Source organism: Pseudomonas spirodelae, from assembly GCF_034653255.1.
Classification (GTDB): domain Bacteria; phylum Pseudomonadota; class Gammaproteobacteria; order Pseudomonadales; family Pseudomonadaceae; genus Aquipseudomonas; species Aquipseudomonas spirodelae.
Window position 1 is genome coordinate 55,160 of record NZ_JAYEET010000055.1, and the last position, 55,788, is coordinate 110,947.

54 protein-coding genes (2 of these 54 only partly in view) are annotated in these 55,788 nt (G+C 61.4%); 26 read left to right on the forward strand and 28 right to left on the reverse strand.

The window, feature by feature from the left end; genetic code table 11:
• The 4 genes from SOP97_RS18270 to SOP97_RS18285 all read right to left on the reverse strand — a co-directional run.
• Positions 1–57, reverse strand: the 5' end (the start) of a protein-coding gene (locus tag SOP97_RS18270; protein WP_274087762.1) for a sulfite exporter TauE/SafE family protein. Its footprint begins 714 nt before the window's first position; only the first 57 of its 771 coding nucleotides appear in the window; its start codon is at positions 55–57; its stop codon lies beyond the left edge, outside the window.
• An 81-nt stretch (positions 58–138) separates the two neighbouring features.
• Positions 139–786 carry a class I SAM-dependent methyltransferase gene (locus SOP97_RS18275; RefSeq protein WP_322950411.1) on the reverse strand — a complete coding sequence of 216 codons (648 nt, stop codon included), beginning with the start codon at positions 784–786 and terminating at the stop codon, positions 139–141.
• A gap of 33 nt (positions 787–819) precedes the next feature.
• Positions 820–2,907: an LTA synthase family protein gene (locus tag SOP97_RS18280; protein ID WP_322950412.1), complete on the reverse strand. Its 2,088-nt coding sequence runs from the start codon at positions 2,905–2,907 to the stop codon at positions 820–822.
• Positions 2,907–3,836 carry an NHL repeat-containing protein gene (locus SOP97_RS18285; protein ID WP_322950413.1) on the reverse strand — a complete coding sequence of 310 codons (930 nt, stop codon included), beginning with the start codon at positions 3,834–3,836 and terminating at the stop codon, positions 2,907–2,909. The genes SOP97_RS18280 and SOP97_RS18285 overlap by 1 nt, the downstream gene beginning before the upstream one ends.
• Before the next feature lie 267 nt (positions 3,837–4,103).
• On the opposite strand from SOP97_RS18285, the gene SOP97_RS18290 reads away from it, so the two are divergent.
• A complete protein-coding gene (locus tag SOP97_RS18290; protein WP_322950414.1) occupies positions 4,104–5,777 on the forward strand; it encodes a phosphoethanolamine transferase in 1,674 nt (557 codons plus the stop codon).
• Between the two features lie 78 nt (positions 5,778–5,855).
• Here the strand turns inward: SOP97_RS18290 and SOP97_RS18295 are convergent, their stop codons facing one another.
• Complete coding sequence (locus SOP97_RS18295) at positions 5,856–6,980, reverse strand: class I SAM-dependent methyltransferase (protein ID WP_322950415.1); 1,125 nt, start codon at positions 6,978–6,980, stop codon at positions 5,856–5,858.
• Positions 6,981–7,049: 69 nt separating this feature from the next.
• Here SOP97_RS18295 and SOP97_RS18300 point away from each other — a divergent pair, with 69 nt between their 5' ends.
• Positions 7,050–7,826 (forward strand): ferredoxin--NADP reductase, encoded by a 777-nt coding sequence (locus SOP97_RS18300; protein ID WP_322950416.1) that lies wholly within the window; start codon positions 7,050–7,052, stop codon positions 7,824–7,826.
• 3 nt (positions 7,827–7,829) lie between these two features.
• On the opposite strand, the gene SOP97_RS18305 is transcribed toward SOP97_RS18300, so the two are convergent.
• The 3 genes from SOP97_RS18305 to SOP97_RS18315 form a co-directional block, all read right to left on the reverse strand.
• Positions 7,830–8,855 (reverse strand): CNNM domain-containing protein, encoded by a 1,026-nt coding sequence (locus tag SOP97_RS18305; protein ID WP_322950417.1) that lies wholly within the window; start codon positions 8,853–8,855, stop codon positions 7,830–7,832.
• 127 nt (positions 8,856–8,982) lie between these two features.
• Positions 8,983–9,396, reverse strand: a complete 414-nt coding sequence (mscL, locus tag SOP97_RS18310; RefSeq protein ID WP_274087770.1) for a large-conductance mechanosensitive channel protein MscL — start codon at positions 9,394–9,396, stop codon at positions 8,983–8,985.
• A 67-nt stretch (positions 9,397–9,463) separates the two neighbouring features.
• On the reverse strand, positions 9,464–10,210 hold the full coding sequence (locus SOP97_RS18315) for an EAL domain-containing protein (RefSeq protein ID WP_322950418.1): 747 nt from the start codon (positions 10,208–10,210) through the stop codon (positions 9,464–9,466).
• A gap of 135 nt (positions 10,211–10,345) precedes the next feature.
• On the opposite strand from SOP97_RS18315, the gene SOP97_RS18320 reads away from it, so the two are divergent.
• The 3 genes from SOP97_RS18320 to radA all read left to right on the forward strand — a co-directional run bounded on the left by SOP97_RS18320 (position 10,346) and on the right by radA (position 12,475).
• A complete protein-coding gene (locus SOP97_RS18320) occupies positions 10,346–10,585 on the forward strand; it encodes a YdcH family protein (protein WP_274087772.1) in 240 nt (79 codons plus the stop codon).
• An 88-nt stretch (positions 10,586–10,673) separates the two neighbouring features.
• Positions 10,674–10,952 (forward strand): YdcH family protein, encoded by a 279-nt coding sequence (locus SOP97_RS18325; RefSeq protein WP_322950419.1) that lies wholly within the window; start codon positions 10,674–10,676, stop codon positions 10,950–10,952.
• Positions 10,953–11,110: 158 nt separating this feature from the next.
• Complete coding sequence (radA, locus tag SOP97_RS18330) at positions 11,111–12,475, forward strand: DNA repair protein RadA (RefSeq protein ID WP_274087774.1); 1,365 nt, start codon at positions 11,111–11,113, stop codon at positions 12,473–12,475.
• A gap of 45 nt (positions 12,476–12,520) precedes the next feature.
• Here the strand turns inward: radA and SOP97_RS18335 are convergent, their stop codons facing one another.
• From SOP97_RS18335 to SOP97_RS18345, 3 genes are all read right to left on the reverse strand, one after another.
• Positions 12,521–12,892, reverse strand: coding sequence for a PilZ domain-containing protein (locus SOP97_RS18335; RefSeq protein ID WP_274087775.1), 372 nt, complete (start codon positions 12,890–12,892; stop codon positions 12,521–12,523).
• Positions 12,893–13,061: 169 nt separating this feature from the next.
• Positions 13,062–13,589 (reverse strand): inorganic diphosphatase, encoded by a 528-nt coding sequence (gene ppa / locus SOP97_RS18340; protein WP_274086450.1) that lies wholly within the window; start codon positions 13,587–13,589, stop codon positions 13,062–13,064.
• Between the two features lie 78 nt (positions 13,590–13,667).
• Positions 13,668–14,507 (reverse strand): M90 family metallopeptidase, encoded by an 840-nt coding sequence (locus SOP97_RS18345; protein WP_322950420.1) that lies wholly within the window; start codon positions 14,505–14,507, stop codon positions 13,668–13,670.
• A gap of 111 nt (positions 14,508–14,618) precedes the next feature.
• Here SOP97_RS18345 and SOP97_RS18350 point away from each other — a divergent pair, with 111 nt between their 5' ends.
• Complete coding sequence (locus SOP97_RS18350) at positions 14,619–16,202, forward strand: serine/threonine-protein kinase (protein WP_274086448.1); 1,584 nt, start codon at positions 14,619–14,621, stop codon at positions 16,200–16,202.
• Between the two features lie 46 nt (positions 16,203–16,248).
• Here SOP97_RS18350 and SOP97_RS18355 read toward each other — a convergent pair whose 3' ends face one another.
• The 3 genes from SOP97_RS18355 to SOP97_RS18365 form a co-directional block, all read right to left on the reverse strand.
• Positions 16,249–16,716, reverse strand: coding sequence for a GNAT family N-acetyltransferase (locus SOP97_RS18355; protein WP_274086447.1), 468 nt, complete (start codon positions 16,714–16,716; stop codon positions 16,249–16,251).
• Positions 16,717–16,989: 273 nt separating this feature from the next.
• On the reverse strand, positions 16,990–17,802 hold the full coding sequence (gene eutC / locus SOP97_RS18360) for an ethanolamine ammonia-lyase subunit EutC (RefSeq protein ID WP_274086446.1): 813 nt from the start codon (positions 17,800–17,802) through the stop codon (positions 16,990–16,992).
• 14 nt (positions 17,803–17,816) lie between these two features.
• Complete coding sequence (locus tag SOP97_RS18365) at positions 17,817–19,211, reverse strand: ethanolamine ammonia-lyase subunit EutB (protein ID WP_322950421.1); 1,395 nt, start codon at positions 19,209–19,211, stop codon at positions 17,817–17,819.
• Between the two features lie 252 nt (positions 19,212–19,463).
• Here SOP97_RS18365 and mpl point away from each other — a divergent pair, with 252 nt between their 5' ends.
• From mpl to SOP97_RS18380, 3 genes are all read left to right on the forward strand, one after another.
• Positions 19,464–20,816, forward strand: coding sequence for a UDP-N-acetylmuramate:L-alanyl-gamma-D-glutamyl-meso-diaminopimelate ligase (mpl, locus tag SOP97_RS18370; RefSeq protein WP_274086444.1), 1,353 nt, complete (start codon positions 19,464–19,466; stop codon positions 20,814–20,816).
• Between the two features lie 172 nt (positions 20,817–20,988).
• Positions 20,989–21,621, forward strand: a complete 633-nt coding sequence (gene ubiX, locus SOP97_RS18375) for a flavin prenyltransferase UbiX (protein ID WP_274086443.1) — start codon at positions 20,989–20,991, stop codon at positions 21,619–21,621.
• Positions 21,614–21,913: a YceK/YidQ family lipoprotein gene (locus SOP97_RS18380; RefSeq protein ID WP_274086442.1), complete on the forward strand. Its 300-nt coding sequence runs from the start codon at positions 21,614–21,616 to the stop codon at positions 21,911–21,913. Before ubiX ends, SOP97_RS18380 begins: the two co-directional genes overlap by 8 nt.
• 7 nt (positions 21,914–21,920) lie before the next feature.
• Here the strand turns inward: SOP97_RS18380 and SOP97_RS18385 are convergent, their stop codons facing one another.
• The 5 genes from SOP97_RS18385 to SOP97_RS18405 all read right to left on the reverse strand — a co-directional run bounded on the left by SOP97_RS18385 (position 21,921) and on the right by SOP97_RS18405 (position 29,173).
• Positions 21,921–22,787 (reverse strand): MBL fold metallo-hydrolase, encoded by an 867-nt coding sequence (locus tag SOP97_RS18385; RefSeq protein ID WP_274086441.1) that lies wholly within the window; start codon positions 22,785–22,787, stop codon positions 21,921–21,923.
• Positions 22,788–22,870: 83 nt separating this feature from the next.
• Entirely contained in the window at positions 22,871–24,049 is a 1,179-nt protein-coding gene (locus tag SOP97_RS18390; protein WP_274086440.1) for an acetyl-CoA C-acetyltransferase, read from the reverse strand.
• Between the two features lie 122 nt (positions 24,050–24,171).
• Entirely contained in the window at positions 24,172–25,944 is a 1,773-nt protein-coding gene (locus SOP97_RS18395) for an acyl-CoA dehydrogenase C-terminal domain-containing protein (protein ID WP_322950422.1), read from the reverse strand.
• Positions 25,945–26,064: 120 nt separating this feature from the next.
• Positions 26,065–27,435 carry a solute carrier family 23 protein gene (locus SOP97_RS18400; RefSeq protein ID WP_322950423.1) on the reverse strand — a complete coding sequence of 457 codons (1,371 nt, stop codon included), beginning with the start codon at positions 27,433–27,435 and terminating at the stop codon, positions 26,065–26,067.
• Between the two features lie 115 nt (positions 27,436–27,550).
• The gene (locus SOP97_RS18405; RefSeq protein ID WP_274086437.1) at positions 27,551–29,173 is read right to left on the reverse strand and encodes an acyl-CoA synthetase; all 1,623 of its coding nucleotides are present in this window, start codon (positions 29,171–29,173) and stop codon (positions 27,551–27,553) included.
• 243 nt (positions 29,174–29,416) lie between these two features.
• Between SOP97_RS18405 and SOP97_RS18410 the strand changes: the two genes are divergently transcribed.
• The 3 genes from SOP97_RS18410 (at position 29,417) to SOP97_RS18420 (ending at position 35,190) form a co-directional block, all read left to right on the forward strand.
• The gene (locus SOP97_RS18410) at positions 29,417–31,714 is read left to right on the forward strand and encodes a PAS domain-containing sensor histidine kinase (RefSeq protein ID WP_274086436.1); all 2,298 of its coding nucleotides are present in this window, start codon (positions 29,417–29,419) and stop codon (positions 31,712–31,714) included.
• 78 nt (positions 31,715–31,792) lie between these two features.
• The gene (locus SOP97_RS18415) at positions 31,793–32,440 is read left to right on the forward strand and encodes a response regulator transcription factor (RefSeq protein WP_411912086.1); all 648 of its coding nucleotides are present in this window, start codon (positions 31,793–31,795) and stop codon (positions 32,438–32,440) included.
• Between the two features lie 119 nt (positions 32,441–32,559).
• On the forward strand, positions 32,560–35,190 hold the full coding sequence (locus SOP97_RS18420; protein ID WP_322950424.1) for an EAL domain-containing protein: 2,631 nt from the start codon (positions 32,560–32,562) through the stop codon (positions 35,188–35,190).
• 105 nt (positions 35,191–35,295) lie between these two features.
• Here the strand turns inward: SOP97_RS18420 and SOP97_RS18425 are convergent, their stop codons facing one another.
• The 5 genes from SOP97_RS18425 to SOP97_RS18445 all read right to left on the reverse strand — a co-directional run bounded on the left by SOP97_RS18425 (position 35,296) and on the right by SOP97_RS18445 (position 39,334).
• Positions 35,296–35,907, reverse strand: coding sequence for a class I SAM-dependent methyltransferase (locus SOP97_RS18425; protein WP_274086434.1), 612 nt, complete (start codon positions 35,905–35,907; stop codon positions 35,296–35,298).
• 22 nt (positions 35,908–35,929) lie between these two features.
• Positions 35,930–36,280, reverse strand: a complete 351-nt coding sequence (locus SOP97_RS18430) for a DUF5629 family protein (RefSeq protein ID WP_274086433.1) — start codon at positions 36,278–36,280, stop codon at positions 35,930–35,932.
• Positions 36,281–36,295: 15 nt separating this feature from the next.
• The gene (locus tag SOP97_RS18435; RefSeq protein WP_274086432.1) at positions 36,296–36,937 is read right to left on the reverse strand and encodes an oxidoreductase; all 642 of its coding nucleotides are present in this window, start codon (positions 36,935–36,937) and stop codon (positions 36,296–36,298) included.
• An 82-nt stretch (positions 36,938–37,019) separates the two neighbouring features.
• Entirely contained in the window at positions 37,020–38,747 is a 1,728-nt protein-coding gene (locus SOP97_RS18440) for a C13 family peptidase (RefSeq protein WP_274086431.1), read from the reverse strand.
• A 131-nt stretch (positions 38,748–38,878) separates the two neighbouring features.
• A complete protein-coding gene (locus SOP97_RS18445; protein ID WP_274086430.1) occupies positions 38,879–39,334 on the reverse strand; it encodes a MaoC family dehydratase in 456 nt (151 codons plus the stop codon).
• A gap of 219 nt (positions 39,335–39,553) precedes the next feature.
• Here SOP97_RS18445 and SOP97_RS18450 point away from each other — a divergent pair, with 219 nt between their 5' ends.
• From SOP97_RS18450 to SOP97_RS18460, 3 genes are read left to right on the forward strand one after another with little or no spacing between them, the layout of a single operon-like run.
• Positions 39,554–39,913, forward strand: a complete 360-nt coding sequence (locus tag SOP97_RS18450) for a CidA/LrgA family protein (RefSeq protein ID WP_274086429.1) — start codon at positions 39,554–39,556, stop codon at positions 39,911–39,913.
• Positions 39,910–40,626 carry an LrgB family protein gene (locus SOP97_RS18455; RefSeq protein WP_411912087.1) on the forward strand — a complete coding sequence of 239 codons (717 nt, stop codon included), beginning with the start codon at positions 39,910–39,912 and terminating at the stop codon, positions 40,624–40,626. The genes SOP97_RS18450 and SOP97_RS18455 overlap by 4 nt, the downstream gene beginning before the upstream one ends.
• Positions 40,627–40,636: 10 nt before the next feature.
• Positions 40,637–41,224 (forward strand): LON peptidase substrate-binding domain-containing protein, encoded by a 588-nt coding sequence (locus SOP97_RS18460; RefSeq protein ID WP_274086428.1) that lies wholly within the window; start codon positions 40,637–40,639, stop codon positions 41,222–41,224.
• Here the strand turns inward: SOP97_RS18460 and SOP97_RS18465 are convergent.
• Both SOP97_RS18465 and SOP97_RS18470 read right to left on the reverse strand, forming a co-directional pair.
• Positions 41,218–42,534 carry a bifunctional DedA family/phosphatase PAP2 family protein gene (locus SOP97_RS18465; protein ID WP_274086427.1) on the reverse strand — a complete coding sequence of 439 codons (1,317 nt, stop codon included), beginning with the start codon at positions 42,532–42,534 and terminating at the stop codon, positions 41,218–41,220. The genes SOP97_RS18460 and SOP97_RS18465 overlap by 7 nt on opposite strands.
• Positions 42,531–43,247 (reverse strand): DNA-3-methyladenine glycosylase, encoded by a 717-nt coding sequence (locus SOP97_RS18470; protein WP_274086426.1) that lies wholly within the window; start codon positions 43,245–43,247, stop codon positions 42,531–42,533. The genes SOP97_RS18465 and SOP97_RS18470 overlap by 4 nt, the downstream gene beginning before the upstream one ends.
• A gap of 182 nt (positions 43,248–43,429) precedes the next feature.
• On the opposite strand from SOP97_RS18470, the gene SOP97_RS18475 reads away from it, so the two are divergent.
• From SOP97_RS18475 to lipB, 11 genes are all read left to right on the forward strand, one after another.
• Positions 43,430–44,695, forward strand: coding sequence for a glutamate-5-semialdehyde dehydrogenase (locus SOP97_RS18475; RefSeq protein ID WP_274086425.1), 1,266 nt, complete (start codon positions 43,430–43,432; stop codon positions 44,693–44,695).
• Positions 44,695–45,369 carry a nicotinate-nucleotide adenylyltransferase gene (gene nadD / locus SOP97_RS18480; protein ID WP_274086424.1) on the forward strand — a complete coding sequence of 225 codons (675 nt, stop codon included), beginning with the start codon at positions 44,695–44,697 and terminating at the stop codon, positions 45,367–45,369. The genes SOP97_RS18475 and nadD overlap by 1 nt, the downstream gene beginning before the upstream one ends.
• 43 nt (positions 45,370–45,412) lie before the next feature.
• Positions 45,413–45,784: a ribosome silencing factor gene (gene rsfS / locus SOP97_RS18485; RefSeq protein WP_274086509.1), complete on the forward strand. Its 372-nt coding sequence runs from the start codon at positions 45,413–45,415 to the stop codon at positions 45,782–45,784.
• Between the two features lie 12 nt (positions 45,785–45,796).
• A complete protein-coding gene (gene rlmH / locus SOP97_RS18490) occupies positions 45,797–46,264 on the forward strand; it encodes a 23S rRNA (pseudouridine(1915)-N(3))-methyltransferase RlmH (protein WP_274086423.1) in 468 nt (155 codons plus the stop codon).
• Positions 46,265–46,291: 27 nt separating this feature from the next.
• Complete coding sequence (gene mrdA / locus SOP97_RS18495) at positions 46,292–48,181, forward strand: penicillin-binding protein 2 (RefSeq protein ID WP_274086422.1); 1,890 nt, start codon at positions 46,292–46,294, stop codon at positions 48,179–48,181.
• A 38-nt stretch (positions 48,182–48,219) separates the two neighbouring features.
• Positions 48,220–49,323: a rod shape-determining protein RodA gene (rodA, locus tag SOP97_RS18500; RefSeq protein WP_274086508.1), complete on the forward strand. Its 1,104-nt coding sequence runs from the start codon at positions 48,220–48,222 to the stop codon at positions 49,321–49,323.
• A 17-nt stretch (positions 49,324–49,340) separates the two neighbouring features.
• Positions 49,341–50,351 (forward strand): lytic murein transglycosylase B, encoded by a 1,011-nt coding sequence (mltB, locus tag SOP97_RS18505; RefSeq protein ID WP_274086421.1) that lies wholly within the window; start codon positions 49,341–49,343, stop codon positions 50,349–50,351.
• Positions 50,351–51,355, forward strand: coding sequence for a septal ring lytic transglycosylase RlpA family protein (locus tag SOP97_RS18510; protein ID WP_274086420.1), 1,005 nt, complete (start codon positions 50,351–50,353; stop codon positions 51,353–51,355). The genes mltB and SOP97_RS18510 overlap by 1 nt, the downstream gene beginning before the upstream one ends.
• 121 nt (positions 51,356–51,476) lie before the next feature.
• Positions 51,477–52,652, forward strand: a complete 1,176-nt coding sequence (locus tag SOP97_RS18515; protein WP_274086419.1) for a D-alanyl-D-alanine carboxypeptidase family protein — start codon at positions 51,477–51,479, stop codon at positions 52,650–52,652.
• Between the two features lie 73 nt (positions 52,653–52,725).
• Positions 52,726–53,001 carry a DUF493 domain-containing protein gene (locus tag SOP97_RS18520; RefSeq protein WP_274086418.1) on the forward strand — a complete coding sequence of 92 codons (276 nt, stop codon included), beginning with the start codon at positions 52,726–52,728 and terminating at the stop codon, positions 52,999–53,001.
• Positions 53,001–53,654, forward strand: a complete 654-nt coding sequence (gene lipB / locus SOP97_RS18525; protein ID WP_274086417.1) for a lipoyl(octanoyl) transferase LipB — start codon at positions 53,001–53,003, stop codon at positions 53,652–53,654. Before SOP97_RS18520 ends, lipB begins: the two co-directional genes overlap by 1 nt.
• An 80-nt stretch (positions 53,655–53,734) precedes the next feature.
• On the opposite strand, the gene lipA is transcribed toward lipB, so the two are convergent.
• Complete coding sequence (gene lipA / locus SOP97_RS18530; protein ID WP_274086416.1) at positions 53,735–54,787, reverse strand: lipoyl synthase; 1,053 nt, start codon at positions 54,785–54,787, stop codon at positions 53,735–53,737.
• Between the two features lie 162 nt (positions 54,788–54,949).
• On the reverse strand, positions 54,950–55,788 hold the 3' portion of the coding sequence (locus SOP97_RS18535) for a lytic murein transglycosylase (protein WP_274086415.1). It continues 427 nt past the right edge of the window; only the last 839 of its 1,266 coding nucleotides appear in the window; the start codon falls outside the window, past its right edge; it ends in the stop codon at positions 54,950–54,952.

A 55,788-nucleotide genomic window follows, 5' to 3' on the forward strand; every position in this document is an offset into this window, starting at 1 on the left:
CATCCCGCCCGCCGCAAAACCGGCAAGCACCAATAGCAACATATCGGAAACAGGCATGGCTATCCCTCGCACAAAAAGGGTGCAGCATACCCAGGCCTGGACGGTTCGGCCATGTCGATCAAGGTAGTAGACGGCGACTCAGCTGAGTTTGCGCAGCACATACAGGCGCTGCATGGCCAGGCCGGGCATGAAGTCGCGGTGGCCGCTGATGTGGAAGCCGGCAGCGGTGAACTCACGCTCGATTTGCGCCCGCGCGTGAACCTGGCCGTTGCGCCGGCTGAGGGGTGTTTGGCGTACGGCTTGGAGGTTGCCATCGACCCAGACTGAAATGATCACGCAGTCGCGCGTAACCCGGTTGAATTCGCGCAGCACGAGCATCCTGCGCCGTGGGTCGTCGATGTGATGCAGGCCATACATGGAGAAAATACAGTCCACTGCATTGGCGCCCAAATCAATCGCGAACAGCGAGGTTTGCAGTGGATGCACCCTGCGGCTGAAAACCGCATGCAGCCCTGCCAGTGCTGCTGTCAGTTGCTCGGCATTGGCCTCGGCGGCAATCACTACACGGCTATCGCTGGTGCTCAGCAGCGGCCATAAACCATCGGCGGCGCAGGGTAGGTCGAGCACCAGGCTCGGCTCGCCGGCTAGTTTCAGCGCACTGTTGATCAGCTGCCCGGCCCGCCACTGAGTCACGCGCCGGGCAATGCTGCTCAGCATGCGCCCGGCGGGCGGCTTGCCCACCTCGATGTGCGGTCGCTGCGGTGTGCTGTGCGGGTGGCTCGACATAGGGCTGTCCGGGTTATCTCGATCACGGCGACGTTAGGGGTTGTCTTGTGCGGCGGTCTGGCGCGTGTTGGGCTGCGTGTCGCCGACCCCCGCGGTGTTGCTCAACAGACTTTGCGTGGCGACCTGCAAAAAGGCCTGCAGGCGCGGCAGCAGGTGAGCTTGCAGCGCGGCGTTGTCGGTGGGTTGTATGCCGGCGTTCTCATGCAGCTGGTAGTCATATAGGCGCGGCGCGCCGTCGCGTGGCTGGATCAGCAGGTTGCTGCCGGACACCAGGGCGACGGTTTGATCGCTGCCGGAGGGTTTGATCACGCCAATGCCCGGATCGGCCGGGTCCAGCGCCAACAGGTCACGGCCCCAGCATTGCTGCTGCACCGGGCCGCCAAGCCGGCCCATGATGGTGGGGACGATGTCCAGCTGAGTGCCGGCAATGTCATTGCGGGTGCCGAATTGTTCTTGAACCCCGGGGGCAATCACCAGCAGTGGTACATGGAAGCGGTACAGGTCGATGTCGCTGAGCTGCTCGGGGCTGCCAAAACCATGGTCGCCGACGATCACGAACATTGTGTCTTTGAAGTAGGGGGCTTTACGCGCCTTCTCGAAAAACTGGCCCAGGGCCCAATCCGAATAGCGCATGGCCGTAAGGTGTTCGTCGTTGGAGCCGAAACCGCTGACCGGCGCGACCGGCAGTGGGTCGGGCAGGGCGTAAGGCGTGTGGTTGGATAGGGTTTGCAGCAGGGCATAGAACGGCCGCTGGCGATCGAGTTTGCGCAGCTCTAGGTCGGCGCGGTCAAACATGTCCTGATCGGAAACGCCCCAGGTCGGGTCGGAAAACACCGGGTCCACGTAGTCGTTGCGGCCAATGAAATTACTCATGCCCTGGTTGCCGAAGAAGCCCTTCTGGTTATCCCAGCCAAAGTCGCCGTTGTACACGTAGAGGTCGTCAAAGCCGCGATCACCCAGCAGCTGCGGCAGCCCCGAGAAGTCATGGGCGCCTTCCGGGCTCTGCATCAAATATTCGAAGCCGGGCAAGTTGGGGAAGCAGGCCATGGTGGCAAACATGCCCTGGTGGGTGTGAGTGCCGTTGGAGAAATAGCGGGTAAACAGCAGCCCTTCTTTAGTCAGGCGGTCGAAGTTGGGGGTGATGTCGCCGCCCGCACCGAGCGCGCCGACATAGTGCCCGGCGAAGCTTTCCATGAGGATCACCACCACATTGCGTACCGGTAACTGCAGGTGTGGCTTGGGTGTGCTGATCCGGCGGATCGCCGCCTCGCCGCTGTCGATCAGCAAATCCTGTGGGGTCAGCAGCATCTGCCGTACCAGAGCTTGCGCTTCGGCGCTGGGCAGGCGGGCTTTCCATTGATTGTCACGGTGGTCAGACCAACGCGCTTTGCCGGCATCGACCAGGGTCAGGGTGCCATTGAGGCCCAGTTGGTTGGCAAATACCGATTCGGTGGTGCTGGCGTCGCCCCAGCGCAGCGGTGGGCCTTGGCGCAAGGTGCCGCGCACCGCGAGTACGGCGATAAACAGGCAGAGGGTGAACACGCTGACGCGCCAGTACCAGCGCTCGCCCGCCGCCGGGCTGAGGCGTGGGTCGGCCGGCGGGACCAGGCGATGGATGGCTTGCAGGGCTTTGAACAGCAGCCAGCTGGCCAGTGCCCAGGCGATCAGGTAACGGCCGACCGGAAAGCCATGCCAAAGCATGCTCATGACCGTTGTCGGGTCTTCGCCGAGGTACTGAAACACCAGTGCGTTGAGGCGTTGGTGAAATTCGCGGTAGAAATCCAGCTCCAGCACGCCGAGAAACAGGGTCAGGCTGGCCGCGAAGCTGAGCCAGGCCAGTTGCCAGGTGCGTGCGGCCATCAAGCGCCGGCTGCCCATTACCAGCAGCAACGGCGCCAGAACAAAGACGACAACGCGCAGATCAAAGCGCAGGCCGTTACCGAAGGCTTCCAGCAGGTCGTTGGCCGTGGTTTCGCCAATCAGCTCATGGTTATAAACCAGCAACGCCATGCGCAGCAGGCTGTACAGGACGATTAACAGGGCGCCGCTTAGGGCCGTGAACAGCAGGTGTTGACGCAAGCCGTTGCGGCCTGCGGCAGAGCGAGTAGACGTGGCGGGCATTAATCAGTTTCCTGTGGGTGGCGTTGCAGGCTCAGTACGCGGTTGCGGCCTTGTTCGGCCAGTAGATAGTAGCCGGGGCGCGTTTCGATCAGAGTTTGTGCCGAGCGCAGGTGTGACAAGACGGTATGCAACTGGCCATCCGGGGCCAGCCGTAACAGGCGGGCCATGTGCGTGGCATCTTCGGTGATCCACAAACCCTGGTTGTTGCACAGCAGGTAACCGGGTTGGTTAAGGCCCGTCAGTACCACGCTGTCATGACCTTCTGCGTGTAGCTGAGACACAGTGCCGCTGCGCTTTTCGCTATAAAACAGGCGGCCGTCGGGGCAGGCAGTAATGGCTTCGGCTTGATCCAGGCCAGTGCGTAGTACCACGGTGGTGTCGTTGCTGGGGTCGTAGCGCAACAAGCGACCATCGCCATGACGGTCTTCGATGGCATAGAGGTAGCGGCCATCATTGGCCAGGCCTTCAACATTGCTGCCGACAAACAGCTCGACGGTACGCTCTGGGGTGCGCCAGAGCACGGCCTCATCGCCTTGCTCCTGGCTGAACACCACGCCGCCGCGGAAGCTGACCATGCCGTCTGGTTTGGACAGGCCGGCTTCCACCGGCTCAAGGTTGCCGTCGGCGCTGTAACGCAGAATGCGCCCCTCACCACTCTGCAGTTCCTCGCTGAGCAGGAGGCCGCCTTCGGCATCCAGGGCGATGGCGCTGACTTTCTCGATATCATTGAGCAGCACCTCATAGCGCCAGCCGGTTTCGGCCACCGCCGGGTACAGGTGCCGCCAGCCCATGTAGCTGAACGTCGCCAGCAGCACCACCATCAGCACCAGCGTCAGCCGCAGCCAGCCGATGTTGCCGCGCGGTTTGAGGCCATGCAGCACGCCGGCGTGAGTCGGCAGCGGCTTGTCGAGTAATGAGGAGGGCTGCATGGGCAATATCCATCTGTAGGCAGTGCTGCATCCTAGATGGCCGGCATTCAATTCCATGTCAAAAGAATGTGAAAAATTCGTGAGTTCTGCGCCGCTCACACATGACTGGGGTGTGTCCGCAAGCGGCGGGCTGAGCGCTGCAGCGCGGCCGTGATCACTCAACGGTTTTTTCACATCCGCCCGACAGGCATTTCACATCCGCCCGACAGGCATTTCACATCTGCCTGAGTAGATTTGCGCCAGTTTTGTTATCTACCCAGGTGCTTTGTGCGCGAATCCATTCTTAAGCGTGTGGCGGTCAGCCGTAACGGGCTGACCATGTTGGTTGCCTTGTGGCTGATGCTGACCATGAACCTGCCGTTCTGGCACAGCGTCTGGCAGGGCGTGGGCGGTATGAGCAACGACAGCCCGCTGTTCCTGCTCAGCTTGCCGCTGTTTGTCTGGATCTGGCTGTACGTACTGCTCAGCCTGCTGGCCTGGGGGCGGCTGACCAAAGCGGTGCTGTCCCTGCTGGTGCTGGTGTCGGCCGGTGCCAGTTACTTTATGAACAGTTACGGCATCGTCATCGACTACAACATGCTGACCAACATGCTGCAGACCGACGTGGCCGAAGCCACGGAGCTGTTCAATGCTCGCCTGCTGCTGTGGTTTTTATTGTTGGGCGTGCTGCCTGCGTTGTTGATCAGTCGTATGCCGACTCGCCCCCTCACATGGCGGCGGGAGCTGGCTGGCAAGCTGGGGAGCATGGCTGCTCTGTTGGCGGTGTTTGCCGTGCTGGTGATGAGCCAGTATCAGCCGTATGCCTCACTGATTCGTAACCACCGCGAGGTGCGCCTGATGCTGGTGCCGTCGAATGTGGTCGGGGCCGTGCACGGTTACCTCAACCGCGAGTTGGCCGCGCCGGCTGTGCTGGAAGTGGTCGGCGCGGATGCCCATCGCATCAGCGCCGTCAGCACCCCGCAGCGGCCGCGCGTCACCCTCTTGGTAGTGGGTGAAACGGCCCGTGCGGCGAACTTCTCGCTCAACGGTTATACGCGCCCGACCAACCCAGAGCTGGCTGAGCGCGATGTGATCAACTACCCGCAGGCGTCCTCCTGCGGCACCGCCACGGCGGTCTCGGTGCCTTGCATGTTTCAAGACCTAGGCCGGGCGGATTACCAGGACGCGATGGCCGGCAATCGTGAAGGCCTGCTCGATGTGTTGCAGCGTGCCGGCGTGGATGTGCTGTGGCGCGATAACAACTCGGGTTGCAAGGGTGCCTGTGATCGGGTGCCCAGTGAGGATGTTTCACACCTCAACCTTGCGCAGTTCTGCGCCGATGGCGAATGCCACGACGAGGCGCTGCTGCATAACTTGCAGGCGTACCTCGACGGCCTGACCCGTGACACCCTGGTGGTGCTGCACATGAAGGGCAGTCATGGCCCGGCCTATTACAAGCGCTACCCGGCGGCGTTTGAGCGCTTCACCCCGGTGTGCAAGGAGGTGCAACTCGATCGCTGCGACACCGCCAGCATCGTCAATGCCTACGACAACAGCCTGCTTTACACCGACCATGTGCTGGCCGCCACCATCGACCTGCTGCGCAGCAATGCGGCGCGCTTGGACACGGCCATGCTCTATATGTCGGACCACGGTGAGTCCCTCGGCGAACACGGCATGTACCTGCATGGCGTGCCCTATGCCATGGCGCCGAGCGAGCAAACTCATGTGCCGATGGTGCTGTGGTTCTCCGACGGCATGCAGCGCAGCAGCGGCATTTCCGCCGATTGCCTGCGCCAGCAAGCAGGCCAGCCGGTGTCGCAAGACAACCTGTTCCACTCGGTGATCGGCCTGATGGGCGTGCGCACCTCGGTCTATCAACCGCAGCTGGATATCTTCCGCCGCTGCCGACCGGCTGCGGTTGCCGTGCAGAGTAAAAGCACTGAGCTGCGGATCGACTGACTCAGTAAGGCCGGCTCGATAGCCTTGGGATAGCGGTTCTGGTTGCTGTCAGCCTGGCTGAGCGCCAGGCCGCCAGGCTTATTTGGTCGCTTTAAGCACCACAAACTTCGGCGTGGCCGCGACCTGTTCGACGCCGCGGAACAGGCGTTTAAGTTTGGCGTGGTAGCCCAGGTGACGGTTGCCGACGATCCACAGTTCACCGCCGGTTACCAGGGCGGCACGGGCCTGCTGGAACATGCGCCAAGCGAGGAAGTCGCCGACCACTTGCTGTTGGTGGAAGGGCGGGTTGCACAACACCAGGTTCAGCGAATCCGTCGCCTGTTCGGCCAGCCCATCGCCGGCACGGATCTCTACCGGGCGCTCGCCCAGCGCCGCTTGCCAGTTCTCAGCGGCCGATTGCACGGCCATATAGGACTCATCCACCAGCGTCAGCTCAGCCTGCGGACTGCCCAAGGCGTAGGTGATAGCGAGCACGCCATTGCCACAGCCGAGATCGGCCACGCGCAGGCGGCTGAGGTGCTTGGGCAGGTGCGGGAGGAAGGCGCGGGTGCCGATATCCAGGTCTTCGCGGCAGAACACATTGGCGTGGTTGCGCAGCTCAATCGCCGGTTTGTCCAGGCGATAGGCCGTGGGGTAGGGCGATACCGGCGCGGGTTTGGCGGCTGGCGTGGCGAACAGCAGGCGGGCTTTTTTCACCGCCAGTGAGGCCTGCACCGGGCCGATGTAACGCTCCAGCAGATCCCCCGCCGCGCGCGGCAGGTGTTTGACCATGGCGGCGGCGATCACCTGCGCGCCCGGGGCGAGCTGGCCGTGCAGGCGAATCAGTTGTTCCTCCAGCAGCGCCAGGGTTTTCGGCACGTGGATCAACACCAGGTCAAACGGCCCTTGCGCGCGCTCACTGCTAGGCACAAAGCGCACGGCCTCCGCCGGCAACTGGTTGCGCTGCAGGTTGACCTGTAAACCGAGGTGGCCGAGGTGCGAGTCGCCGCTGCTGGTGACGTCGGCCCGGCCGGCCAGGCTGGCCGCCAACGCGCCGAAGCTGTCATTCAGTACCAAGATGCGCGCTGCGTCCGGCAACCCCTGCTCATGCACATGGTTGAGCAGGTATTCATCGGCGGCATCAAACGCCTGCAGCGGCTCATGCAGTTGGTCGGGTTGGCGAATCAGGTCGAGCTGGGCGAAAGGCGTAACGAATATAGGCATATAGGCTGCTGGTGTTTGTTCGAGTCGGTTTGCGGGACACTGGGGCGACGTCACCGCAGTGGAGCCAGTATGACTGTCAGCGAAGACAAGTTCACCCAGCAAACCCTGAGCGCCATTCAGGTCTGGTCGCCCAGCCTGTTCAGCCTGCGCTGTAGCCGTGATCCCGGGTTTCGCTTTACGGCCGGGCAGTTTGCCCGCCTGGGCGTGCAAAAAGCCGATGGCACGCGAGTTTGGCGGGCCTATTCGATGGCCTCGGCGCCCCATGATGAGTTTCTTGAGTTCTTCTCCATCGTGGTGCCGGGCGGCGCGTTCACCTCCGAGCTGAGCCGGCTGCAGGTTGGCGACAGCCTGTTGGTGGAAAAGCAGGCGTTGGGCTTTCTCACTCTTGATCGTTTCGCCGATGGCCGTGATCTCTGGCTATTAGCCAGCGGCACCGGTTTGGCGCCGTTTCTGTCGATTTTGCAGGGGCTTGAGGTGTGGCAGCGCTTTCAGCGGGTGGTGTTGGTGTACAGCGCGCGCACGGCCAGCGAGCTGGCCTATCAGCCGTTGATTCAGGGGCTGATGCAACAGGAACATCTGCAGGAGTTTGCCGGGCGCTTTACCTATCTACCGCTAGTGACGCGTGAGCAGGTGCCCGGTTGCCTGCATGGGCGCATCACTACACTGCTGGAGAATGGCGAGTTAGAGCGTGCAGCGGGGCTGAGCCTGGACCCCGCCGATTCACGGCTGATGATTTGCGGTAACCCGCAGATGATCGACGACACGCGGGTGCTGTTGAAACAGCGCGATCTGCAGCTCAGCCTGACCCGACGGCCGGGACAGGTGGCCGTCGAGAACTATTGGTAGCGGTTATTCCTCGCGGATAGCCTTGATCCGGTGCTCCCAGCGGCGCTTGGCAAAGCGGCGCATATTCGGGATGTCGTCGGTTTCGTCGAGGATCGGCTTGCCGATGATGGTCTCCATGATGTCTTCCATGGTCACCAGGCCGCGCCAGCTGCCGAACTCGTCATACACCAGGCACATGTGCTGACGTTCTTGCATCATCTGGGTCATCAGGTTCTCGACGTTCATGCTGTCGGAGACCACCTTGAGCGGCTTGAGGATGCTCGACACCGGCGCGTCATCAGCCTCGGCCGCCAGAGCGTCATAGCGGAACACCACACCCAGCGGCGACTCATTCTCACCGATCACCGGATAGCGGGAGAACTGGCTCTCTTTCACTCGTGCCTTGAATGCGCCGAGGGTGTCATCGGGGGCCGCAAACTCGCAAACAATCCGTGGCGTCATGATGTCGCGCAGCTTGATTTCGTGCAGGTCGAGAATATTGCTGATGACGCGCTGCTCATCCTCATCCAGCTTGCCCACTTCACGGCCGAGCAGGGTCAATGCTTTGATCTCTTGGCGGATGTCGTGCTCGGGTTCCTTGCCGCCAAACAACCGCATGATCAGGTCGGACATGACGATAAATGGCTTGAGCAGCAGGATCATGCCGCCCAGCAGGCCAGGCAGGTACGGCGCCAGGGTGGGCCAGTAACGTGCGCCAATGGTCTTGGGCAGAATTTCCGAGAGCACCAAGATCAGCAGGGTCATCACCGCCGAGGCGATGCCCAGATAACCGTCGCCAAATATCACCGTGACTTGCGCGCCAACGCCCGTAGCACCGACAGTGTGGGCCACTGTATTGAGCGTGAGGATCGCGGCAAGGGGCTGGTCAATCTTGTCTTTCAGCCCTTTCAGCTGCTCGTAGAGCTTCGGCTTGGTGGCCTTCTGCTGGGCAATATAGCTGGGCGTTAGGGAAAGCAACGCCGCTTCAAGAATGGAACAGATGAATGAAACGAGGATGGAGAGAGCGGCAAACGCAATTAGGAGTGTCATTGAGGGGGGTAAGTAACCAAGGGATGCTCAATTTACACGAACTGGTTGCGAACGCCGCGCGCGGCCAATGAGCAAGCTGCAACAAATCGTGTACGGGAGGGCGTTGGCCCTCCGCGCGAGGGAGGGCTCAGTCTTTGCTTTGCTGGGCCTTGAGCAGGTCACGGATTTCGCTCAGTAGCTCCTGCTCCTTGCTCGGCGGCGCTGGCGCGGCCGGGGCAGCTTCTTCTTCGCGTTTGAGTTTGTTGATCACTTTGACGCCCATAAAGATGGCGAAAGCGACAATCAGGAAGTCGAGTATGGTCTGAATAAATTTGCCATAACCTACGGTTACAGCAGCGACATCACCTTCAGCAGCTTTCAGCACAATCGCCAGATCGGAGAAATCTACACCGCCAATCAGCATGCCCAGAGGCGGCATCACCACGTCACCGACGAAGGACGAGACAATCTTGCCAAAGGCCGCGCCGATAATGATGCCCACGGCCATGTCGACCACGTTGCCTTTGACCGCAAAGGCCTTGAATTCACTGATTATGCTCATGCTGCTTTCCCTGGTAGGTGAGGTTGCGCTGAGTGTAATTCAGCGCTTGCTGCTTGCAAGTCAAATTTTAGCTCGGGTAATGCACGTCCGGCAGGGACTGGAAGCCCGGTTTGGCCAGCAGATAGCCCTGGAAGAGCTCCACCCCCATGGCTTGCAAAGCACGCAGTTCGCCAAGGCTTTCGATGCCTTCGGCGATCACCCGGATATTCAGTTTGCGGCACATCTGCAAGGTGGCCTCGACCAGCGTCTGCCGCACGCTGTCTTGGTCGATATTACGGATCAGGTGCATATCCAGCTTGATCAGGTCGGGCTGAAAGTCAGCCAGCAGATTCAGGCCGGCATAACCGGCGCCGAAGTCATCAATGGCCGTCATAAAGCCTTGCTTGCGGTACGCGCGCAGAATGCCGGTGAGGTGGTCGATATCCAGCACCTGCTCCTGTTCTGTGACCTCAAATATGATCCGCTCCAGCGGGAAGTTGAAGCGCTCTGCCGCCTCTAGCGTGGCGCGGATACAGGTTTCAGGCTTGTACACCGCATTGGGCATAAAGTTGATCGAGACCATGGCCGGCACCTGCAATTTAGCGGCCCACTCCAGGGCGGTAACTCGGCAGGCTTGATCGAACGGGTAGAGGTTGTCTTTATTGAGTTTGCCCAAGAGGCTGCCGGCGGATTCGCCAGCCGTGCCGCGTACCAGGGCTTCGTGGGCGAATACCGTGCCCGTACTCAGGTTAACGATTGGCTGAAACGCCATGCTGATAGGGAAACCAAGTCCCTGGCCGTCGCGGCAAGCCGCGCATCCGGTTGTTGTACCCATTACCTGTTCTCTGATTTTTTGCAGATGATGCTCACGATAGCAGAAGTCGCTTTGCAAGCCTCAATTCAACGTGTCGCGGCAGAGCCTGCGGGGCTGAACTAGGCTCTATTCAACTCCACGCCTGAGGATGCCGTTATGCCCCTGGAACATCACCCACTGAACCGCGAGTTTTCCGAGTTCAAGACCCAGTTACACGCCTTGCTGTCTAGTGACGGACACTTTGTGCGCTTGGCTAATGAATACGAAGAGCTTGATAAGCGTATTTATGAAGTGGAGAGCGGGCGGGTGGCCATGGATGAGGTTCTGCTGCTCGGTTTGAAGATGCAGCGTGTCAGCCTTAAGGACGAACTCTCCGCCTATCTGCACAAAGCCTGATAGCTGTGCTGGCTTGATCCGGGTCAAGTGCTCAGCCCGGGGCAGGGGATAGGCTGCAGGCAGTGACTATCCCCTTAGGAGTGCCAGCATGCACGTAGAACACCATCCGCTAATCAAAGACTTCCCCGAGCTGCGCGGCGCCCTGCATGAGTTGCGGCTGGCTGACAGCAACTTCGCGCGCCTGGCCGATAACTACGAAACCCTGGATAAGCGTATTTGCCGTATTGAAGCCGGCAGCGAACTGCTGGCGGATGATGCCCTGCTGACACTCAAGCAGGAGCGCGTCGGCCTTAAGGATGAGCTGGCGCGGCAGCTCAAACGGGCGGCGGGGCAGTGTTGTGGGTGCGGCAATGGCTGCAAAGCCTAAAAGGCTGCTGACGCTCTGCGGTGCGTTGGACCGGCTGCGTTAAAACAGGCTCGTCGGGCTTGAGCGCGCCAGAGGCGGAGCCGGTTCAATGCTCATTGGACTGTAAATATATCCAGCTATTTCGTATGATCCGGGCTCAGTTTTTATAGGAGTCCGGCATGGCCAAGGCTAAGCGCATGTATGGCTGCACCGAGTGCGGCGCAACCTTCCCCAAATGGGCCGGCCAGTGCGGCGAGTGCGGGGCGTGGAACACCTTGGTCGAGACGCTGCTCGAAGCCAATGCGGCCACCCCCAGCGGGCGTGCCGGCTGGGCTGGCGAACAGGCGCAGATCAAAACCCTGGCCGAGGTCAGCGTCGCCGAAGTGCCGCGCTTTTCCACTGCCTCCGGCGAGCTGGACCGGGTGCTCGGTGGTGGCCTGGTGGATGGTTCAGTGGTGCTGATCGGCGGTGATCCTGGCATCGGCAAATCGACCATCCTGCTGCAGACCCTGTGCAATATCGCCACGCGCTTTCCTGCGCTGTATGTCACCGGCGAAGAGTCCCAACAGCAGGTGGCCATGCGCGCCCGGCGTCTGGGGTTGCCGGAAGACAAGCTCAAGGTGATGACCGAAACCTGCATCGAAACCATCATCGCCACTGCGCGCCTGGAAAAACCCAAGGTGATGGTGATCGACTCGATCCAAACCATCTTTACCGAACAACTGTCCTCGGCTCCTGGCGGCGTGTCCCAGGTGCGTGAAAGTGCGGCGCTATTGGTGCGTTTCGCCAAACAGAGCGGTACGGCAATCTTCCTGGTCGGCCACGTAACTAAGGAAGGTGCCCTGGCCGGGCCGCGCGTGCTTGAGCACATGGTCGACACCGTGCTGTATTTCGAGGGTGAGTCCGATGGCCGCCTGCGTCTGCTGCGCGCGGTGAAGAATCGCTTTGGCGCGATCAACGAACTCGGCGTGTTCGGCATGACCGACAAAGGTTTGAAGGAGGTCACCAATCCTTCAGCCATCTTCCTCACTCGCGCCCAGGAAGAAGTGCCCGGCAGTGTGGTCATGGCCACCTGGGAAGGCACCCGGCCGATGCTTGTGGAAGTGCAGGCGTTGGTCGACACCAGCCACATGGGCAACCCACGGCGCGTGACCCTGGGCCTGGATCAGAATCGCCTGGCCATGCTACTGGCGGTATTGCACCGTCATGGTGGGATTCCCACCTATGACCAGGACGTTTTTCTTAACGTGGTCGGCGGGGTCAAGGTGTTGGAAACCGCCTCTGACCTGGCATTGATGGCGGCGGTGATTTCCAGCCTGCGCAACAAGCCGCTGCCGCATGATCTGCTGGTGTTTGGGGAGGTCGGCCTGTCTGGCGAAATTCGCCCGGTGCCCAGTGGGCAGGAGCGGCTTAAGGAAGCGGCCAAGCACGGTTTCAAGCGCGCCATCGTACCCAAGGGCAATGCCCCGAAAGATTCGCCGCCGGGTTTGCAGGTCATTGCCGTAACGCGCCTGGAGCAGGCGCTGGATGCGCTGTTCGAGTAATCGATCAGATGTGTATGGAAAAGGAGGCCTCGGCCTCCTTTTTCGTTACTGGTCTTCGCCGAGTGCGGCGAGTTCGCGTTCGAGCAAACTTTCATCGCCGAGGTTGAGCTCCACCAGGCGCCGCAAGTGGCTGATCGAGTCGAGGTCGATATGCCGGCAGACAAACCCGAGCAGGTCCGCTTGGGTGCGGGTCAGCACCACTTCCATCTGTACGCGGGTGTCACCGGCCAGTTGGATGTTGGCCTCAAACGGTAGGTTGGGATCACCGTTCCAGCCGGCTGGGCGCTTGATCAGTAGGCCCTTCAGCGAAACGTCATGCAGTTCGACTGCCCAGCGTCGTTCGCCTTGCACAATCTCGGTGGGCGCGTCGAAAGCGATGCGGTGAAAGCGCCGACGCTCATTGGCTGTTTCGCTCATGCAAACAAACTCCTGCGAGGTTTCATCCACTATAGCCAAGGCTGTTGCCAATGGCTTGGTTTTATCTGCGCCAGCGACATCGCATCGTGGCGGCCAGAAACAACGGCTGCCTTAAATGGCAGGCATAAAAAAGCCGGCTTGTGGCCGGCTTTTAGGGGACGGTCTCGGCTTATTTTTGGTAAGCAGCGACTGCCTTAAGAATTAGATCGCGGGCTTCATCAGCGCCGCCCCAGCCTTCAACCTTAACCCATTTGCCTTTTTCGAGGTCTTTGTAGTTCTCAAAGAAGTGCTTGATCTGCTCGATCAGCAGGGGTGGCAGGTCGGTGTATTCCTGAACGTCTTTGTACAGCACGGTCAGTTTGTCGTGTGGCACGGCAACCAGTTTGGCGTCGCCGCCAGCTTCGTCGCTCATGTGCAGCACGCCAACCGGACGAGCGCGGATGACCGAACCTGGGGCCACTGGGTATGGGGTCACAACCAGCACGTCGAGGGGGTCGCCGTCGTCAGCCAGGGTATGCGGGATAAACCCGTAGTTGGCCGGGTAGAACATCGGGGTGGCCATGAAACGGTCGACCATCAAGCAATCGATGTCGTGATCGATTTCGTATTTGATCGGCGCGTGGTTGGCCGGAATCTCGATGGCAACGTAGATGTCGTTCGGCAGGTCTTTACCGGCCGGGATCTTGCTGTAGCTCATGGGGCGACTCCCGAGGGGTGGGCCAAAAAAGTGGCGCGATTATAGGCATATTCCCTAGGCGTTGCTACGCCGGCTTATCTAGCCATTAGTCGCGAGTGCGCTGTCTTTGGTGTTGGCGGGGTAAGCCGAATGGCGCTGCTGAAGTTGTTGCAGTCGCGCCAGCGGGTCCTGGCGGTAGAACAGGGCCAGTTGCGCGTAGACCGCAGGGAAGGATTCGGCGAGCTGGTCGGGGGCGCTGAAGAAGTACTCGCTGGTGACTGCAAAGAACTCCGCTGGGTTTTCTGCTGCGTAAGGGTCGATGGCGGTTTCGCGCCCTGGGTTGGCATCCAGTTCGGCGTTCAACTGGTCGAAGGCGCTCTGCATGGCGTTGGTCCATGCTTCAATATGCATGCTGTTATGCAGCGGTGGCAGGCCGTTGGCGTCGCCATTGAGCATGTCCAGTTTATGCGCTAACTCATGGATCACCAGGTTGTAGCCATCCCACTGGCCGCTGGCCTGCACGCCTGGCCAGGCCAGAATCACCGGGCCATGCAACCAGGCTTCGCCGCTGTGCGCACCGTCCCATTCATGCACCACGCCGCTGGCATCGCGGTGGCGCTGTGGGCTGACGAAGTCGTCTGGGTAAATCACGATTTCATGGAAACCCTGGTACCAGTTGAGGTCCGCGAAGTGCAGCAGGGGGAGCTCGGCCTGCACTGCCAGTAGCAGGCGGGCGTGGGCGTCCAGTTCGAGGCTGGGCAGTGGGCTGAGGTGCTTGTGTTGCAAGAACAGCACTGCCCGTTCGCGCAGGCGTTGCTGTTCGGCAGCGTCCAGGCCGTCGAGGATCGGCAGTTGTCGCATGATGGCGTCCCACTGAGCGCTGCTCACGGGATGACGGGCAAGGAGGCGCTGGCGACGCCAGGCACGTAGCGACCACATGGGTTCTGCTCAGGCTCTAGGAAGCGGCCACCATAAGCTCGGCGGCGGCGCTGGGCAAGTCGGCACAAAGGCTGCACTGACAAACCTATCCGCGACCTGGGAGGGCTGCCAATGTCGATTGAGCGTCTCGATCATCCCGCCATCAAACTGCTCTGCGGCAATGGTCTTGACCTGCCGGGGCAGGCTGCACGGACGCGCGCGATCTGCTTGCCAGGGCGCGAAGGGCGGCCGCCGGTGCTCGTGGTTGCGCTGCTTTGGGTGCGAGAGTGCCCCGATGTGGTGCGCACGCTTGAGGCTTACCTCGACGGTCTACTGGCCGATTGCACGTGCACGCCCTCGAGTTGGAGCGAAGCCCAGGCCGCGCGGCAGGTGCTGGCCGGGTTTAACCAGCAACTGTTTCGTCAGCGCCAGGGCGGCCGCCACCTGGCTCAGATAAATGCCGGGCTGTTGCTGATGCAGAACGCCGAGGCGCAGTTTCTCCAGGCCGGGGCCATCGGGTTATTACGTTATCAGCAGGGCGGCGTACATCGGTTGGTCGGCGTTGAGGGGCTGCAGCTTGGCGCGCAGCCTGAGCTGGCGCTGGTGCAGCACAGCTTGGTGCTCAGCCCGGGCGAGTTATTGCTGCTGGCGCCGCAGCCATTATTGGATGTGGCGGATCTGCAGGGCTTTCGTCGTATGGACGAGCCGCTGCCTGAGTTAATTGCGCCCTTGTTACAGGCGCCAGGCGCGGCGGCTTTAGTGCGCCTCGTCGACGCTGACAATACGCCGGTACTGGCCCCGCCTGCGCCCTGGCCGGTGGTGGTCAATGCGCAACCCGGGCAGCAACTTGATGGCTGGACACTGCTCTCGGCTTGTCCGTTCGGGCCGCCAGGGCGGGTGTTTCGCGCGACGGACCCGCGAGGGCGTGAGGCCATGTTGTGGCTGGCCGAGCAGGCGGCGGATGAAGTCTTTCGGCAGCGCGAGTGGGCGCTGCGGCGCAGTCCGGTGGCCAGCTTGCCGCAGGTGATGTCCGCGCATCAGCCGCGAAGCCATGCCTTCTTGCTGTTTGAGCCGGTCAGCAAGGGCATGCGTAGCCTGGTCGATTGGTTGGCGGCGCATGGGGCGTTAGACGGTGTGACGGTTCTGGCTTTGCTCGATCAGCTGATTGTTGCTGTGCGTGGTTTGCAGCGACGCGGCATGCAGGGCCTGTGGTTGGACCCACGCAGTATCCTGGTGGATGACGCTGGGCGCGTAGTGTTGCTGCCTGAATATGCCGCGTTGTTGCCGGGTGTTCCGCCGCAACCCCTGCCTGAGCAGGCGGTGCCCTTGGCGCCAGAGGCGCGTAGCGGGCAGGCGCTGGATGGTCGCGCCGACCAATTTGCCCTGGCGGCACTGGCTTACTGGCTAATTGGACGGCGTTGGCCCGAAGCGGCGCAGGTGGATGCTGACCACACCAGCCGTTATGTGCCGTTGGCGCAGTTCAATGTGCGTGTGCCGGCAGGGTGGGATGGAGTGCTGGCGCGGGCCTTGGCGCCCAAACCGCAGGCGCGCTTTGAGGCCCTGTCGGCGTTTCAGTATGCGTTGCAGCAACCGTTGCGGCAGCAGCTCACGGCTGCGTCACGGCCACGGCATTATAGGCAGCCTTGGCATCTGGCGGCGCTCAGCTTGCTGGTGGTGCAGTTGGTTGTGGGCTTATGGCTAAGCCTTGAAGGCTGATGCGCTGAGCCAGCGCGAGTGGCGCGCCGCTGGCTCAGTTGCAGGCTTAGGGCGCGGTGAAGTCTTCGGTGATCGGCAGGACAAAGCTCTTGAACTCGGTGTCTTCCTTGAAACCAATGGATTCGTAAAGCTTGTGCGCGACTTCGTTGTCGACGCTGGAGGCGACGCGCAAGCGCACGGCATTGGTTTTGAAGGCCATTTGCTTGGCCGTCTGGATCAGGCGATCCGCCACCAGCTGGCGGCGCGCGTCCTGGCAAACGTAGATGTCGTTGAGAATCCACACGCGCTTGAGCGACAGCGAGGAGAAGCTCGAATAGAGCTGGCAGAAGCCGAGAATCTTGTCTTCATCATCGGCCATGGCCAGATAGATCACTGACTCTTTGCGGCTGATGCGGTTTTCCAGAAATTTCCGTGAGGAGTCAGGGTAAGGCAACTGGCCAAAGTGTTCGCGGTAATTGACGAACAGCGGAGTCAGTTGATCCAGATGCTCCAGGGTCGCTTGGACGATGCGCATGGTGAGCCTCTACTTCAGTCGTGTGGATGGCTTCGGCAACACGGCAGCGCTGCCTGCGAACGCTCCCGATGCTGCCTAAAGCTTTTTGAAAGTGCAATCCAAACAAGCGTTTGGTTGTAATCACCGCCCCGCTAGGCGTATGGCGTGCACAAGGCAGTCGACGGTGGATTGCCTTAGGAGGGGTTTTAGCCGCGATGCTTCAGCATTTCAGGCTAGTCGCGGCTAAAGCCCCTCCCACATAAGCCTGGTACTGCAGCGCCTGATTAGGGCGGCCTAGCCCAGCAAGAAGTTTCCGCGTTGCTCCCCCCCCGCCAGCAGTGGTACCTCGGCCTCATCCTTGAGGTTGACCCCAGACAGCTGGCGACGGCACGCCTCGCGCATCAGGTAGAGCAGGCGATGGCTGGCCATGGCGTAGCTCAGGCCCTCCAGGCGCACGTTGGAGATGCAGTTACGGTAAGCGTCGGTAAGACCGACCTTGGGTGCATAGGTGAAGTACAGACCTAGGCTGTCCGGTGAGCTAAGCCCCGGGCGTTCGCCGATCAGGATCACCACCATCTTTGCGCCGAGTCGTTCGGCCACTTCATCGGCCACAGCCACCCGGCCCTGGGTCACCATGACGACAGGGGCCATGCGCCAGTTTTCGGCCTGCGCCTGTTCGCTTATGCGTTCGAGCATGGGCAGTGCATGACGGTGCACGGCCAGGGCAGAGAGGCCGTCCGCCACGACGATGGCCAGGTCGTAACCGTCCGGGTTGTTCTCGCGGTGCTGGCCCAGCAGCTCGGCGGACTCGTGACTCAGGCGTCTGCCCAGGTCTGGGCGCTGCAGGTAGGTGTCGCGGTCCTTGGCGGCGCTGTGCAGCAATAGGCTTTGTCGATGTTGATGGGCCAGGCCTGAGGCAAGTGCGGCGTGATCGAACGGCAGGTGCACGGCATCACGGGCCTGGGCGTGGGCGTACTGGAAGTCCAGCTGCGCGCGGGTCGGCAGGCTGGTGCCGGCGCGACCCAAGGCGATGCGCGCCGGCGTGAGGTTACGCAATTGCTGCCAGGGATTTTCGCTAGCACCGCTGAGTGGGCTGTCATCGTACATACGCGGTTCCTCGGTTAACCAAGCTGCGCCAGCGCCTGACGGAACGCCGGCGGTAGGCTGTTGCCCAGGCGCGGGCGGCCATCGGCTTGGGTGAAAATGCCCATGCGCTGCAGCCAGGCTTCGAATTCGGGGGCCGGTTTCAGCCCCAGGCTCTGGCGGGCGTACAGCGCGTCGTGGAAGGAGGTGGTCTGGTAGTTGAGCATCACGTCATCGGAGCCGGGGATGCCCATGATGAAGTTGATCCCGGCCACCCCGAGCAGGGTCAGCAGCACGTCCATGTCGTCCTGATCGGCTTCGGCGTGGTTGGTGTAGCAGATGTCGCAGCCCATCGGCAGGCCCAGCAGCTTGCCGCAGAAGTGGTCTTCCAGGCCGGCGCGGATGATCTGCTTGCCGTTATACAGGTACTCCGGGCCGATAAAACCGACCACGGTATTCACCAGAAACGGCTTGAAATGCCGCGCCACTGCATAGGCACGGGTCTCGCAGGTTTGCTGGTCGAGGCCATAGTGGGCACCGGCGGACAGCGCGCTGCCCTGACCGGTTTCGAAATACATCAGGTTGTCGCCCAGGGTGCCGCGCTTGAGGCTCAGGCCGGCGTCGTAGCCTTCCTGCAGGATATTCAGGCTGACACCAAAGCTGGCGTTGGCCGCTTCGGTGCCGGCAATCGACTGGAACACCAAATCCAGCGGTACGCCCCGGTTAATCGCCTCGATTGAGGTGGTGACGTGGGTCAGCACGCAGGCTTGGGTGGGGATTTCATAGCGCTGAATGATGCCGTCGAGCATGCGCAGCATCTCGCAGATCGATTGGGTGCTGTCTGTGGCGGGGTTGATGCCGATCATGGCGTCGCCATTGCCGTACAGCAGGCCGTCGAGAATGCTCGCGGCGATACCCGCAGGTTCGTCGGTCGGGTGGTTGGGTTGCAGGCGGGTGGACATACGCCCGCGCAGGCCAATGGTGTTGCGAAAACGGCTGACTACGCGGATTTTCTGCGCCACCAGCACCAGGTCCTGCACGCGCATGATCTTCGACACCGCCGCGGCCATTTCCGGCGTCAGGCCTGGGGCTAGGGCGCGCAGGCTGGCTTCATCGGCGTGGTCACCGAGCAGCCAGTCACGAAAATCGCCGACGTTCAGGTGGCTGACCGGGGCGAACGCGGCGGCGTCATGGCTGTCGATAATCAGCCGGGTGACTTCATCATCTTCATAGGGGATCAATGCTTCGTGGAGAAACTGCTTGAGCGGAATATCGGCGAGGGTCATCTGCGCGGCGACCCGTTCGCCAGCATTGCTCGCGGCCACGCCGGCGAGAAAATCACCGGAGCGCGCCGGGCTGGCTTTGGCCATCACCTCGGCAAGGCTGTCGAAGCGGTAGGTTTCACCGCCAACGCTGTGGCTGTATGCGGGCATTGAGTTCCCCTTGAGGGCTTGGCTGCGCCAAAGCGGTGCTGCAGTTGTCATCTATGCACTGGAATAAACAAGGCTGTCGATGGCAGGGCAGAAATTAAACAACGACGAGCGTCTTGGCCAAGGTTCAGCAACCCCTGTGCCAGAAGCTGACGCAGGGGCTGGGCCTCTGCTGGGCGGCGGCGCTGTGCTAACCTGCGGCCAGTTTTTCGCGCGCCTATTCACCGGTTTTTGAGGGCACCTTCAAGGTACATCATGCATATTCATATTCTCGGCATCTGCGGCACGTTTATGGGCTCGCTGGCCGTCTTGGCCAAAGAACTTGGCCACCGTGTGACCGGTTCAGACGCCAACGTTTACCCGCCCATGAGCACCCAGCTGCAAGCCCAGGGCATCGAACTGACCCAGGGCTATGACGCCGCGCAACTCGACCCTGCGCCCGATTTGGTGGTGATCGGCAATGCCCTATCGCGCGGCAACCCGGCGGTGGAATATGTGCTGAACAAAGGCCTGCCTTACGTCAGCGGCCCGCAATGGTTGGCTGATCATGTGCTGCAAGGCCGTTGGGTGCTGGCCGTGGCCGGTACCCACGGCAAAACCAGCAGTTCAAGCATGCTCGCTTGGGTGTTGGAACATGCCGGCATGAGCCCAGGCTTTTTGATTGGCGGCGTGCCGCAGAACTTCGGTATTTCTGCGCGCTTAGGCGGTACGCCGTTCTTTGTAGTCGAAGCCGATGAGTACGACAGCGCGTTTTTCGACAAGCGCAGTAAGTTCGTGCACTACCGGCCGCGCACCGCGATTCTGAATAACCTGGAGTTCGATCACGCCGACATCTTCCCTGATCTGCCGGCCATCGAGCGGCAGTTCCACCATCTGGTACGCACCATTCCCGGTGAAGGGCTGATCATTCATCCCACCACTGAACCGGCGCTTAAGCGCGTGATCGAAATGGGCTGCTGGACGCCGGTTGCCACCACCGGCGATGGCGGGCAATGGCAGGCCAATCTGCTGAGCGCTGACGGCTCGCGTTTCGAGGTGATTTTCGAGGGTAAAACCGCCGGCACAGTGGACTGGCAACTGACCGGCCAACATAACGTCGCAAATGCCCTGGCGGTGCTGGCGGCGGCGCGCCATGTCGGTGTTGTGCCGGAGCTGGGTATCGTGGCGCTGTGTAGCTTTATCAACGCCAAACGGCGCATGGAGAAGGTTGCCGAAGTCAACGGTGTGACCATCTTCGATGACTTCGCTCACCACCCCACGGCGATTGCCACCACTCTGGATGGCCTGCGCAAGCGCATCGGCGATGCCAAGTTGATTGCCATCGTCGAGCCGCGCTCCAACTCGATGAAGCTCGGCGCGCACCGCGACGGTTTGCCCGAGTCCGTGGTGCAGGCCGATTCGGTATATTGGTACGCGCCGCCGAACTTGGGCTGGGATTTGGCCGGTACGGTGGCCACTTCAACGGTGCCGACTCAGGTGTGCGATTCGCTGGAAGCGATCATTGCCGGGGTAAAAGCGGAAGCCGCGCCGGGTACTCAGATTGTGGTGATGAGCAACGGCGGCTTCGGCGGCCTGCATGGCAAGTTAGCTACGGCCCTGGCTGAGTAGGGTGGGCTGAGGCGCGCAGCGACGCTATCCATCGGATTGAAGTCGATGGGTAGCGCTTCGCTCTACCCATCCTACGGTGCGGTCAATAAGTGCGTAGCCCGGATGCAGTCCGGCTACGTGGTTGCTGTGCGGCTAGTCGCGCAGTCGTTTCCCCAAAAATCGAGGAGCTTCGATGAGCGGTCCAGAACGAATTACTTTGGCCATGACCGGTGCCTCCGGCGCGCAGTACGGTTTGCGCCTGCTCGATTGCCTGGTGCGGGAAGACCGCGAGGTGCACTTTCTGATTTCCAAGGCCGCGCAGTTGGTGATGGCCACCGAAACCGATGTCAGCCTGCCGAGTAAACCGCAGGCCATGCAGGCGTTTCTCAACGAATACACCGGCGCGTTGCCGGGGCAGATTCGTGTGTACGGTAAGGAAGACTGGATGGCCCCGGCGGCCTCCGGCTCCGGTGCGCCCTCGGCGATGGTGGTGGTGCCGTGCAGCACCGGCTCGCTGTCAGCGATTGCCAATGGCGCCTGCAATAACCTGATTGAGCGCGCGGCGGATGTGGTGTTGAAGGAGCGTCGTCAGCTGATTCTGGTGCCGCGTGAGGCGCCGTTCTCCAGCATTCATCTGGAAAACATGCTCAAGCTGTCGAACATGGGCGCGACGATCCTGCCAGCCGCGCCGGGCTTTTATCACCAGCCGCAGACCATTGATGACCTGATCGACTTTGTCGTGGCGCGCATTCTCAATTGTTTGGGTGTGCCGCAGGACATGCTGCCGCGTTGGGGCGAACACCATCAGACCACCCCGGATGAATAAGCCACTGGCGCGTGCCACCGTCGCTGTGCTGTTGGGGCTGACCCTTAGCGGTTGCGCCACTGTGCGCACTCTGGACGCGGCCAAACCGGGCGCGCCAGTGGTGTACGCCGGTACGCGCCTGGATTGGTATGCGCTGCAAGGAGGCTGCTGCGCCACTGATCGCTTCGGTGCTGAAGCGCCGGCTTACCCGGCAGTTGATCTGCCGGTCAGTGCCTTGCTCGATACCCTGTTGCTGCCGTTGTCCTTGGCCACCGCCATTGGCCTTAACCTGGGCATCAGCGGCGGCTTGTAAGGGGCGTTTAGCTGTCCAGCTGGCAGGCTCGGGGCATGGCCTGCTGCAGGCCGTAGCGGCCTTTTTCATCACGGCTTACGCGGCCCATAGCGGTATCCGGGTCGTGGGTAAAAACCAGGCGACCGCCGCGTGTATACAGGTCGGCCAGCAGGGCTTCTTTCTCTTCAATCAAGCCTTCGGGGAAGCGGTCATAACCCATGGTGATCGGCAGGTGCACCCACGGTGCGCCGGGGATCAGGTCGGCGGGGAACACCACCGGGCCATCGGGCATGGCGACTTCGGGGATCAACTGGCCGGGGGTGTGGCCGTCGCTCCAGTGCAGGCGCCAGTCCGCGCCCAATAGCTCACAATTCTCGGTTTCATCGACCAGGTGCAGGCGGCCGCTGGCTTCGAGCAGCTCCAGCAACTCCGGGATATAGGATGCGCGGTCGCGGGCATGGGGCTGGTAGGCGCGCTGCCATTGGCGCCTGCCGGTGATGAACTGCGCATTGGGGAATAGCAAGCGGGCCGGTTGGTCGTCTTCCCAGGCTGCGAGCAAGCCGCCGGCATGGTCAAAATGCAGGTGGGTGAGCACCACGATGTCGATGTCGGCATCACTCAGGCCCGCCGCAGCAAGGCTGTCGAGCAGCACATGACGCTCTTCCTGCACGCCGAAGCGCTGTTTCATTTCGGGGCTGAAAAACGCGCCGATGCCGGTTTCAACCAGGATGTTGCGGCCCTCCTCTTGCACCAGCAGGGCGCGGCAACCGAGGTCGATGCGGTTCAGTTCGTCCGGTTTCATCCAGCGTTGCCACAGGGCTTTCGGCGCATTGCCGAACATGGCGCCGCCGTCGAGTTTTTGGCTGTTACCGGTCAGGGTAGTCAGGGTGCGCATGGCTATCTCTTGTTGTTGTGTGGGCTTGCAGTCAGGGTGCATGGCGCGGTCGCCCGGCGCCATTGCACCTTGGTTGGACGGGCTTAACGCTCGATGGCCAGCGCCACGCCTTGGCCGCCACCTATGCACAGGGTGGCCAGGCCTTTGTGAGCGTCGCGGCGGATCATCTCATGGATCAGGCTGACCAGAATCCGGCAGCCCGACGCGCCGATCGGGTGGCCGAGGGCGATGGCGCCGCCGTTGACGTTGACCTTGGCGCTGTCCCACTGCAGCTCGCGGCCGACCGCAATGGCTTGGGCGGCGAAGGCTTCATTGGCTTCGATCAGGTCGAGTTGCTCCAGGCTCCAGTTGGCTTTCTCCAGGACGCGGCAGGTGGCGAACACCGGGCCGATGCCCATAGTCGCCGGGTCGACGCCGGCACTGGCATGGGCCTTGATCCGCGCCAGCACCGGCAGGTTCAGCTCGGCGGCTTTAGTGGCGCTCATCAGCAGCACAGCGGCCGCGCCGTCGTTGAGGGTGGAGGCATTGCCAGCGGTGACGCTGCCGTCACGTTTGAAGGCCGGGCGCAGTTTGCCCAGGGCTTCCAGGGTGCTGCTGGGGCGCGGTTGTTCATCGGTGGCGACGATCAGGCTGTCACCTTTGCGTTGGGGGATCTCAATCGGGGTGATTTCGTTGGCAAAGCGCCCGGCTTCAATGGCGGCGCAGGCGCGCAGCTGCGAGTGCGCGGCGAAGGCATCCTGCTCGGAGCGGCTGATGCCGTACTGCTCGGCCAGGTTCTCGGCGGTGATGCCCATGTGGTAGTCGTTGAAGGCATCCCACAGGCCGTCGTGGATCATCGTGTCGACTAACTGGCCGTGGCCCATGCGCAGGCCATTGCGTGAGCCGTTCAGCACGTGTGGCGACTGGCTCATGTTTTCCTGGCCGCCGGCGATGATCACCTCGGCGTCGCCACAGCGAATCGCCTGGGCCGCCATGATCACGGCCTTGAGGCCGGAGCCGCAGACTTTGTTCAGGGTCAGCGCGGGTACGGTGTGCGGCAGGCCGGCTTTGAGTGTGCTCTGGCGGGCCGGATTCTGCCCGGCACCGGCGGTCAGTACCTGGCCGAGTATCACTTCGTCGACTTGTTCGGCGGGCAGGCCGGTGTCGGCGAGCAGGCGGCGGATAACGGCAGCGCCCAGATCAACAGCGCTCACGCTGCTCAATGCGCCCTGAAAGGCACCGATAGCGGTGCGGGTGGCGGCGACTATAACGACTTCTTGCATGTGCTTCCTCGTGCTGCCGGGGCAGCCAGTGGCTCGAATAAAAAAACGCGACGCCCTTAATGGACGCCGCGCAAACGCTCAACCGGTGTTCGCAGTTCCCGCCAGGCAGGGGCGGGTTGGCGTCAGAATTGCTCGGCGCGCAGGCCGTACAGTGCGTCGCTGCCTGCGCGAATGCTGGCTTCCAGGGTCAGGATGCGCGGCAGCAGGCGGGCGAAGTAGAACTCGGCGGTGGCCAGTTTGGCGCTGTAAAACGCTTCGTCTTCGCTGCACTTGGCCTGCGCCACGGCGGCCATGCGCGCCCACATCCAGGCGTAGGCGGTGTAGCCGAACAGGTGCAGGTACTCCACCGACGCTGCGCCGGTTTCGTGCGGGTTGCCCGCGGCACGTTCCTGCAGCCAGCTGCTGGTGCGCTCCAGGCGCTCAACGGCATCCAGCAGAGCGGCGGCATACGGCGCGTCGGGCTGCTCGGCGAAGCGGCGAATCTCGGCGGTGAACTGGCGCAGCGCCACGCCGCCGTTGGCGATGATCTTGCGCCCGAGCAGGTCGAGGGCCTGAATACCGTTGGTGCCTTCGTAGATTTGCGCGATGCGCACGTCACGCACCAGTTGCTCCTGGCCCCATTCGCGGATGTAACCGTGGCCGCCGAACACCTGTTGGCCATGGATGCAGCTGTCCAAGCCCGTGTCGGTAAAGAACGCCTTGGCGACTGGCGTGAGCAAGGCCACCAGGGTTTCGGCTGTTTGGCGCTCGCTGTTGTCGTCGCTGAATTTACTCAGGTCGAGCTGTTGGCCGACATAGCAGGCAAACGCGCGGCCACCTTCCGTAAGGGCTTTCATGGTCAGCAGCATGCGCCGTACATCGGCGTGCACGATGATCGGGTCGGCGGCTGTGTCCTGGGCTTCTGGGCCAGTGGCTGCGCGGCTTTGCAGGCGTTCGCGGGCGTAGTCACGAGCGGCCTGGTAGGAGGCTTCGGCGCAACCAATGCCCTGGATGCCGATGGACAGGCGCTCGTAGTTCATCATGGTGAACATCGCCGCCAGGCCTTTGTTCGGCTCGCCGATCAGGTAGCCGGTGGCGCCGTCGAAGTTCATCACGCAGGTGGCCGAGGCCTTGATACCCATCTTGTGTTCGATCGAGCCGCAGCTCACGGCGTTGCGCGCGGCTAGGCTGCCGTCGGCATTGACCAGCACCTTGGGCACCAGAAACAGCGAGATGCCGCGTGCGCCAGCCGGGGCGTCGGGCAGTTTGGCCAGCACCAGGTGGATGATGTTTTCGGTGAGGTCCTGCTCGCCGCCAGTGATGAAAATCTTGCTGCCGCTGATCTGGTAGCTGCCATCGGCTTGCGGTTCGGCCTTGGTGCGGATGATGCCCAGGTCAGTGCCGGCATGGGCTTCGGTCAGGCACATGGAACCGGCCCAGCGGCCTTCGTACATCGGCGGCAGGTAGGTGTTTTTCAGCTCTTCACTGGCGTGCGCGTCGATGGCCAGGCAGGCGCCGGAACTCAGTGCCGAATACAAAGCGAAGCTGGAGCCAGCGGCGTAGAGCATTTCTTCAAATGCCACGGCGAGCATCTTGGGCATGCCCATGCCGCCGTAGGTCGGGTTGCCAGACAGGCCGACCCAGCCGCCTTCAATGTAGGTGGCATAGGCTTCTTTGAAGCCTGCCGGGGTGCGTACATCGCCTGCAATCCATTGCGCGCCTTCTTCATCGCCGCTGCGGTTGAGCGGGGCGATCAGGCCGGCCGTGACCTTGGCGGCTTCTTCCAGAATGGCATCGGCAGTATCGGCATCGACGGTTTCAGCCAGTGCCGGCAGTCGAGCCCATAGGCTCGGGGCGTCGAACACTTCATGGAGGACAAAGCGCAGGTCGCGCAGCGGGGCGTTGTACTCAGGCATCGGCAGTTTCTCGCACAGATGCCGCGCAGAGCGCGGCGATTTAAACGCCCCTGGCGTTATTGCACCCGGGGCGTTGCAGGAATAAGCAACCCGACCCGCCGCGCGGCGGGCCGGGTACGGTTACTCGGCCTCGGCTGGGCCTTTGACGGTGTTTTTAGTGGTGAACTTGAGCAGGTGCGTGCGCTCAACCAGGATGTACAGCGCCGCACCTGCAGCCAGGCCCCAGCCTGCGCCGTAGACGGCCAGTACCACACCCATGGTGCCGGCCACGCCGCGCTCGGTGTTGTTGCTCAGCTGCTCGAAACCGACCATCAGGCAGATGTAGCCGGTGAGAATCAGGGTCAGCGACAGGGCAATCGGCAGTACTGGCTGGAAGAAGCTCACCAGCGGCAGGGCGAACAGGGCGATAAACCCGGTGATCCAGAAGGTGCCCGCGCCGCTATAGATCGAGTCCATGGCTTTGCGGCCGTACTTGTAACGCTCGGCCATGGTGGCCGCGACGGCTGTCCACAGCGGCCCAGCCAAGCCCGGATACGGGGCGAAGAAGGCATGCAGGGCGTTACGCAGGGCGGTGACCAAATGCACGCGGTCGATGTTGTTCTCGATCACTTCGTCAGTGCGCAGTTCATCGGCGCGCTGCATCAGCGACTGGCCGACGATGATGTCGCCAAACGCGATGACATAAGCGATAACCGCAGTAGGCACGGCCAGCAGGAACACATCCAAACCGGGGAAACCAACGCTGAACGGCAGGTAGTTCCACATCTCGGCGAAGGCTGGCGCGGTGATGCCGAATTTCACATCAGGCATCTTGTATTCGCCAACAGCAATGCCGATGAAAATCGCGATCAACATACCCGGCACCATGCCGTAGTTGACGATTTTGCGCGCCAACGGCACGCGCTCGGTGAGGCCTTTAAACGACACCGAAAACATCAGGTACAGGCAGATCAGGCTGCCCAGCACCAGGGAAATCGGCGTGTTGGCCAGGCGGCCACCGGTGGAGATTTCGCCCATCAGTGCCGCAATACCCGCTCCGATGATGATCCCGCCCTTCATCGAGTTGGGAATCAGCTTCACCAGGGTGCTGCCCAGGCGCGTGACGCCGAGGAACAGGAAGATCACGAAGACCAGAAATTGCAGGGCAAACAGTGCCTGAATGGCCTCGGGGCCGGGTTTGAAATTGCCGAGAAACAGCAACACAACCGGAATGCCGGGGGTGATCCAGCCGGGCACGAAGGGCACGCCGAGCAGCGCAGGCAGCATAAAGCCGACACCACACACCACAACATAGGCGAGGGCCACGTCGTAGGGCAGGCCGAGGTATTTTTCCAGCAGCGGGATCATCGCCAGGCTGACCACGAACATGATCAGCGCTTGCAGCATCTCCGCGGTTTCCCAGCGGTAGTGGACAAAGGGCAGGCGCACTTTGAACGGGCCGACTGGCCAATAGGGTTGTTCATCCCCGTCACGGCGTTTAAATAGTTGCATTGAAGCTCTCCGTCGGCCAGTGGCCGGTTTTTGTTGTTGTGGAAACGGTTGTTGCTAACGCATTACTACGCCACCCAATGGGTGGCGCAGTGAGCGGTTAGGTGGCGTGGCGCCGTTACAGGGCCTTGGCCATATCGCGCAGAACGAACTTCTGGATCTTGCCGGTGCTGGTCTTCGGCAGTTGGGTGAAGACCACGGTTTTTGGCACTTTGAAACCGGCCAGGTGTTCGCGGCTGAAACTGATGATGTCCGCCTCGCTGACCTGCTGTTGGTCGGCCTTGAGGGTGATAAAGGCGCAGGGGGTTTCGCCCCATTTCTCGTCTGGGCGAGCCACCACGGCGGCTTCGAGCACGCCGGGGTGACGGTAGAGCACGCCTTCGACCTCAATGGTGGAGATGTTCTCGCCGCCGGAGATGATGATGTCTTTGAGACGGTCCTTGATTTCCACGTAGCCGTTCGGGTGACACACGGCCAGGTCGCCGGTGTGGAACCAGTCGCCGGCAAAGGCTTCAGCGGTGGCGGTGGGGTTCTTCAGGTAGCCCTTCATCACGGTGTTACCGCGCATAAAGATTTCGCCGATGGTTTCGCCATCGCGCGGGGTCGGCTCCAGAGTTTTCGGGTCCGCCACCATCACCCCTTCCAGGGTGGGGTAGCGCACGCCCTGACGGGATTTGAGTACCGCGCGCTCATCCAGCGGCAAGGCGTCCCATTCGGCGTGCCAGGCGCACAGGGTCACCGGGCCGTAGACTTCGGTCAGGCCGTAAACGTGGGTGACCTGGATGCCCATTTCTTCGACCGCACCAATCACTTTGGCAGGTGGCGCAGCCCCGGCAACCATGGCCTTAACCGGATGGTCGATGGCGGCTTTGGCTTCGGCTGGCATATTCACCAGGGCATTGAGCACGATCGGGGCGCCACACATGTGGGTGACTTGCTCGCTGCGAATCAGGGTGAGGATTTTCGCCGGGTCGACGCGGCGCAGGAACACATGCACACCCGCCAGAGCGGTGATGGTCCAGGGGTAGCACCAGCCGTTGCAGTGGAACATCGGCAGGGTCCAGAGGTACACCGGGTGGTTGCCCATGGCCCAGGTCATCTGGTTGCCCAGCGAGTTCAGGTAAGCGCCACGGTGGTGGTAGACCACTCCCTTGGGGTTACCGGTGGTGCCGGAGGTGTAGTTGAGGCTGATCGCCTGCCACTCGTCTGCCGGCCACTGCCAGGCAAATTGCGGATCGCCTTCGGCGAGGAAGGCTTCGTAGTCGAGGTCGCTGACCGCTTGGCCTTCGCCGTACTCGGGGTCATCGACGTCGATCACCAGTGGCGGATGATCAAGCATGCCCACGGCCGCGTGGATCACGTCATAGAATTCGCGGTCGGTGATCAGCACCTTGGCTTCGCCGTGCTGCAGCATAAAGGCGATGGCCTCGGCATCCAGGCGCACGTTGAGGGTGTTGAGCACTGCGCCGATCATCGGCACGCCAAAATGCGCTTCGAGCATCTGCGGAATATTCGGCAACATCACCGCTACCGTATCGCCCTTGCCGATACCGCGACCGGCCAGGGCCGAAGCCAGGCGGCGGCAGCGTGCGTAGGTTTCACTCCAGTCACGGCGGATCGAACCATGCACCACGGCCGGGTAGTGCGGGTAAACACTGGCGGTACGTTCGATAAAGCTCAGTGGTGAGAGGGCAATATGGTTGACGGCGGCAGGCGCAAGGCCCTGTTCATAGATCGACATGCGAATACCCATGCAGGTTGGATGCTCGGGCCATTGTGCGGGTAGTCTTACGCATAGGCCCGGTATTGTTCTGGGTCTATTTATATATCTGATGGTTTGTATATGGAAGTTAAACCATAGTTGTATAGTATTTATACTATATTGTTTTTCTGGCGATTAGCCCTTGGTCGCTTTGCATTTGCCGGCTGCCGGCCTGATGCTGCGCCGCCTCGCGCAATAAGTGGCCGATAGGAATGAAACTGGATGAATGAGATCTCCGTGCAGCTGCACAGCTGGTTGTGTATGCAACGTGAGTGCTTGCCGCTGGCGGTGCGTGCCGATGCGCTGTTACGCGCCCTGCATGCCTGCCCGGAAGTGCGCCAGGCGTTTTTTTTGCGCTGGCAAGCGAGCACGGCGATCTACAGCCATGAAGGCAATGCGCCGCATCTGCCGCCGGGCTTTGGTGACCCGCTAGAGGCCAGTGATCAGTTGCTGTTTGAGCGCTTGCAGCAAGAGCCTCGGCTGGACTTGGGCGCATTGCGTCAACTGCCATGCTGGCTGGCGGGGCGAGTGCGGCGTGCCGGGCTCAACCATGGCCAGGCGCTCGCCCTGGCGCTGGATGAAGGGCAGCCCGGTTTACTGCTGATTGAGTTGCAGGAACACGCCGGCAGTGACTGGCTCGGGCTGGTGCATCAATTACTGCTGGCGGTGCTCGCCAGCCTGCCGCAGCAGGCGCGTGGCAGCCGGTTGCTGGGCAGTGACCCGCAGCCCAGCCTGTTGTTGGATATCGACGCGCGGCCGCTGCAACTAAATGCCGCCATGCACACACTGCTGGGTGAGCAACCGCTGGCGCAGGTGGCCGATTTGTTGCCGGTCAACGCGCCACAACTGGTGCGCGCCTGTTTGCAGCAGGGGCGGGCCATCGAAGCGGTTGAGGCGCAGCATGCCGGCCAAGTGCTGATGTGGACCTTTATGCCCGACGCTGCCGAGCAGCAGGTGCTGGCGCGCTGTCGACCGGCGACCGCTCAGGTGCAGGCTGAGCGTGAAGCGGCCAAGGCCAGCCGCCTGTACCGCTTGATTACCGAGAACACCACGGACCTGATCTCCCGGCACACCCCCGATGGCTGTTTTCTCGATGCCTCGCCGGCCAGCTGGACGCTGCTCGGTTACTGGCCGGAAGCTTTGCGTGGGACCTTGGTGCAGGCGCTGTTTCATGAACAGGACCAGCAGCATCTGGTCGATACCACCCGTGAAGCCCTTGAGCAAAACGGCTATCACACCATGACCTACCGGATTCGCCATCGCGATGGTCATTACCTGTGGTTTGAAACCGCCAGTCGCGCGATCCGCGAAACCTATACCGGCGCGGTGGTTGAAGTGGTCAGCGTGTCGCGCGACATCACCGCGCGGGTCCTGGCCGAAGAGAACAAGCGGCGTCTGGCTGAAGTGGTGGAAGCCAATACTGACCTGGTGCTGTTTATCGACCCCAGTGGGCACCTGACGCACCTCAATCCGTCTGCGCGGCATGCCTTGAATATTGAGGATCAGCAGCCGTTGCCGGCGCTCGAAAAGCTGCTGGCACCCAGCGATTTTCAGCAGTTACAGCGCCACGGTTGGGCGGCTGCCGATGCGGCCGGGGTGTGGAGCGCCGAGGTGCGCCTGCTGCCGCTGGGGCCGCGGGCTCATCTGCCGGTGTCGCTGGTGCTGCTGGCGCACCGCGGCCGCGATGGCGAGCATTACTACTCGCTGGTGGCGCGCGATATGACTGAGCGTGAGTTGCGTGAGGCCGAACAGCGACGCCATCAGGATGAGCTGGCGCACACGGCGCGGCTGGTCACCCTCGGCGAGCTGGCTTCTGGTATCGCCCATGAGATCAATCAACCGCTGGCCGCGGTGGTCAACTACGCCAGCGCCAGCCAACGCTACCTCAAGGCGCTGGGCGCTAACCCTGAGGCGGCGAGTAAGGTGGCGCAAGGGCTGGAGCGGATCAACGAACACGCCAACCACGCCTCGGAAGTGATCAAACGCTTACGCGCTTTTCTGCGCAAAGGTCAGCGCCGCACCCAGGCACTGGATATTGCCAGCGTGGCACGCGAGGCAGTGCGGCTGTGCCAATGGGAGGCGAGTAATTGGCAGGTGACCATCGATGAGCAATTGGCGGACAATCTGCCACCGGTGTATGCCGACCGGATTCTGCTGGAACAGGTGCTGCTCAACCTGCTGCGCAATGCCATTGACGCCAACCGTGAGGCTCACCCCGGCCACTCTTCGCGTATCGAACTCAGTGCCGCCGAGCAGGATGGCCAACTCTGTGTGCGCGTGTGGGATCAGGGGCCGGGTGTGGCGCAGGGTGAGTTGGAGCATATTTTTACCCCGTTCTACACCAGCAAGGCCGAAGGGCTGGGGCTGGGGCTGTCGATGAGCCGCAGCATCATCGAAGGCTTTGGCGGCGCGTTGGAGGCGCACCCTGGCACGGCCGGCGGCTTGTGCCTGGAGTGCCGCCTGCCGTTGTTACGTGGTGAGGACGCCGAGGCGCTGGCTGGGGTTGCCGAGCGCGGCTAAAGCCCCTCCCACCAGCCGCAAATGGTTTGAGGCTTTAGCCGCAACACAGCGAATGCATAACAATAAAAGGAGCAGGGCATGAGCCTGCAGATGCAACACCAGGTTTATGTGGTCGACGATGACCAGGGCATGCTCGACTCCACCGTCTGGCTGCTGGAGTCCGTGGGGCTCAAGGCGCTGCCGTTCACCAGCGGTCAGGCATTTCTCGATGCCTGTGATACGCACAGCCATGGCTGTGTGCTGCTGGATGTGCGCATGCCAGGCATGGGCGGGCTGAATGTGCAGGACGCAATGCGCGCGCGCGGCATTGAAATGCCAGTGATCTTCGTCAGCGGGCATGCGGATGTGCCCATCGTGGTGCGCGCCTTCCGTGCCGGCGCCGTGGACTTTATCGAAAAGCCCTATAACGAGCAGTTGCTGCTCGACAGCGTGCAGCAGGCCTTGAGCCATGCGCCGGCGGCGGAGCAGGCGGACCCGCGCTTGCAGGCCGTGGAAGCGCGCCTGGCCAGCCTCACCCCGCGTGAACGTGACGTGCTGCTGCCGTTAGTGCGTGGCTACACCAACCGTGAGATGGCCGAGCAGCTGGATATCAGCGTCAAAACCATCGACCTCTACCGCTCGCGGGTGATGAAGCGCATGCAGGCCGAAACCCTCGCTGATCTGGTGGGGATGGCGATTGCCGCCGGGCTGGTGGACGCCTTGCAGCTGCGCGGCGAGCAGCCGTGACCTGAGCCTGGCTGCCGTGGGCTGGGTACCTGAACATTGCGCATTCGTGAACCATGCTCAGTTGCTATCATTTATGGCCTAGCTCGCACGCTCTACCCACGCCTAACCTGGATAACTGAATGCTTCTGGAACTGATCAATAATGCCATTTTGCTGATTATGCTGTGTTGGATGCATGGTTTGATGACGCGTTATCTGGATGAAAACTTGATCTCCGGCAAGCTGCTCTCCGGAGTGTTGTTTGGCGCGGCCTGCGTGATCGGTATGGCATTTCCTTTCACGCTTGAGCAAGGCTTGATCTTCGACGCGCGCACCGTGGTACTGAGCATGGCGGCCTTCTTCGGTGGGCCACTGGTGGGGTTGATTGCTGGCGCTATTGCTGCGGTTTACCGCCTGTGGCTGGGCGGTGTGGGCGCAATGCCGGGGCTGCTCAACATTCTCATGCCGGTGCTTATGGGGTTGGCGTATCGCCGCCTGCACATGACGGGCCGCGTGCCATTCAGCGTGTTCTCGCTACTGATTTTTGCCGGTCTTGTGCAGTGCTTGCAGTTCGCCAACCTGGCCTTATTACCCTCTGAGCAGTTTGCCGCGTCCTGGCAATATGCGGTTTGGCCTTTATTCTTGGTCTTGACCCCTGCAACCGTGGTGCTCGGTTATCTGTTGAAGGATATTCGCCGGCAGAAGCGTGACCGTGAAGCACTGCGCCAGAGCGAGGCACAGTTGCGGGCGATTACCGAGGCGGTGCCTGACCTGTCCATGGTGCTGGATGAGGATGGCCGTTATGTGAAGATCAAGGCCCCCGACAGCGACCTGCTGTTTTCCGGCGGTGCCGGCTTGCTGGGTCGGCTTATGGCGGATGTGCTGCCAACCAGTCAGGCCGAGCTTTTCATGCAGTTGATTGGGCGCACCCTGGCCAGCGACCAGGCGCAAAGTATTGAATACGACATGCAAACGCCGGCGGGGCGGCGGGTGTTTGAAGGCCGTGCGCGGCGTCTGGATATTAAGGTGAATGGCAAGCGGGCCTTGGTTTTTATGGCGCGCGACATTACCGAGCGTGTTGCGCTTGAGTTGGATCGACGCATCTCTGCCATTGCCTTTGAGTCGCCCCAAGGCATGCTGATTACTGATGCCAGTACGCGCATCCTCAAAGCCAACCGGGCCTTCAGCGAGATATCGGGCTACAGCCTGGAAGATGTTGTTGGGCAGCCCACACGCATGCTTGGTTCGGGGCGTCAGGGCCCGGAGTTTTATCAGGCTATGTGGCGCAGCCTGCAAGAAACCGGGCTGTGGGAAGGCGAGATATGGAATCGGCGCAAGTGCGGTGAGGTCTTCCCCGAGTGGTTGACCATTGGTGCCGTGCATGATGAAAACGGGCTGGTGACGAACTACGTGGCCTCGTTGGTGGATATCAGCGAGCGCAAAAATGCCGAACAGAAAATCCTCCATCTGGCTTTTTATGACCCCTTGACCGGCCTGCCCAACCGCCGCCTGTTACGTGATCGGCTTGAGCAGGCCACCGCGCTGTGCCGCCGCAATGGGCATTACGCGGCGTTGATCTTTCTCGACCTGGACGACTTTAAAAACGTCAACGATGTCTATGGGCATCAGGTGGGGGACGAGTTGCTCTGCCAGGTGGCCGAACGGTTAAAAAGCGCTTTGCGTGAGCTGGATACGGTGGCGCGCTTGGGCGGTGACGAGTTTGTGATCATGCTTGAGGGCTTGGAACCTATCGCCGAAGACGCCGGCTCCCAGGTTGAACACATCGGCAGCAAGCTGATGCTCGCCTTGCGAGAACCGTATGAGGTCAATGGTCAGCACTTCTTCAACAGCGCGAGCCTAGGCGCCGTGTTGTTCAACGATGAGCAGCAGTCGGTGGATGAGCTGATGCAGTGCGCCGACCTGTCTATGTACAGTTCCAAATCAGCCGGCAAGGACACCTTGAGCTTTTATGACCCGCGTATGCAGGAGGTGGTCAGTTTGCGCCTGCAGCTGGAGCAAGATATGCGCCGCGGCCTGGCTGACGGTGAGTTTGTGCTGTACCTGCAGGCGCAAATCAATCAGTACGGCGAGTTGCAGGGCGCGGAAGCGCTGGTGCGTTGGCAGCATCCGCAGCGTGGCTTGCTGGGGCCGGGGACATTTATTGAAATTGCCGAGCGCAGCGGGCTGATCGCCGAGCTTGATCTCTATGTGCTTAAACAAGGCTGCAGTTTGCTGGCGCGCTGGGCCTGTGAGCCGCGGTTGGCCGGGTTGAGCCTGTCGGTGAATATCAGCAGCCGGCTGCTGTTTAAGGACGACTTTATCGACATCTTGCATCAGGCCTTGGCTGACAGCGGCGCCAACCCGCAGCGCTTGAAGCTGGAAATTACCGAGTCGCTGTTGCTGACCGACAAGAACGAGGCGGCTGTGCGCATGCAAACCCTGCAGGCCATCGGCATTCGGTTCTCCATCGATGATTTCGGCACCGGCTATTCATCAATGGCCTATCTGCAGCAGTTACCGCTTGATCAGTTGAAGATCGACCAGTCGTTTGTGCGTGATTTGCCTGGCAGTTCCAGCAGCCTGGCGATCGTGCGGGCAATTTTGGCGTTGGCTGAGAGCCTGGGGCTTGAAGCCATTGCCGAGGGTGTGGAAACCCAGGCGCAGCATGAGGTGCTGCTGGCGAATGGGTGCAAGCACTTCCAGGGTTATTTGTTCAGCAAGCCGATTGCCATTGATGCGTTTGAAGCCCTGCAGCTGTGTGAATCGGTGTAATCGTGGCGTGCTCGCTGAAGCTTGCAGCAGGGGCTGCCGCTGCGCCGCCAGAGCGCCGAGCGGAGTCTAATTCTAATAGGTGGGATTTGGCGGTATAGCAACGGCCTAGTCGGCCCAGCCCTGATAGATATAGGTCATGGGCTTGGGGCCCTTGAGGTAACGGTTGCTCAGCTCGCCGATGTGAAAGCCGCCCGCGCGGATCAGTGCGGCGATATCACGATTGAGATGGCAACCACCGGTCAGCGGTTTCCACAGCGGCGTCAGGCGATTCTGCCAGCGCAATACCGGCAGCTCGGGTGCCAGGCCGTGTTCGCAAAACAGTAAACGTCCACCCGGCTTGAGCACCCGGCGCATCTCGCGCAGGGCCGCGACGGCATAGGGAATGGTGCACAGGGTGAAGGTGCAGACGATGCAATCGAAGCTGGCATCCTCGGCCTGAATTTGCCCCAGTTCCAGGGCAATCATCTCCACGGGAATACTGATCGCGTCGGCCCGTTGCCTGGCCAGCGTCTGCATGTCGGCGCTGGGGTCGACGCCGATGATCGTGCTGACTTTTTGCGCGTCGTAGAACGCCAGGTTTAAGCCGCTGCCGATGCCAATTTCCAGCACCCGCCCGTGGGCTTGAGGCACCAACTGCGAGCGGGCCTTCATCACCGCGCCCATGCCGCAGACGAAGTCGATCAGGTGCGGCAGCAGGTAACGGTCATATAAGCCCACAGGGTTTACCTCGCGCGTTGCGCTATTCGGCGTCGTTGCTGGCGTCTTCCGGCTGATCGCTGTTGTCGCCGCTGACGGCGGCAAAGCACTTGATCAGGTGAGGGCCGGCCGTGTCGTTGAGGCGCCAGGCATCGGCTTCACCATCAAAGCGCGCGGCGATTATCTGGGCCAGGCTGAAGTGCCATTTGCACAGGGCGCGGCCGTCCATGCATTCGATGCTCAACAGCGGCGCGTCGGTGGCCGCTTGGCCGCCAGTCTGATGCTGCGCCAGTTGTTCGGCGTTGAGGCTGAACTGCCAGGCATGCAGGCCGTCGATTTCCAGCATGTCGGCATGCTTCAGGGCGCTGATTAGGTCGTGCGGGGTGGTGCTCATAGGTGGGGTCTTCTGTTAGCGGCCGAGGCGGCGCAGTTGGTCTGATTCGATCACGCGAGTGCCGGCATCTTCTTCCAGGGCCAAGCGCCACAAGGCGCGGGCCAGTACGGTGGCGTCGATGCCGCGGTATTTGCCCGGCAGCCAGCGCATAAAAGGTGCGGCAAGGCGTTCGCCGAGGCGAAACTCCTGGCGCGCGCCGAGTAGCAGCGAGGGGCGGACGATGGTCAGTTGCGGCCAGTCTTGCGCGCGCAGGGCTTGCTCCATCTGACCTTTGACCTGGTTGTAAAACACTGTCGAGCCCTGGTCTGCACCGAGGGCGCTGATCACCAGCAGGTGGCGCGCACCGAGGGCGCGGGCACGTTCGGCGAAGGCGATGACCAGATCATGGTCGACGGCGCGAAAGGCAGCTTGCGAGCCGGCCTGTTTAATTGTGCTGCCCAGGCAGCAGAAGGCCGTATCGACCTTGCCCTGCAGTTGCGGCAGTAGGGCAAGCAGCTCGCCCTGCGGGTTGTCCAGGTGCGCATGCTCAGCCAGTGGCCGGCGGCTGGGGGCTAGCACGCGGGCGACCGTGGGCTCATTCAGCAGGCGGTCCAGCAAGTGCTCGCCGGTCAGGCCGGTGGCGCCTGCGAGAAGGATGTGCTGGGGCGTCAAATACATAGCGTGGGGTTCTCCGCTGATATCCATCAGCTTAACAGGCTGTAGGGGCTGCGCACTCTGCGCTTGCAGGTCGCTGTAAGGGTTACGGCTGGTCCGTAGGTTGCGCGGCGTTTTGGCTGTTGAGGGCGAGTGCCGCTTGCTGCTCACGCAGCTTATGCCACTGTGCGAGGACCGCCTTGGCGGGCCAGATTTGCGGTTCGGACGGCTCGAAGCCATCGGCCTTTTCGCGCGCGGCGACGCTGGCCTGGGCCAGTGTGAAGGCGCGCTGCAGGTCATCGGTCTGTTGCAGGGCTTCGGCAAATAACGCACGGCCGAAGTAAGTGAAATCATTTTCCTCCGAGCAGCCGAAGGACACCCGGTCGGCGCGCGCGGCGGTGATCACCAGGGTTTTCTCATCTTGCATTTTGGGGATAAAACCACCCGAGTAGCAGGCCGAAATTACCAGCACCTTGTAGCGCTCTTTAAGCGGTGTCAGCAGGGTGGCCAGTTCGCTGGCGGGTAGGTCGCTGAGCTGCAGGCGTGGCTGGTCGAGGTGCAGCTCGTGTTGCGCGGAGCCGTGGCTGGTCAGGTAGATAAAGATCAGGTCTTCTTCACCGCTGCGTTCAGCCAGGGCCCGAATGCTGCGACCCAGGCTGGCGCTGGTGGCCAGCGGGCGATCCGCCAGGTGGTCGCGGTGATTGACCAGGGTAATCAGGCCGTGGGCAGCAAAGCGGTTTTGCAGCAGGTCACCCACGTAGTCGGCCTCGCGCATAAACACGCTTTGTTTGCCGTCGCCGGCCAGGGTCAGCGCATACAGTTCGATGGCGGGGGTCGAGGCGGGCAGCTGGTCAATGGCGGCGTCGAGCAGTCGGCCTTGCTCCAGTAAGCCAATAGCCAAAGTGTCGGGTACTGCCTGGCCGTCGCTGTCGCGAATCAGCCGGCCTTGCCGCCAGGTACCGCTTTGCAGGCTGCCGTCTGCCTGGGTCAGGCTGCCTTTGCCGTGGTATTTGCCGTAGGCAAAGTGGCCCTGATAAACGCTGCCGTCGACGAGGGTTAGGCGGCCTTCGCCGTGGTAGTTCCAGTCGCGGAACTGGCCAACGTAATGGCTGCCATCGACGCCCTTGAACTGGCCTTGGCCGGTCAGGCTGCCATTTACGAAGCGCCCGCCCCAGACGTCGCCATCCGCACTTTGAAAGCGACCTTTGCCGTGGAATTGGTTGTCGCGGAACTCACCGCTGTAGAGATCGCCGCCCAGGTTCTTGAAACTGCCCTGGCCGTTGAGTTGCTGATTATCAAAGGTGCCCGCGTATTCATTGCCTTCAGCGTCGCTCAGGACGCCTTGGCCGTGGGGCTGGCCCTTGCGGAACTGGCCCTGGAAGCGTTCGCCATGGCTCCACTGCAACGAGCCCAGGCCGCTGTAGAGGCCATTGCTGAATTCGCCGCGGTATTCCAGTTCGCTGCTTTTGAGGTGGCCTTCGCCGTTGGGCGCGCCGTTGGCAAAGCCACCGATATAGCGGCTGCCATCGCTGTAATCCAGGCGGCCCTGGCCATGGAAATGACCGCCCTGAAATTCCCCGCTATACACCTCGCCCTGCGCACTGTGCCATTCACCGGTTCCGTTGAACTGGCCATCTTTAAACGATCCCAGGTAATAACGGCCGTCGCTGTAATCCAGGCGGCCCGGGCCTTGCAGCAGGCCGTCGAGTACCTCGCCACGGTAGCGCCCGCCATCGGGCAGCACCGCGTCGGCGGGCAACAGCGGTTCGCCATCGCCACAGGCGGCAAGCAGTAGAGCAAGGCTCAAGGGCGCTAGATGGGAAAGGCGGCGCATGCAGAAAATCCGGTCTGTAGGGTCGGCTGAGTATGCCTTAAACCGCTGCATGTGCCGTGATAGAGCGCGCGTAGCGGCCACAACAGAGGCGCACAGACGGATGTCTGTGCGCTTTGGTTTGGCGGCAGTGATCAGACGAAGCAGAGGGTCAGCGGCTCAGCGATATAGGCCGGTTTTTCCGAGCCTTCGATTTCCAGCACTACCTTGGCCTTGAGCAGCCACTGGCCCGGATTTTTCTCCGTCACTTCGGTCAGGGTGGCTGACAGACGAACCTTGGAATTGACCTTTACCGGTTGGATAAAACGCACGCTGTCCAGGCCATAGTTGACGGCCATTTTCAGCCCAGTGGGCATGATCATGATGCCTTCCATCAGCTTGGGCACCAGTGACAGCGAGAGAAAACCGTGGGCGATGGTGGTGCCGAACGGGGTGAGCTTGGCTTTTTCCGGATCGACATGGATGAACTGGTGGTCGCCCGTGCATTCGGCGAACTGGTTGATGCGTTCTTGGTCGATGGTCAGCCAGTCGGAGCGGCCAAGTTCTTTGCCGATGTAGCTGGACAGTTCGGCGGCGGGTACTGAAGTCATGGTTTCTCCTTGAAGACGCGAGTGTTGTTTTTTTTGGGGGCGTAAATCCTTCTGTCCTAAGATCATCATGGGTTCGCCACCGGGTCAAGTGGCGAGTGCAGCGCGGCCTTAGGTCACGGTTTATCTCGCGCAACCGCTGTAAACCGGCCGTTACAGGGGGCTTTTGCTTATAATGCGTGGCATTACGCCTGGGATCATACGATTCGGAGATTACCCGTCATGTTGTTACGCGGCCTTTTTTGGCTGGTGCTGTGCCAGTTGCTCGGCACTGCGCTGAACGTTTTGCTGATACCGATGCTGCCGGGGCCGATTATCGGCATGCTGCTGCTGTTTGCTTTTCTGTTGTTGCGTGGTGAGGTGGGTGAGCCGCTGCGTCAGGCTTCAGGCAGCCTGCTGAAGTACCTGCCGTTATTGCTGGTGCCGCCAGCGGTAGGGGTAATGGCCTATGCCGAGGCGATCTCTGCCGACTTTTGGGCGATTGCCGGTGCGCTGCTGTTATCCCTGTTGCTGTCCATTGCATTCGCCGGCTGGCTGATGCAGAAACTGATCAACCGCCAGCAACGCAGGAGGGACGCATGACTGTGGAATGGCACGCCGCCTGGCAGGCGCTGACGCACCATCCTCTGTTTGGCGTCGGCATTACCCTTGGTGCTTATCAGTTGGCCATGGCCGCTTACGAAAAGACCCGCTGGGTGTTTCTGCAGCCGGTGCTGGTGTCGATGCTCACGGTGATCGGCATTCTCCTGGCCTGCGGCCTGACCTTCGCGGAGTACAAAGATAGTGCCACCGCGCTGACCCTGTTCCTCGGGCCCGCCACGGTGGCGCTGGCGGTACCGTTGTTTGTTAACTTGCGGCGGATTCGTCAGCTGTTCTGGCCGACCTTTATTACGCTGCTGGTGGCCGGTGTGGTTGCTACGGCGCTGGGGGTGACCCTGGCCTGGGCCTTTGGCGCGGAACACATCATGCTGATGAGCATGGCGCCCAAGTCGGTGACCTCGCCGATTGCCATGTTGGTGGCCAGTCAGATTGGCGGTATTGCGGCGTTGGCCGCGGTGTTTGTGATGATCACCGGGATTATTGGCGCGATCATCGGCCCGTCATTGCTTAAGCGTCTGGGGGTGCAGCATCCCGCAGCGCTGGGTATGGCCTTGGGCCTGACCGCGCATGCGGTCGGCACCGCGCGCGCCCTGCAGGAAGGCGAGGAGTGCGGGGCATTTGCTGCCCTGGCGATGAGCCTGATGGGCGTGTTCACGGCCGTGTTGCTGCCGCTGGCTATTTTGTTGTGGCTATAAGGAGGTGCCCATGACCCTGCCATTGTTTCCACTGAATACCGTGCTGTTTCCAGGCTGCATGCTGGATTTACAGGTGTTCGAAGCGCGTTACCTGGACATGGTCAGCCGTTGCATGAAGCAGAACCAGGGCTTTGGCGTGGTCTGCATCATCGATGGCGCTGAGGTGGGTGAGGCTGCCGGGCAGTTTTCGGCCGTCGGTTGTGAGGCGCTGATCCGCGACTTCCAGCAGCGGCCCAATGGCCTGTTGGGTATCCGGGTTGAAGGCGGTCGGCGGTTTCGCGTGCAGCGCGCCCAAGTGCTGCCTGACCAGCTGGCCCTGGCCGAGGTCGAGTGGCTGGATGAGCCGCCGGAGCAGCCTCTGACCACTGAGCATGCCGACTTGGCCGCCCTGCTGGAGGCGCTAAACGCACATCCGCTGGTGGCGTCCTTGGGTATGCCGAGCGAGCCGACAGGCCAGGATGCATTGGCTAACCAACTGGCTTACCTGTTGCCGTTGGACGTTGAGCAAAAGCTGACGTTGCTCGAAACCGTCGATGCACCGTTGCGCTTGGAGCTGTTGCAGCAACTGCTTGAGCAGTTGCAGGGCGAGCGTCAGTAGCGGTACAGCTGCAGCCCGGCGGACAACTGCCAGGTGGTGATGCCGCCCAGCAGAGCGATAATCGCCGGTAGCAGCAGCCACCACGTCTTTTTAGGCAAGGCCGGCAGCGCTGTGCGCCATTGCACCAGTGTCAGGCTCAGGGCGCAGATGCAGGCCGCCAGGATGGCGCCGGCAATGATGTCGCTGGGCCAATGCACTCCCAGGTAAACCCTTGAACCGGCAATCGCCGCAGCGGGGAAGCTTGCCAGGAGCAGCCAGGCCAGGCGCATGCGCGGCGGTTGTCCGCGCCCGGCCAGCACCCCGAGTAGTAAGAAGAAGGCAAACGCTGCCGAGCTGTGGCCACTGGGAAAGCTGAAGCTGCTCAGGGGTTCGAGCAGCACATCGGGGCGGCTGCGCGCGAAGAGCGTCTTTAGCGCGCTGTTTGCTAAGGCCGTGCCAAGCAGGGTGCCGATGGCCAAACATAGGGTTCGCCATTGCCGCGTTACCAGCAGCGCCAAACACAGCAGTAAAGCGGCTGCCAGTTGCGTGGTCAGATCGCCGAGGCGGGTGATCAGCACCATCAGCGTATCCAGTGCGGGCGCACGATGCTCCTGAACCAGGCTCAGCAGGCCTTGGTCGAGCGGGCTGAGGTGTGGCCAGCTGAGCATCAGGCCAATCAGCAGCGCCAGGCACGCACCCGCAGTCAGCAAACTGGTATGGCGCAGGCCGCGCACGCTGCCTTGTACGCTGACGGCAACCACCAGCGCCACGCCGGCCACAATGGCCCCGGCCTCCGTCCAGAAGCCTTCCGGCAGCGGCAGGCGCAGCGCCGCGCCAGTCGCCCAGCCAGGCAGCATGTAGGCGACTGACCAACCGACTCCGGCCAGCAGGCTGACGATAAAAAAGCGTGCGAAGGGCATGTCGAACATGCCCGCGATCATCGGCAGCATGGGGCGTAGCGGGCCGATAAAACGACCGATCAACAGGCTGGTGACGCCGTAACGCAGAAAGTAACCGTGTGCGCTGCTCAGCCACTGTGGGTTATTGCGCAGTACCGGTAATCGGCCGATGTCCTGATGAAAATAACGCCCCAGCGCATAGGACAGGCAGTCGCCCAGCATACCGCCGAAAAAAGCCAGCAACAGGGTTTCGCTCAGGCCCAGTGCGCCGTTGCCCGCCAGTGCGGCCACCGCGAACAGCAGCACGGTGCCGGGCACCAATAAGCCGACAATCGCCAGGCATTCGAGGCAGGCGAGCAGAAAAATGGCCAGGCCCAGCCATTGCGGGTTGGCGCTCAGCCAGAGGGTCAGGGTGTCGAACCAGTGGCTCATCGATGATTGTCCGTACGGCTGAGTAAGTGATAATCCTGGCCGGCTAGTTGTCCGCGGCGCAGTGGGTTACGCGTGCAATGGCGGGCAAAGTCGGCGTCGACAAAACGGTAGGGCAGTTGCTCGTCTCGGCCCTGGGGGATGCCCAGGCGCGTGCATTGCACGACGTGCGCGGGGGCGTGCTCGAGGTCTTCGACAAACAAACGCTGCTCATCGAAGGGTTGTGCGTCCCAATCGGGCACTTTTAGTCCGAGGGCTTTGCACAGGAGGGTTTGGCCATTGCACAGTTTGTCTAGCGGGCGTGCTCGGCCTTGGCGGTCGGGGTTGTTGCGTTGCATCTGGGCTACGGCATCCGCGCCGCTGTGCGTGTCCTGCCACGGGTAGGCGGATTTGATCAGCACTGCGTTGCCCGGCCCCTGAGCGCTAAAGTTCAGTGAATCGCCGCCGCGCGCGTAGTACATATAAATGTGCCCGCCCGCCATAAACAGCGCTCGGCGTTTATGGGTATAGCCGAGGGACGCGTGACTGCCTTTCTCGCTTAGGTAATAGGCTTCGGTTTCAATAATCCGTGCGCTCAGCCAGTGCTCGCCGTGCTTATGGCGAATTACCTTGCCGAGCAGTTCGCGCGCCAACACGCGTGCATCGCGGTCGAAAAAGCTCGCCGGCAGGGCGCGGCCTTGGGGCCAGGGCGGGCTAGGGTTGGGGGCGTGTGGCATGCGCTGTCACGGTTGCTCGGCGGTACATGGGGTGGGCGATAGTAACAATAAGCGCATGAAGCGTGCCTGAATGCGCGCGTGTCTGCTGCTTCGCGCCTACCGTCCGCCGCGCAGCGCTGGGCGTGGAGCGGCGCGACCGTTATACTCAGCGACTTTTTTCAACCGCCAGACCCGCCAAGACTATGACTGAGTCCGTGCTCGACTATATGACCCGCCTGGGACAGGCCGCTCGCAGCGCCTCGCGCGTGCTCGCGCGCGCCAGTACTGCGCAGAAAAATCGTGCTTTGCAGGCCGCTGCCGCCGCGCTGGATGCTGCGCGCAGCGAGTTGGCCAGTGCCAATGAACTGGACCTGGCCGCCGCGCGCGCCAGCGGTCTGGAACCGGCCATGGTCGATCGTCTGGCGCTGACCCCAGCGGTGATCGACAGCATGATCGAAGGTCTGCGTCAGGTCGCCACGCTGCCAGACCCGATTGGTGAGATCCGCGACATGCGCTTTATGCCGTCCGGTATTCAGGTCGGCAAGATGCGTGTGCCGCTTGGCGTGATTGGCATCATTTATGAGTCGCGGCCGAACGTGACCATCGATGCCGCCAGCCTGTGCCTGAAATCCGGTAATGCGACCATTCTGCGTGGCGGCTCCGAGGCGATTCATTCCAACCAGGCGATTGCCCGCTGCATTCAGCTGGGTTTGAGCGAAGCTGGCTTGCCTGCCAGCGCCGTGCAAGTGGTGGAAACCACTGACCGCGCCGCTGTCGGTGCGCTGATCACCATGCCCGAGTTCGTGGATGTGATCGTGCCGCGTGGTGGTAAGGGCCTGATCGAGCGCATCAGCCGCGATGCCAAGGTGCCGGTGATCAAGCATTTGGATGGCGTGTGCCACGTCTACATCGACGTCGCCGCCGATCTCGACAAGGCGATTCGGGTTGCCGATAACGCCAAGACCCAGCGTTACTCGCCATGCAATGCCATGGAAACCTTGCTGGTGCATAGCGCCGTTGCCGCCAAGGTGTTGCCGTCTCTGGCCGCTATCTACCGCGACAAGGGCGTTGAACTGCGTGGCGATGCCGCGACCCGCGCACTGCTGGGCAGTGATGTGTTGGAAGCGAGCGAAGACGACTGGTTTGCCGAATACAACGCGCCGATCCTGGCGATTCGTATTGTTGATTCGCTGGAAACAGCGATTGAGCACATCAACCACTACGGTTCCAAGCACACCGACTCGATCATTACCGAGAACTTCAGTGATGCGCGGCGCTTCCTGACCGAAGTGGATTCCGCCTCGGTGATGGTCAACGCCTCGACCCGCTTTGCCGATGGGTTTGAGTACGGTTTGGGTGCGGAAATCGGTATCTCCACGGACAAGTTGCATGCCCGTGGCCCGGTCGGCCTGGATGGCCTGACCAGCGAGAAGTATGTGGTGTTCGGCGACGGGCATATCCGTACCTGATGGCCCGACGCGACGGCGTCCGACGTACCGACGCCCGCCGCATCGGTGTGCTCGGTGGCACCTTTGATCCGGTGCATATCGGTCATTTGCGCAGCGCCGTGGAAGTCGCCGAGGCGCTGTTATTGGATGAGCTGCGCCTGATACCCAATGCGCGGCCGCCGCACCGCAGCGCACCGCAGGTCAGTGCGATGGATCGCCTGGCTATGGTTGAACTGGCGCTTGCGGGCGCCACTGTGCTGCAGGTGGATGATCGCGAACTGAAACGCGACAAGCCGTCCTACAGCATCGATACGTTGGAGTCATTGCGCGCTGAGTTGGCGGACGATGACCAGTTGTTGCTCATCCTAGGGTGGGATGCCTTCTGTGGCTTGCCCGGTTGGCAGCGCTGGGATGAGTTGTTGGAGCATTGCCATATCTTGGTGTTGCAGCGTCCGGATGCCAACAGTGAGGCGCCCGAAGCGCTGCGTAACCTGTTGGCCGCGCGCAGTGTGAGTGACCCATCGGCCCTGAGTGGGCCGAGTGGGCAAATTGCTTTTATCTGGCAGACACCCTTGGCGGTGTCGGCCACCCAGATCCGCGCGCTACTGGCGAGCGGAAAGTCGGCACGCTTTTTAGTGCCTGACGCGGTACTGGCCTATATCCATGCGCACGGACTGTACCGTGGCGCGAATTGAACACGAGGCAAACGAGTTACTTATGACGAACGCAAAAAAAATCATGCCGAGCGAAGACCTGGTCAAACTGGCCACCGCTGCTCTGGAAGAAATCAAAGCGCAGGACATCACCACCATCGATGTACGCGGCAAAACCAGCATCACCGATTTCATGCTGATCGCCAGCGGCACCTCCAGCCGTCACGTTAAATCGCTGATCGACAACGTGTTGGAAAAAGTAAAAGAGCAGGGCGTGCGCCCGATCGGTACTGAAGGCATGGACACCGGCGAGTGGGCATTGCTCGACCTCGGCGACATCGTGGTGCACGTGATGCTGCCAACGGCCCGCCAGTTCTACGACCTTGAGCGTCTGTGGCAGGGTGCCGAGCAGAGCCGTGCGCAGTTCAGCGCTGAACCTGACGCTGATAAGCAGTAAGGTCGCACCTCTGTGCGTATCAAGCTGATTGCGGTGGGCTCGCGGATGCCGCGCTGGGTGGAAGACGGTTGGCAGGAATATGCCAAGCGTATGCCTAGCGAGCTGTCCCTGGAACTCGTGGAAATTCCGCTGACCACCCGCGGCAAAAATGCCGATGTGGCGCGGATGATCCGTCAGGAAGGCGAGGCCATGCTGAGCAAGGTGCAGCCAGGGGAACGGATTGTCACCCTGGAAGTCGAAGGGCGACCCTGGAGCACCGAGCAACTGGCGGTCGAGCTGGATAAGTGGCGCCTGGACTCACGCACCGTCAACTTGATGGTCGGCGGGCCAGAAGGGCTGGCGCCCGAGGTACAGGCGCGCAGTGAGCAGCGCTGGTCGTTGTCGCCGCTGACCCTGCCGCATCCCTTAGTGCGTATTCTGATTGGCGAGCAGATGTACCGCGCCTGGACCGTGTTGTCCGGCCATCCGTATCACAAATGATTCTCCACCCATAATCAGCAGCCACCGATGCCGCAGCCTATCCGCCTTAAAGACCACGAGAAAGACGGCCGCCTGATCCGCAAGCGGGCGCTGGTCGGTGCTGTGCTGGTTTTGTTGCTGACCTCGGTGTTGCTGGCGCGCCTGTATTACCTGCAAGTGGTGCAGTTCGAGTACCACACCACCCTGGCGGAAAATAACCGCATCCATGTGCAGCCGATTCCGCCGAGTCGCGGGCTGATTTATGACCGTAACGGCGTGATCATTGCCGATAACCGGCCCAGTTTCAGCCTGACCCTGACCCGCGAGCGTGCCGGTGATTGGCTTCAGGTGCTCGATGCAATTGTCGATGTGCTGGAACTGGAGCCCGATGACCGTGCGCTGTTCGAGCGGCGCGTGCGTCAGGGACGGCGACCTTTCGAGCCGGTCCCGGTGCTGTTTGAGCTAAGTGAAGAGCAAATCGCGCGCATCGCGGTCAACCAGTTCCGTTTGCCGGGCGTTGAGGTCTCTGCCCAGCTGGTGCGGCACTACCCGTTGGGTGAGCATTTTGCCCATTCGGTGGGGTATGTCGGGCGTATTAACGAGAAAGAACTGAAAGAGCTCGACCCGGTGTCCTACAGCGGCACCCACCATATCGGCAAGACCGGCATCGAGCGCTTCTATGAAGACGAGTTGCACGGTGAGGTGGGTTACGAGGAAGTCGAGACCAACGCCCGTGGCCGGGTGCTGCGCGTGCTCAACCGCACCGACCCGATCCCCGGCAAGGACATTGTGCTGAGCCTGGATATCCGCTTGCAGGAGGCCGCCGAGGCCGCCCTGGCGGGCCGCCGTGGGGCGATTGTGGCGATTCAGCCACAAACCGGTGAGGTGCTGGCGATGGTCAGTCAGCCAAGCTTCGATCCCAACCCCTTCGTGACGGGCATCGGTTTCAAAGCCTATGCCGATTTGCGCGACTCGATTGATCGGCCGCTGTACAACCGTGTACTGCGTGGCCTTTATCCGCCGGGCTCGACCATCAAACCCATGGTGGCGGTGTCTGGCCTGGATGCGGGCGTGGTCACGCCGCAGACGCGGGTGTTCGACCCGGGTTATTACCAGTTACCCAATTTGCAGCACAAGTACCGTAACTGGAACCGGAATGGCGATGGCTGGGTGGATATGGACCTGGCCATTTCGCGTTCCAACGACACTTACTTCTACTCGCTGGCGCACAAGATGGGCATCGATCGGCTGCATGACTACATGAGCCGTTTCGGCCTGGGCCAGCGCGTGTCGTTGGACATGTTTGAAGAAACCGCTGGCTTGATGCCGTCGCGTGAGTGGAAGCGCGTGCGCTATCGCCAGGCCTGGTACCCGGGCGAGACGCTGATCTTGGGTATTGGTCAGGGTTATATGCAGACCACCCCGCTGCAACTGGCGCAGGCCACCACGCTGATGGCCACGCGTGGCAAGTGGATTCGTCCGCACCTGGCCAAGACTATTCAGGGGCGCGTCCCCGTCGACCCCAATCCGCTGCCTGATATTGTGCTGCGTGATCCAAAATTCTGGGATAACGGCCGCCACGGTATGGAGCAGGTGATGCACGGCCCGCGTGGCACCGCGCGCAAGGTTGGCGATGCGGCGCTCTACCGGATTGCTGGTAAGAGCGGCACGGCGCAGGTGGTGGCAATCAAGCAAGGTGAGAAGTATGACCGCAGCAAGGTCGCCGAGCGTCACCGTGACCATGCGTTGTTCGTCGCCTTTGCGCCGGCGGACAACCCACAGATTGCCGTATCGGTGATGGTGGAGAATGGTGAGTCAGGTTCCGGTGTGGCGGCGCCCGTGGTTAAGCAGGTGATCGATGCCTGGCTGCTGGATGAAAACGGTCAGTTGAAAGCCGAATATGCTCCGCCTGTGGCGGCTGAGGTTAGCGCACGATGAGTAATAGCTTCGACCGAAACCTCTCCACCGATGACTTGCTGCGCCGCCGCGCCACTCTGCTGCAGCGCCTGCACGTCGATGGCATTTTGTTGGTGTTGCTGCTGATTCTGGCGACCGGCAGCCTGTTTATTCTGTATTCCGCCAGTGGCAAGAACGTCGACATGTTAATGAAGCAGGCCAGCTCCTTCGGCATTGGTCTGGTCGGCATGTTCATCATCGCTCAGTTCGAACCGCGCTTTATGGCGCGCTGGGTGCCGCTGGCCTATGTTGGCGGTGTCGCTTTGCTGGTCGCAGTGGACGTCATGGGGCACAACGCCATGGGCGCCACACGCTGGATCAATATCCCTGGGGTGATCCGCTTCCAGCCCTCGGAATTTATGAAAATCATCATGCCGGCAACTATCGCCTGGTACCTGTCCAGCCGCAGTCTGCCGCCACGGCTAAAGCATATCTGTATCAGCCTGGCGATGATCATTGTGCCGTTTGTGCTGATCATGCTGCAGCCTGACCTCGGCACCTCGCTGCTGATCATCGCCTCTGGCGGCTTTGTGCTGTTTATCGCCGGTCTGCAGTGGCGCTGGGTGATTGGGGCGGTGGCGGCGGTGGTGCCAATCGCCATCGGTATGTGGCTGTTTGTCATGCGTGAATATCAGAAGCAGCGCGTGCTGACCTTTCTCAATCCTGAGAGCGATCCGCTGGGCAGCGGCTGGAACATTATCCAATCCAAGGCCGCTATCGGCTCCGGTGGTGTGTTGGGCAAGGGCTGGCTGCAAGGCACCCAGTCGCACCTGGATTTTCTGCCAGAAAGCCACACCGACTTTATTATTGCGGTGCTCGCCGAGGAATTCGGCCTGGTAGGCGTGTGTTTGTTACTGCTGGTGTACATGCTGTTGATCGCGCGCGGCCTGGTGATTACCGTGCAAGCGCAGACGCTGTTCGGTAAGCTTCTCGCCGGTGCGCTGACCATGACGTTCTTCGTTTATGTCTTCGTCAATATCGGTATGGTCAGCGGTTTGTTGCCGGTGGTTGGGGTGCCGTTGCCGTTTATCAGTTATGGCGGCACTTCGTTGATTACGCTACTCGCAGGATTTGGGATTTTGATGTCGATCCACACTCACCGTAAGTGGATGACGCAGGCTTGATTGGGATTATGAATTTAATGCGCAACGCACGTGGTTGGATGGTACGTACTGCACCTTGGCTGGCCTTGGCCGGGGTGTGTGGGATGGTTCAGCCCGTGCTGGCCGGTGATTATCAGCAGTCACCGCAGGTGACTGAATTCATCGGCGAAATGACCCGCGACTACGGTTTTGCCAGCGAGCAGTTGGTTGGGCTGTTTGCCGAGGTCGAGCGCAAACAGGCGATTCTCGACGCTATTTCGCGGCCAGCGGAAAAGGCTAAACCGTGGAAGGACTATCGGCCGATTTTTATCACCGACAAGCGCATCAGCAAGGGCGTTGAGTTCTGGAAGCAGCACGAGGCGACCTTGGCCCGCGCTGAGGCCGAGTACGGCGTGCCGGCACAGATAATTGTGGCCATTATTGGCGTGGAAACCTTCTACGGCGGCAATACCGGCAGCTGGCGGGTGATGGATGCGCTGTCGACCCTGGCCTTCGATTACCCGCCGCGCGCGCCTTTCTTCCGCAAGGAGCTGCGCGAGTTTCTGCTGCTGACTCGCGAAGAGCAGGTCGAGCCGCTGAGCATGACCGGCTCCTACGCCGGGGCCATGGGCCTGCCGCAATTTATGCCGAGCAGTTTCCGCGCCTATGCCGTGGATTTTGACGGCGATGGCTATATCAATATCTGGAATAACCCGGTGGATGCCATTGGTAGCGTCGCCAGCTACTTCAAGCGTCACCATTGGCAGCCAGGTCAGCCGGTGGTCAGCGCCGCTACCGTCAAGGGCGCGCAGGCCGAGCAGGGTCTGACCGTTGGTCTTGATCCGGTGAAGAATGCCGCTGAGCTGCGGGCGCTGGGTTGGACCAGTGCTGATCCGCTGGCCGACGACTTGCCCGTGACCGCCTTCCGTCTGGACGGTGCCGAGGGCGCCGAGTACTGGATGGGGCTGCCTAACTTCTTTGTGATCACCCGCTACAATCGCAGTGTGATGTATGCCATGGCAGTCAATCAGCTGGCCGAGTTGCTGGTTGATGCACGAGGTCAGAATTGATGGTGCGTTTACCCTTTAAATTGGCCGCCTACGCCAGCCTCGCGCTGCTGTTGGCCAGTTGCTCCTCCACCCGTGCGCCGCAGCCCGTAGCACCGGTGCAGCCAGGTGTGGGGATTTCCGGCCCGGATGATTTCAACCGGCCGCACAAGGATGGCGCGCCCTGGTGGGACGTCGACGTTTCACGCATTCCCGATGCGGTGCCGATGCCGCACTACGGCTCGGTTAAAGCCAGCCCTTACACGGTATTCGGCAAGCAGTACTACCCGATCCCCGATGCCCGGCGCTATCAGGCCGTGGGCCCGGCGTCGTGGTATGGCACCAAGTTTCACGGCCAGGCCACCGCTAACGGTGAAACCTATGACCTGTACGGCATGACCGCCGCACACAAGACCTTGCCGCTGCCCAGCTACGTGCGGGTGACCAACCTAGAAAACGGTAAGAGCGCCATTTTGCGGGTCAATGACCGCGGGCCTTTCTATTCCGATCGGATTATTGATCTGTCCTTCGCCGCGGCGAAGAAGCTCGGTTACGCCGAAAGCGGTACTGCGCGGGTCAAGGTTGAGGGGATTGATCCGCACGAGTGGTGGGCTCAACAGGGGCGTCCGGTACCGATGGTGCTAGCCGCGCCGCAGCAGGTGGCTCAGGTTAAAGCTACGCCGCAGCCTGTATCTCAACCATTCGAGCAGTACTCGCCGCCCCCTCAGCAGCACGCCGCTGCGGTCGTTCCCGTGCAGATTGACGCAAAAAAAAACGCTTCAGTCGCAGCCTCTGGCCTGTATCTCCAAGTGGGCGCTTTCGCCAATCCGGACGCTGCGGAGCTACTGCGCTCGAAGCTGAGCGAAACAGTGGCTGCGCCAGTGTTCGTCAGCTCAGTGGTGCGCAACCAGCAGATATTGCACCGCGTGCGCCTGGGGCCGGTGAGCAACCAGGGCGAGGCTGAGCAGCTGCAAAACACTGTGCGCCTGGCTAATCTTGGCGAGCCAGCCTTGGTCAAAGCAGACTGACGGGGCACTTATGGTTTTTCTGCTGGACTAAACAAACAACCCCGGCCAGCCAGTCGCTGGCTGAGGGGACGTAACCTATGCCCACTGGGCCTGTTCGACTATCAGCAATCTAGAGAGACGGATGAATATCACCAGCTTTGCGCAACGCGTTTTCCTATTACTTTGTCTGTTCGGCGCCCCGACAGTCTGGGCCAATCAGCCAGCCATCCCCTCCGCGCCACAGTTGGCTGCCAAGTCCTATGTGCTGCTGGACGCTGCCAGCGGCAAGGTGCTGGTGGAAAACAACGGTGACCAGCGCCTGCCCCCAGCCAGCCTGACCAAACTGATGACGGCTTACATCGCCACCCTGGAAATTCGCAAGGGCAAGATTGGCGAGCAGGATCTGGTGCCCATCAGTGAGCACGCCTGGCGCACCGGTGGTGCGGCATCGGGTGGCTCGACCATGTTCCTACCGCTTAATAGCCAGGCGACCGTGGATGATTTGCTGCACGGGGTGATCATCCAGTCCGGCAACGATGCCAGCATTGCCTTGGCCGAGTACATTGCCGGCAGCGAAGATGCTTTCGCCGACATGATGAACGAGGCTGCTGCGCGTTTGGGCATGAGCAACAGCCACTTTATGAATGCCACCGGCCTGCCGCACCCGGAGCATTACTCCAGTGCACATGACATGGCGATTTTGGCGCGCGCCATCATCAATGAAGACCAGCAGCACTACGCCATTTATGCGCAGAAGGAGTTCCTCTGGAACAACATTAAGCAGGGCAACCGTAACCTGCTGCTGTGGCGCGACAAGACCGTCGACGGCCTGAAAACCGGTCACACCAACGAGGCGGGCTACTGCCTGGTGGCCTCTGCTGTGCGTGACGGCGCGCGCATGATCACCTCGGTGTTCGGTACTGACAGCGAGTCGGCACGTGCGGCGGAAACGCAGAAGCTGCTGACCTATGGTTTCCGTTTTTTCGAAACCCGCAGCTTCTACAAAAAAGGCCAGGAGCTGGCGCAGGCGCAGGTGTGGAAAGGTGCAACGCGACAAGTTAAAGCCGGCCTGGCTGATGACCTCACCCTGACCCTGCCAAAAGGTCAGCTGGATAAGCTGCAAGCAGGCATGGTTATCAACCCGCAACTCACCGCGCCGATTGCTCAGGGTGATGTGATCGGCACCGTCCAGGTCAAACTGGGTGAGGAGCTGGTACACAGCGCTGACTTGATTGCCCTGGAGGCCGTCGAGGAAGGCAGTTTCTTCCGCCGTTTGTGGGACAGCATCAGCCTGTTCTTCTTCGGGCTATTCAACTGATACCGTGACCTTAGCGCCCTTGTCGAACTGCAAGGGCGCTGTTATTGCCACGGCATACGAGGCCGTTACCGCCATGACTCAACCTGACGTTAAGTCGCACAAAATCGAATTCCCCTGCGCTGACTACCCGATCAAAGTGGTTGGTGATACGGGAGCTGCTTACAAGAACACCGTGATCGAAGTGCTCAGCAAATATGCCACGGTCGATCTCAGTACGCTGGCCGAGCGCCAGAGCAGTAATGGCAAGTACACCACGGTGCAGCTGCATATCATCGCGACCGGTGAAGACCAGTTGCGCGATATCAACAGTGCATTGCGCGCCACCGGTATCGTGCACATGGTGCTGTGATGAGCCTGCCGCTTGGCTTTCGCGAGCTGGGGCAGGTTGAGTACGAGCCGACCTGGCACGCCATGCAGCGCTTTACCGATACGCGCGGCGTGGATACACCGGACGAAATCTGGCTGCTTGAGCATGCGCCGGTGTTTACCCAGGGCCAGGCCGGCAAGGCTGAGCATGTACTGTTTCCGGGTGATATTCCGGTGGTGCAGGTAGATCGCGGTGGCCAGGTGACTTATCACGGGCCTGGCCAGTTAGTGGCGTATCTGCTGCTGGATGTGCGCCGCAGTGGCGTCGGTGTACGTGAGCTGGTCAGTCGCATGGAGCGCAGCTTGATTGACCTGCTGGCCAGCTACGGCGTCAGCGCCAATGCCAAGCCGGATGCCCCTGGGGTATATGTCGAGGGGGCGAAGATCGCATCCCTGGGTTTGCGCATTCGTAATGGCCGCTCGTTCCATGGCCTGGCGTTGAATGTGGACATGGACCTGCAGCCCTTCCAGCGCATCAATCCGTGCGGGTATGCCGGCATGGCCATGACGCAGCTTGCTGATCGGGCCGCGTCGCCAGTCGTCTTTGCTGAGGTCAGCGCACGGCTGCGTGAGCAGCTGAGCAAGCACCTCGACTATGCGCAGCAGCAAAGTCTGCCCGGCGTAATCGACTGCTAGTCATCGGCAGATTAGATAGCGGCAGAATAAAAAACGCCTGACCCAGGTCAATCTAGGGTCAGGCGTTTTTTATGGCCCGATTAATTCAGATTCAGGGTCGGAATCAGGCTGCTGTCCAGTAGCTGGCCCGGCACGGGTACCGGTGCAGCCAGGCCCAGGTTGTTCTTCTCGAACACCTTGTCAGCGCGGTAGCTGGAGCGCACCAGTGGGCCGGCGGCAACTTCCATAAAACCCTTTTTCAGGCCGAGCTCGCGGAAGTCATTGAATGCTTCCGGGCTGACCCAGCGCTGCACGGGCAAATGGTTGCGCGTGGGTTGCAGATATTGGCCCAGAGTGAGGATGTCCACACCGATGGCGCGCAAGTCGTCCATGGTTTGCAGGACTTCTTCGTCGGTCTCGCCGAGACCGAGCATCAGGCTGGTTTTTGTTAGCACATCGGGCCGATGGCGCTTGGCGTGTTCAAGCACGCGCAAGGTCTTCTCGTAGCCCGCGCGCGGGTCGCGCACAGCATGGGTCAAGCGTTTGACCGTCTCGACATTCTGTGCGAACACCTCAAGGCCAGAATCCACCACGCGCTCAATGGCTTGTAGATCGCCATCGAAGTCGGGCGTTAGCGCTTCCACCACCACGTGTGGTGTGCGTTCTTTGATCGCCCGCACGCTGGCGGCATAGTGCGCCGCGCCGCCGTCATCCAGGTCGTCACGATCCACCGACGTCAGCACGATATAGCGCAGCGCCATCAGCTCGACCGACTTGGCGGTGTTCTGCGGTTCTTCCAGGTCCAGCCAGCCGTTAGGGTTGCCGGTATCCACCGCACAGAAGCGGCAGGCGCGCGTGCATACCGAGCCCATCAGCATGATGGTGGCGGTACCGTTGGACCAGCATTCACCCATATTGGGGCAGTGGGATTCCTGGCACACGGTGCTCAGGCGGTGTTCGCTGACGTTGCGTTTGACGGCTTCGAAGCGGCTGCCGCCGGGTGCCTTGACCCGCAGCCACTTGGGCTTGGGTTCGAACACCTGAGGTTCGCTTGAGGCGCGGCGCTTCTGCCCGTCCTTGATCGCAGTGATGCCTTGAGTGGTGCGAAATTTTTCGCCGCTGGCAACGGTTTTTGGCGGGGAGGTATCGGACATCGGCAATTGGGCTCCGCTAGAGGCTCCGGGGGACGAGGCGGCTTTTCGCCGCCGCGCAGTCTACCATAAGAGCTGACCGCGCAGTCAGCAGGGCGCGCTGTGGTTCAAGCTGTTGCCACCTGGCAATGGGGCCTTGGTGGCAGCGTGAGGGTGCTTGGTTGGTTATCTAAGCTGCTCGAGCAGTTGGTGGCTGGGGTAGCCGTCGGCAGGCTGTCCCAGGCTTTGCTGGAACGCGCGAACTGCCTTGCGGGTATTGGCCCCAATAATGCCGTCTGCGGGGCCTGGCTCATAGCCTTTGCTGGCGAGCAGTTCCTGCAGTTCGATGCGCTCACTGCGGCCCAATTGGCGATCGTTACGAGGCCAGACGGCCTGTACGCCAGGGTTGCCATCCAGGGCATCGCTGAGCAAGCCGATGGCCAGGGCGTAGGCGGCGGAGTTGTTGTAGCGCAGAATGCTGCGGAAGTTGTTCAGCAGCAGGAAGGCCGGACCGCGGTGGCCTGCTGGCAGGAATAACGTGGCCAGGCTTGTGTCATCGGCATCGATGGCGCGGGTTGGTTTAACCCCCAGCTCACGCCATTGAGTCAGGCTGCGACGTACTTCCGGGTCGGCCAGGGCGTAATCAAAGCCCTGCGGCAGGTCCACTTCGAAGCCCCAGGGTTGGCCGTTTTCCCAGCCCGATGCTTGCAGGTAGTGCGCGGCAGAGGCCAGGGCGTCGGGTGCTGAACTCCACAGGTCACGCCGGCCGTCGCCGTCAAAGTCCACGGCATGTTGATTAAAGGTGGTCGGCATAAATTGCGTCTGGCCCATGGCGCCTGCCCAAGAGCCGATCAAGCCCTGCGCGGGGGCGTCGCCGGCCTGGATGATTTGCAAGGCGGCGAGCAATTGGCTGCGCCAAAATACTTGGCGGCGGCCGTCGTAGGCCAGGGTGGCAAGGGAGCGGATGACGTTATGGCTGCCGATATTGCTGCCGAAATTGCTTTCCATGCCCCAGATTGCGATGA

Bases quoted from the DNA above. Each gene is read 5' to 3' on its own strand.
- SOP97_RS18275 (WP_322950411.1), bottom strand. From the start codon at position 786: ATGTCGAGCCACCCGCACAGCACACCGCAGCGACCGCACATCGAGGTG.
- SOP97_RS18280 (WP_322950412.1), bottom strand. From the start codon at position 2,907: ATGCCCGCCACGTCTACTCGCTCTGCCGCAGGCCGCAACGGCTTGCGT.
- SOP97_RS18285 (WP_322950413.1), bottom strand. From the start codon at position 3,836: ATGCAGCCCTCCTCATTACTCGACAAGCCGCTGCCGACTCACGCCGGC.
- SOP97_RS18295 (WP_322950415.1), bottom strand. From the start codon at position 6,980: ATGCCTATATTCGTTACGCCTTTCGCCCAGCTCGACCTGATTCGCCAA.
- SOP97_RS18300 (WP_322950416.1), top strand. From the start codon at position 7,050: ATGACTGTCAGCGAAGACAAGTTCACCCAGCAAACCCTGAGCGCCATT.
- SOP97_RS18305 (WP_322950417.1), bottom strand. From the start codon at position 8,855: ATGACACTCCTAATTGCGTTTGCCGCTCTCTCCATCCTCGTTTCATTC.
- mscL (WP_274087770.1), bottom strand. From the start codon at position 9,396: ATGAGCATAATCAGTGAATTCAAGGCCTTTGCGGTCAAAGGCAACGTG.
- SOP97_RS18315 (WP_322950418.1), bottom strand. From the start codon at position 10,210: ATGGGTACAACAACCGGATGCGCGGCTTGCCGCGACGGCCAGGGACTT.
- SOP97_RS18320 (WP_274087772.1), top strand. From the start codon at position 10,346: ATGCCCCTGGAACATCACCCACTGAACCGCGAGTTTTCCGAGTTCAAG.
- SOP97_RS18325 (WP_322950419.1), top strand. From the start codon at position 10,674: ATGCACGTAGAACACCATCCGCTAATCAAAGACTTCCCCGAGCTGCGC.
- radA (WP_274087774.1), top strand. From the start codon at position 11,111: ATGGCCAAGGCTAAGCGCATGTATGGCTGCACCGAGTGCGGCGCAACC.
- SOP97_RS18335 (WP_274087775.1), bottom strand. From the start codon at position 12,892: ATGAGCGAAACAGCCAATGAGCGTCGGCGCTTTCACCGCATCGCTTTC.
- ppa (WP_274086450.1), bottom strand. From the start codon at position 13,589: ATGAGCTACAGCAAGATCCCGGCCGGTAAAGACCTGCCGAACGACATC.
- SOP97_RS18345 (WP_322950420.1), bottom strand. From the start codon at position 14,507: ATGTGGTCGCTACGTGCCTGGCGTCGCCAGCGCCTCCTTGCCCGTCAT.
- SOP97_RS18350 (WP_274086448.1), top strand. From the start codon at position 14,619: ATGTCGATTGAGCGTCTCGATCATCCCGCCATCAAACTGCTCTGCGGC.
- SOP97_RS18355 (WP_274086447.1), bottom strand. From the start codon at position 16,716: ATGCGCATCGTCCAAGCGACCCTGGAGCATCTGGATCAACTGACTCCG.
- eutC (WP_274086446.1), bottom strand. From the start codon at position 17,802: ATGTACGATGACAGCCCACTCAGCGGTGCTAGCGAAAATCCCTGGCAG.
- SOP97_RS18365 (WP_322950421.1), bottom strand. From the start codon at position 19,211: ATGCCCGCATACAGCCACAGCGTTGGCGGTGAAACCTACCGCTTCGAC.
- mpl (WP_274086444.1), top strand. From the start codon at position 19,464: ATGCATATTCATATTCTCGGCATCTGCGGCACGTTTATGGGCTCGCTG.
- ubiX (WP_274086443.1), top strand. From the start codon at position 20,989: ATGAGCGGTCCAGAACGAATTACTTTGGCCATGACCGGTGCCTCCGGC.
- SOP97_RS18380 (WP_274086442.1), top strand. From the start codon at position 21,614: ATGAATAAGCCACTGGCGCGTGCCACCGTCGCTGTGCTGTTGGGGCTG.
- SOP97_RS18385 (WP_274086441.1), bottom strand. From the start codon at position 22,787: ATGCGCACCCTGACTACCCTGACCGGTAACAGCCAAAAACTCGACGGC.
- SOP97_RS18390 (WP_274086440.1), bottom strand. From the start codon at position 24,049: ATGCAAGAAGTCGTTATAGTCGCCGCCACCCGCACCGCTATCGGTGCC.
- SOP97_RS18395 (WP_322950422.1), bottom strand. From the start codon at position 25,944: ATGCCTGAGTACAACGCCCCGCTGCGCGACCTGCGCTTTGTCCTCCAT.
- SOP97_RS18400 (WP_322950423.1), bottom strand. From the start codon at position 27,435: ATGCAACTATTTAAACGCCGTGACGGGGATGAACAACCCTATTGGCCA.
- SOP97_RS18405 (WP_274086437.1), bottom strand. From the start codon at position 29,173: ATGTCGATCTATGAACAGGGCCTTGCGCCTGCCGCCGTCAACCATATT.
- SOP97_RS18410 (WP_274086436.1), top strand. From the start codon at position 29,417: ATGAATGAGATCTCCGTGCAGCTGCACAGCTGGTTGTGTATGCAACGT.
- SOP97_RS18415 (WP_411912086.1), top strand. From the start codon at position 31,793: ATGAGCCTGCAGATGCAACACCAGGTTTATGTGGTCGACGATGACCAG.
- SOP97_RS18420 (WP_322950424.1), top strand. From the start codon at position 32,560: ATGCTTCTGGAACTGATCAATAATGCCATTTTGCTGATTATGCTGTGT.
- SOP97_RS18430 (WP_274086433.1), bottom strand. From the start codon at position 36,280: ATGAGCACCACCCCGCACGACCTAATCAGCGCCCTGAAGCATGCCGAC.
- SOP97_RS18435 (WP_274086432.1), bottom strand. From the start codon at position 36,937: ATGTATTTGACGCCCCAGCACATCCTTCTCGCAGGCGCCACCGGCCTG.
- SOP97_RS18440 (WP_274086431.1), bottom strand. From the start codon at position 38,747: ATGCGCCGCCTTTCCCATCTAGCGCCCTTGAGCCTTGCTCTACTGCTT.
- SOP97_RS18445 (WP_274086430.1), bottom strand. From the start codon at position 39,334: ATGACTTCAGTACCCGCCGCCGAACTGTCCAGCTACATCGGCAAAGAA.
- SOP97_RS18450 (WP_274086429.1), top strand. From the start codon at position 39,554: ATGTTGTTACGCGGCCTTTTTTGGCTGGTGCTGTGCCAGTTGCTCGGC.
- SOP97_RS18455 (WP_411912087.1), top strand. From the start codon at position 39,910: ATGACTGTGGAATGGCACGCCGCCTGGCAGGCGCTGACGCACCATCCT.
- SOP97_RS18460 (WP_274086428.1), top strand. From the start codon at position 40,637: ATGACCCTGCCATTGTTTCCACTGAATACCGTGCTGTTTCCAGGCTGC.
- SOP97_RS18465 (WP_274086427.1), bottom strand. From the start codon at position 42,534: ATGAGCCACTGGTTCGACACCCTGACCCTCTGGCTGAGCGCCAACCCG.
- SOP97_RS18470 (WP_274086426.1), bottom strand. From the start codon at position 43,247: ATGCCACACGCCCCCAACCCTAGCCCGCCCTGGCCCCAAGGCCGCGCC.
- SOP97_RS18475 (WP_274086425.1), top strand. From the start codon at position 43,430: ATGACTGAGTCCGTGCTCGACTATATGACCCGCCTGGGACAGGCCGCT.
- nadD (WP_274086424.1), top strand. From the start codon at position 44,695: ATGGCCCGACGCGACGGCGTCCGACGTACCGACGCCCGCCGCATCGGT.
- rsfS (WP_274086509.1), top strand. From the start codon at position 45,413: ATGCCGAGCGAAGACCTGGTCAAACTGGCCACCGCTGCTCTGGAAGAA.
- mrdA (WP_274086422.1), top strand. From the start codon at position 46,292: ATGCCGCAGCCTATCCGCCTTAAAGACCACGAGAAAGACGGCCGCCTG.
- mltB (WP_274086421.1), top strand. From the start codon at position 49,341: ATGCGCAACGCACGTGGTTGGATGGTACGTACTGCACCTTGGCTGGCC.
- SOP97_RS18510 (WP_274086420.1), top strand. From the start codon at position 50,351: ATGGTGCGTTTACCCTTTAAATTGGCCGCCTACGCCAGCCTCGCGCTG.
- SOP97_RS18515 (WP_274086419.1), top strand. From the start codon at position 51,477: ATGAATATCACCAGCTTTGCGCAACGCGTTTTCCTATTACTTTGTCTG.
- SOP97_RS18520 (WP_274086418.1), top strand. From the start codon at position 52,726: ATGACTCAACCTGACGTTAAGTCGCACAAAATCGAATTCCCCTGCGCT.
- lipB (WP_274086417.1), top strand. From the start codon at position 53,001: ATGAGCCTGCCGCTTGGCTTTCGCGAGCTGGGGCAGGTTGAGTACGAG.
- lipA (WP_274086416.1), bottom strand. From the start codon at position 54,787: ATGTCCGATACCTCCCCGCCAAAAACCGTTGCCAGCGGCGAAAAATTT.